The 57,671-nt window shown below is 39.4% G+C and carries 53 protein-coding genes and 25 tRNA genes (2 of these 78 cut by a window edge); 11 read left to right on the top strand and 67 right to left on the bottom strand.

The window, feature by feature from the left end; translation table 11 throughout:
• The 4 genes from DMI82_RS04625 to DMI82_RS04610 all read left to right on the top strand — a co-directional run.
• Nucleotides 1-91: the 3' portion of a DUF2196 domain-containing protein gene (locus DMI82_RS04625; RefSeq protein ID WP_110102639.1), read on the top strand. Its footprint begins 173 nt before the window's first position; only the last 91 of its 264 coding nucleotides appear in the window; its start codon lies off the left edge, out of view; it ends in the stop codon at nucleotides 89-91.
• An 87-nt stretch (nucleotides 92-178) separates the two neighbouring features.
• Nucleotides 179-805 (top strand): GIY-YIG nuclease family protein, encoded by a 627-nt coding sequence (locus tag DMI82_RS04620; RefSeq protein ID WP_110102638.1) that lies wholly within the window; start codon nucleotides 179-181, stop codon nucleotides 803-805.
• Nucleotides 806-976: 171 nt separating this feature from the next.
• A complete protein-coding gene (locus tag DMI82_RS04615) occupies nucleotides 977-1,738 on the top strand; it encodes a Fic family protein (RefSeq protein ID WP_110102637.1) in 762 nt (253 codons plus the stop codon).
• Nucleotides 1,739-1,762: 24 nt separating this feature from the next.
• On the top strand, nucleotides 1,763-2,206 hold the full coding sequence (locus DMI82_RS04610; RefSeq protein WP_110102636.1) for a hypothetical protein: 444 nt from the start codon (nucleotides 1,763-1,765) through the stop codon (nucleotides 2,204-2,206).
• 306 nt (nucleotides 2,207-2,512) lie between these two features.
• Here the strand turns inward: DMI82_RS04610 and DMI82_RS04605 are convergent, their stop codons facing one another.
• The 16 genes from DMI82_RS04605 to DMI82_RS04525 form a co-directional block, all read right to left on the bottom strand.
• Nucleotides 2,513-3,301 carry a DUF6994 family protein gene (locus tag DMI82_RS04605; RefSeq protein ID WP_110102635.1) on the bottom strand — a complete coding sequence of 263 codons (789 nt, stop codon included), beginning with the start codon at nucleotides 3,299-3,301 and terminating at the stop codon, nucleotides 2,513-2,515.
• Between the two features lie 11 nt (nucleotides 3,302-3,312).
• The gene (locus DMI82_RS04600) at nucleotides 3,313-3,768 is read right to left on the bottom strand and encodes an aminoacyl-tRNA hydrolase (protein ID WP_110102634.1); all 456 of its coding nucleotides are present in this window, start codon (nucleotides 3,766-3,768) and stop codon (nucleotides 3,313-3,315) included.
• 40 nt (nucleotides 3,769-3,808) lie between these two features.
• Nucleotides 3,809-4,930, bottom strand: coding sequence for an ADP-ribosylglycohydrolase family protein (locus DMI82_RS04595; RefSeq protein WP_110102633.1), 1,122 nt, complete (start codon nucleotides 4,928-4,930; stop codon nucleotides 3,809-3,811).
• A 264-nt stretch (nucleotides 4,931-5,194) separates the two neighbouring features.
• Nucleotides 5,195-7,255, bottom strand: a complete 2,061-nt coding sequence (locus DMI82_RS04585) for a zinc-ribbon domain-containing protein (RefSeq protein WP_110102631.1) — start codon at nucleotides 7,253-7,255, stop codon at nucleotides 5,195-5,197.
• A 182-nt stretch (nucleotides 7,256-7,437) separates the two neighbouring features.
• Nucleotides 7,438-8,820: a PcfJ domain-containing protein gene (locus DMI82_RS04580; RefSeq protein ID WP_158526424.1), complete on the bottom strand. Its 1,383-nt coding sequence runs from the start codon at nucleotides 8,818-8,820 to the stop codon at nucleotides 7,438-7,440.
• Nucleotides 8,821-8,980: 160 nt separating this feature from the next.
• A complete protein-coding gene (locus tag DMI82_RS04575) occupies nucleotides 8,981-9,385 on the bottom strand; it encodes a hypothetical protein (RefSeq protein WP_110102629.1) in 405 nt (134 codons plus the stop codon).
• A gap of 123 nt (nucleotides 9,386-9,508) precedes the next feature.
• Entirely contained in the window at nucleotides 9,509-9,760 is a 252-nt protein-coding gene (locus tag DMI82_RS04570) for an HPr family phosphocarrier protein (protein WP_110102628.1), read from the bottom strand.
• Nucleotides 9,761-10,109: 349 nt separating this feature from the next.
• Entirely contained in the window at nucleotides 10,110-10,292 is a 183-nt protein-coding gene (locus DMI82_RS04565) for a hypothetical protein (protein ID WP_110102627.1), read from the bottom strand.
• 56 nt (nucleotides 10,293-10,348) lie between these two features.
• Nucleotides 10,349-10,816, bottom strand: a complete 468-nt coding sequence (locus tag DMI82_RS04560) for a GNAT family N-acetyltransferase (RefSeq protein ID WP_110102626.1) — start codon at nucleotides 10,814-10,816, stop codon at nucleotides 10,349-10,351.
• A 102-nt stretch (nucleotides 10,817-10,918) separates the two neighbouring features.
• Entirely contained in the window at nucleotides 10,919-11,347 is a 429-nt protein-coding gene (locus DMI82_RS04555) for a hypothetical protein (RefSeq protein WP_110102625.1), read from the bottom strand.
• Nucleotides 11,348-11,361: 14 nt separating this feature from the next.
• The gene (locus DMI82_RS04550; RefSeq protein WP_110102624.1) at nucleotides 11,362-12,243 is read right to left on the bottom strand and encodes a metallophosphoesterase; all 882 of its coding nucleotides are present in this window, start codon (nucleotides 12,241-12,243) and stop codon (nucleotides 11,362-11,364) included.
• 146 nt (nucleotides 12,244-12,389) lie between these two features.
• Nucleotides 12,390-13,124 (bottom strand): AAA family ATPase, encoded by a 735-nt coding sequence (locus DMI82_RS04545; RefSeq protein ID WP_110102623.1) that lies wholly within the window; start codon nucleotides 13,122-13,124, stop codon nucleotides 12,390-12,392.
• Nucleotides 13,125-13,391: 267 nt separating this feature from the next.
• Nucleotides 13,392-13,937, bottom strand: coding sequence for a hypothetical protein (locus tag DMI82_RS04540; RefSeq protein ID WP_110102622.1), 546 nt, complete (start codon nucleotides 13,935-13,937; stop codon nucleotides 13,392-13,394).
• A gap of 122 nt (nucleotides 13,938-14,059) precedes the next feature.
• Entirely contained in the window at nucleotides 14,060-16,360 is a 2,301-nt protein-coding gene (gene recD2 / locus DMI82_RS04535; RefSeq protein ID WP_110102621.1) for an SF1B family DNA helicase RecD2, read from the bottom strand.
• Between the two features lie 159 nt (nucleotides 16,361-16,519).
• A complete protein-coding gene (locus DMI82_RS04530) occupies nucleotides 16,520-17,842 on the bottom strand; it encodes a DUF5688 family protein (protein WP_110102620.1) in 1,323 nt (440 codons plus the stop codon).
• Nucleotides 17,843-17,982: 140 nt separating this feature from the next.
• Entirely contained in the window at nucleotides 17,983-18,552 is a 570-nt protein-coding gene (locus DMI82_RS04525; RefSeq protein ID WP_110102619.1) for a hypothetical protein, read from the bottom strand.
• Nucleotides 18,553-18,720: 168 nt separating this feature from the next.
• Here DMI82_RS04525 and DMI82_RS04520 point away from each other — a divergent pair, with 168 nt between their 5' ends.
• Nucleotides 18,721-19,869: a leucine-rich repeat domain-containing protein gene (locus DMI82_RS04520; protein ID WP_110102618.1), complete on the top strand. Its 1,149-nt coding sequence runs from the start codon at nucleotides 18,721-18,723 to the stop codon at nucleotides 19,867-19,869.
• A 37-nt stretch (nucleotides 19,870-19,906) separates the two neighbouring features.
• Here the strand turns inward: DMI82_RS04520 and DMI82_RS04515 are convergent, their stop codons facing one another.
• The 5 genes from DMI82_RS04515 to DMI82_RS04495 all read right to left on the bottom strand — a co-directional run bounded on the left by DMI82_RS04515 (nucleotide 19,907) and on the right by DMI82_RS04495 (nucleotide 24,796).
• Complete coding sequence (locus DMI82_RS04515; protein ID WP_110102617.1) at nucleotides 19,907-20,290, bottom strand: hypothetical protein; 384 nt, start codon at nucleotides 20,288-20,290, stop codon at nucleotides 19,907-19,909.
• Between the two features lie 100 nt (nucleotides 20,291-20,390).
• Complete coding sequence (locus tag DMI82_RS04510) at nucleotides 20,391-21,233, bottom strand: TIGR02452 family protein (protein ID WP_110102616.1); 843 nt, start codon at nucleotides 21,231-21,233, stop codon at nucleotides 20,391-20,393.
• A gap of 360 nt (nucleotides 21,234-21,593) precedes the next feature.
• On the bottom strand, nucleotides 21,594-22,526 hold the full coding sequence (locus tag DMI82_RS04505) for a DUF5688 family protein (RefSeq protein WP_110102615.1): 933 nt from the start codon (nucleotides 22,524-22,526) through the stop codon (nucleotides 21,594-21,596).
• A 180-nt stretch (nucleotides 22,527-22,706) separates the two neighbouring features.
• Entirely contained in the window at nucleotides 22,707-23,897 is a 1,191-nt protein-coding gene (locus tag DMI82_RS04500; protein WP_110102614.1) for a hypothetical protein, read from the bottom strand.
• Nucleotides 23,898-24,127: 230 nt separating this feature from the next.
• Nucleotides 24,128-24,796 carry a hypothetical protein gene (locus tag DMI82_RS04495; RefSeq protein WP_110102613.1) on the bottom strand — a complete coding sequence of 223 codons (669 nt, stop codon included), beginning with the start codon at nucleotides 24,794-24,796 and terminating at the stop codon, nucleotides 24,128-24,130.
• A gap of 248 nt (nucleotides 24,797-25,044) precedes the next feature.
• Between DMI82_RS04495 and DMI82_RS04490 the strand changes: the two genes are divergently transcribed.
• Nucleotides 25,045-25,317 (top strand): hypothetical protein, encoded by a 273-nt coding sequence (locus DMI82_RS04490; RefSeq protein ID WP_110102612.1) that lies wholly within the window; start codon nucleotides 25,045-25,047, stop codon nucleotides 25,315-25,317.
• Nucleotides 25,318-25,456: 139 nt separating this feature from the next.
• Nucleotides 25,457-27,253, top strand: coding sequence for a leucine-rich repeat domain-containing protein (locus tag DMI82_RS04485; protein WP_110102611.1), 1,797 nt, complete (start codon nucleotides 25,457-25,459; stop codon nucleotides 27,251-27,253).
• A gap of 191 nt (nucleotides 27,254-27,444) precedes the next feature.
• Here DMI82_RS04485 and DMI82_RS04480 read toward each other — a convergent pair whose 3' ends face one another.
• The 10 genes from DMI82_RS04480 to DMI82_RS04430 all read right to left on the bottom strand — a co-directional run bounded on the left by DMI82_RS04480 (nucleotide 27,445) and on the right by DMI82_RS04430 (nucleotide 38,764).
• Nucleotides 27,445-27,693: a hypothetical protein gene (locus DMI82_RS04480; RefSeq protein ID WP_110102610.1), complete on the bottom strand. Its 249-nt coding sequence runs from the start codon at nucleotides 27,691-27,693 to the stop codon at nucleotides 27,445-27,447.
• Between the two features lie 75 nt (nucleotides 27,694-27,768).
• Nucleotides 27,769-28,755 carry a thymidylate synthase gene (gene thyA / locus DMI82_RS04475; RefSeq protein WP_110102609.1) on the bottom strand — a complete coding sequence of 329 codons (987 nt, stop codon included), beginning with the start codon at nucleotides 28,753-28,755 and terminating at the stop codon, nucleotides 27,769-27,771.
• Nucleotides 28,756-29,397: 642 nt separating this feature from the next.
• Nucleotides 29,398-31,851: a CRISPR-associated helicase Cas3' gene (gene cas3, locus DMI82_RS04465; protein WP_110102607.1), complete on the bottom strand. Its 2,454-nt coding sequence runs from the start codon at nucleotides 31,849-31,851 to the stop codon at nucleotides 29,398-29,400.
• 1,151 nt (nucleotides 31,852-33,002) lie between these two features.
• A complete protein-coding gene (locus DMI82_RS04460) occupies nucleotides 33,003-33,554 on the bottom strand; it encodes a type I-E CRISPR-associated protein Cas6/Cse3/CasE (RefSeq protein ID WP_278308630.1) in 552 nt (183 codons plus the stop codon).
• A gap of 7 nt (nucleotides 33,555-33,561) precedes the next feature.
• Nucleotides 33,562-34,110 (bottom strand): type I-E CRISPR-associated protein Cas5/CasD, encoded by a 549-nt coding sequence (gene cas5e / locus DMI82_RS04455; RefSeq protein ID WP_110102605.1) that lies wholly within the window; start codon nucleotides 34,108-34,110, stop codon nucleotides 33,562-33,564.
• Nucleotides 34,097-35,377: a type I-E CRISPR-associated protein Cas7/Cse4/CasC gene (locus tag DMI82_RS04450; protein WP_110102604.1), complete on the bottom strand. Its 1,281-nt coding sequence runs from the start codon at nucleotides 35,375-35,377 to the stop codon at nucleotides 34,097-34,099. Before DMI82_RS04450 ends, cas5e begins: the two co-directional genes overlap by 14 nt.
• Nucleotides 35,377-35,889, bottom strand: a complete 513-nt coding sequence (locus DMI82_RS04445) for a hypothetical protein (protein ID WP_110102603.1) — start codon at nucleotides 35,887-35,889, stop codon at nucleotides 35,377-35,379. The genes DMI82_RS04450 and DMI82_RS04445 overlap by 1 nt, the downstream gene beginning before the upstream one ends.
• Nucleotides 35,886-37,640, bottom strand: a complete 1,755-nt coding sequence (locus tag DMI82_RS04440; protein ID WP_110102602.1) for a type I-E CRISPR-associated protein Cse1/CasA — start codon at nucleotides 37,638-37,640, stop codon at nucleotides 35,886-35,888. The genes DMI82_RS04445 and DMI82_RS04440 overlap by 4 nt, the downstream gene beginning before the upstream one ends.
• 297 nt (nucleotides 37,641-37,937) lie before the next feature.
• On the bottom strand, nucleotides 37,938-38,501 hold the full coding sequence (locus DMI82_RS04435) for a hypothetical protein (protein ID WP_110102601.1): 564 nt from the start codon (nucleotides 38,499-38,501) through the stop codon (nucleotides 37,938-37,940).
• Nucleotides 38,498-38,764, bottom strand: a complete 267-nt coding sequence (locus DMI82_RS04430) for a hypothetical protein (protein ID WP_110102600.1) — start codon at nucleotides 38,762-38,764, stop codon at nucleotides 38,498-38,500. The genes DMI82_RS04435 and DMI82_RS04430 overlap by 4 nt, the downstream gene beginning before the upstream one ends.
• A gap of 177 nt (nucleotides 38,765-38,941) precedes the next feature.
• On the opposite strand from DMI82_RS04430, the gene DMI82_RS04425 reads away from it, so the two are divergent.
• The 4 genes from DMI82_RS04425 to DMI82_RS04410 all read left to right on the top strand — a co-directional run bounded on the left by DMI82_RS04425 (nucleotide 38,942) and on the right by DMI82_RS04410 (nucleotide 42,199).
• Entirely contained in the window at nucleotides 38,942-40,024 is a 1,083-nt protein-coding gene (locus DMI82_RS04425; protein WP_110102599.1) for a hypothetical protein, read from the top strand.
• A gap of 147 nt (nucleotides 40,025-40,171) precedes the next feature.
• Nucleotides 40,172-40,594: a DUF3232 domain-containing protein gene (locus tag DMI82_RS04420; RefSeq protein ID WP_158526423.1), complete on the top strand. Its 423-nt coding sequence runs from the start codon at nucleotides 40,172-40,174 to the stop codon at nucleotides 40,592-40,594.
• 1 nt (nucleotide 40,595) lies between these two features.
• Complete coding sequence (locus tag DMI82_RS04415) at nucleotides 40,596-40,916, top strand: hypothetical protein (protein WP_110102597.1); 321 nt, start codon at nucleotides 40,596-40,598, stop codon at nucleotides 40,914-40,916.
• Nucleotides 40,917-41,014: 98 nt separating this feature from the next.
• Complete coding sequence (locus DMI82_RS04410) at nucleotides 41,015-42,199, top strand: zinc ribbon domain-containing protein (RefSeq protein ID WP_110102596.1); 1,185 nt, start codon at nucleotides 41,015-41,017, stop codon at nucleotides 42,197-42,199.
• A gap of 77 nt (nucleotides 42,200-42,276) precedes the next feature.
• On the opposite strand, the gene DMI82_RS04405 is transcribed toward DMI82_RS04410, so the two are convergent.
• The 36 genes from DMI82_RS04405 to DMI82_RS04235 form a co-directional block, all read right to left on the bottom strand.
• Nucleotides 42,277-42,358, bottom strand: a tRNA-Leu gene (locus DMI82_RS04405).
• A gap of 5 nt (nucleotides 42,359-42,363) precedes the next feature.
• Nucleotides 42,364-42,446, bottom strand: a tRNA-Leu gene (locus DMI82_RS04400).
• Nucleotides 42,447-42,450: 4 nt separating this feature from the next.
• Nucleotides 42,451-42,539, bottom strand: a tRNA-Leu gene (locus DMI82_RS04395).
• Nucleotides 42,540-42,627: 88 nt separating this feature from the next.
• Nucleotides 42,628-42,698, bottom strand: a tRNA-Gln gene (locus DMI82_RS04390).
• 4 nt (nucleotides 42,699-42,702) lie between these two features.
• A tRNA-Ile gene (locus tag DMI82_RS04385) sits at nucleotides 42,703-42,775 on the bottom strand.
• 1 nt (nucleotide 42,776) lies between these two features.
• Nucleotides 42,777-42,849, bottom strand: a tRNA-Thr gene (locus DMI82_RS04380).
• A 4-nt stretch (nucleotides 42,850-42,853) separates the two neighbouring features.
• Nucleotides 42,854-42,926 (bottom strand) — tRNA-Cys (locus DMI82_RS04375).
• A 72-nt stretch (nucleotides 42,927-42,998) separates the two neighbouring features.
• A tRNA-Ser gene (locus DMI82_RS04370) sits at nucleotides 42,999-43,086 on the bottom strand.
• A gap of 571 nt (nucleotides 43,087-43,657) precedes the next feature.
• A tRNA-Arg gene (locus DMI82_RS04365) sits at nucleotides 43,658-43,733 on the bottom strand.
• A 5-nt stretch (nucleotides 43,734-43,738) separates the two neighbouring features.
• Nucleotides 43,739-43,822 (bottom strand) — tRNA-Ser (locus DMI82_RS04360).
• 23 nt (nucleotides 43,823-43,845) lie between these two features.
• Nucleotides 43,846-43,918 (bottom strand) — tRNA-Gln (locus tag DMI82_RS04355).
• A gap of 91 nt (nucleotides 43,919-44,009) precedes the next feature.
• Nucleotides 44,010-44,081, bottom strand: a tRNA-Trp gene (locus tag DMI82_RS19710).
• Entirely contained in the window at nucleotides 44,080-44,307 is a 228-nt protein-coding gene (locus DMI82_RS04350; protein WP_110102595.1) for a hypothetical protein, read from the bottom strand. Before DMI82_RS04350 ends, DMI82_RS19710 begins: the two co-directional genes overlap by 2 nt.
• A gap of 54 nt (nucleotides 44,308-44,361) precedes the next feature.
• A tRNA-Gly gene (locus DMI82_RS04345) sits at nucleotides 44,362-44,433 on the bottom strand.
• 308 nt (nucleotides 44,434-44,741) lie between these two features.
• Nucleotides 44,742-44,814 (bottom strand) — tRNA-Thr (locus tag DMI82_RS04340).
• A 4-nt stretch (nucleotides 44,815-44,818) separates the two neighbouring features.
• A tRNA-Glu gene (locus DMI82_RS04335) sits at nucleotides 44,819-44,894 on the bottom strand.
• Nucleotides 44,895-44,898: 4 nt separating this feature from the next.
• Nucleotides 44,899-44,971 (bottom strand) — tRNA-Val (locus tag DMI82_RS04330).
• Between the two features lie 6 nt (nucleotides 44,972-44,977).
• Nucleotides 44,978-45,051: transfer RNA gene (locus tag DMI82_RS04325), tRNA-Met, on the bottom strand.
• Nucleotide 45,052: 1 nt separating this feature from the next.
• A tRNA-Pro gene (locus DMI82_RS04320) sits at nucleotides 45,053-45,126 on the bottom strand.
• A gap of 93 nt (nucleotides 45,127-45,219) precedes the next feature.
• Nucleotides 45,220-45,293: transfer RNA gene (locus DMI82_RS04315), tRNA-Asp, on the bottom strand.
• 81 nt (nucleotides 45,294-45,374) lie between these two features.
• A tRNA-Tyr gene (locus DMI82_RS04310) sits at nucleotides 45,375-45,459 on the bottom strand.
• 369 nt (nucleotides 45,460-45,828) lie between these two features.
• Nucleotides 45,829-45,902, bottom strand: a tRNA-Lys gene (locus tag DMI82_RS04305).
• 23 nt (nucleotides 45,903-45,925) lie between these two features.
• Nucleotides 45,926-45,997, bottom strand: a tRNA-Lys gene (locus tag DMI82_RS04300).
• A 317-nt stretch (nucleotides 45,998-46,314) separates the two neighbouring features.
• Nucleotides 46,315-46,387: transfer RNA gene (locus DMI82_RS04295), tRNA-Asn, on the bottom strand.
• 64 nt (nucleotides 46,388-46,451) lie between these two features.
• Nucleotides 46,452-46,524, bottom strand: a tRNA-Ala gene (locus DMI82_RS04290).
• A 36-nt stretch (nucleotides 46,525-46,560) separates the two neighbouring features.
• Nucleotides 46,561-46,767, bottom strand: coding sequence for a hypothetical protein (locus DMI82_RS04285; protein ID WP_110102594.1), 207 nt, complete (start codon nucleotides 46,765-46,767; stop codon nucleotides 46,561-46,563).
• Nucleotides 46,768-46,899: 132 nt separating this feature from the next.
• A tRNA-Phe gene (locus DMI82_RS04280) sits at nucleotides 46,900-46,972 on the bottom strand.
• A gap of 673 nt (nucleotides 46,973-47,645) precedes the next feature.
• Entirely contained in the window at nucleotides 47,646-48,128 is a 483-nt protein-coding gene (locus tag DMI82_RS04275; RefSeq protein WP_110102593.1) for a hypothetical protein, read from the bottom strand.
• A 9-nt stretch (nucleotides 48,129-48,137) separates the two neighbouring features.
• Nucleotides 48,138-48,947, bottom strand: coding sequence for a hypothetical protein (locus tag DMI82_RS04270; RefSeq protein WP_110102592.1), 810 nt, complete (start codon nucleotides 48,945-48,947; stop codon nucleotides 48,138-48,140).
• Between the two features lie 104 nt (nucleotides 48,948-49,051).
• Nucleotides 49,052-50,131, bottom strand: a complete 1,080-nt coding sequence (locus DMI82_RS04265; RefSeq protein WP_110102591.1) for a hypothetical protein — start codon at nucleotides 50,129-50,131, stop codon at nucleotides 49,052-49,054.
• Nucleotides 50,132-50,148: 17 nt separating this feature from the next.
• Complete coding sequence (locus DMI82_RS04260) at nucleotides 50,149-51,354, bottom strand: hypothetical protein (protein WP_110102590.1); 1,206 nt, start codon at nucleotides 51,352-51,354, stop codon at nucleotides 50,149-50,151.
• Between the two features lie 16 nt (nucleotides 51,355-51,370).
• Nucleotides 51,371-52,717, bottom strand: a complete 1,347-nt coding sequence (locus DMI82_RS04255; protein ID WP_110102589.1) for a hypothetical protein — start codon at nucleotides 52,715-52,717, stop codon at nucleotides 51,371-51,373.
• Nucleotides 52,718-52,775: 58 nt separating this feature from the next.
• A complete protein-coding gene (locus DMI82_RS04250) occupies nucleotides 52,776-55,223 on the bottom strand; it encodes a VirB4-like conjugal transfer ATPase, CD1110 family (RefSeq protein WP_110102588.1) in 2,448 nt (815 codons plus the stop codon).
• Between the two features lie 41 nt (nucleotides 55,224-55,264).
• Nucleotides 55,265-55,729 carry a PrgI family protein gene (locus DMI82_RS04245; RefSeq protein WP_110102587.1) on the bottom strand — a complete coding sequence of 155 codons (465 nt, stop codon included), beginning with the start codon at nucleotides 55,727-55,729 and terminating at the stop codon, nucleotides 55,265-55,267.
• Between the two features lie 21 nt (nucleotides 55,730-55,750).
• The gene (locus tag DMI82_RS04240) at nucleotides 55,751-56,698 is read right to left on the bottom strand and encodes a hypothetical protein (RefSeq protein ID WP_110102586.1); all 948 of its coding nucleotides are present in this window, start codon (nucleotides 56,696-56,698) and stop codon (nucleotides 55,751-55,753) included.
• A 479-nt stretch (nucleotides 56,699-57,177) separates the two neighbouring features.
• On the bottom strand, nucleotides 57,178-57,671 hold the 3' portion of the coding sequence (locus tag DMI82_RS04235; RefSeq protein WP_110102585.1) for a hypothetical protein. The gene runs 79 nt beyond the window's last position; the window shows 494 of its 573 coding nt (coding positions 80-573); its start codon lies beyond the right edge, outside the window; it ends in the stop codon at nucleotides 57,178-57,180.

The raw sequence follows: 57,671 nt of genomic DNA, 5'->3' as shown, positions 1-57,671 counted from the left end.
AGAAGAAGAAAAAGAAATCCGAAAAGAAAATCCAGATTACCGCCTCGTTGGCAGAGTAAAAGCAATTCTGCCAAAACAGAAAGTGAAGTGACTTGGATGGCTGAAGGATATATTTATGTGATGATGCAGTGAGCTGTGCTCACTTGCACCAGACGCGGGCGAAAAACCACGCCCGTCGATGACAAACCCATGTCTACATGACATGGCCAAAATCGGCTATGCCTCTGATGTAGAGGCTCGCCGAAAACAGTTAAACACTACTGCCTTGCCTTTTGAGTATGAGATATATGCAACATACGAGACATCAGGGCAGCTGGAGGATAAAAAACTGCACGAATTAATCGATACATTGAACCCGAAATTACGTCTCGCCAAAAATCGGGAATTCTTCGCAATGTCGGCAGAAAAAGCATACCGATTGCTTGAGGCTATCGCTATCATATCAGGCAGCGCTGACAAATTGAAGCGCGTGGCTCCGATGCAAGGTGAAGATGTAGTAAGCAGCACAAGAAAACAATCTCATTGTTCAGGCAGCAGCGGACGGAAGCAAAGACCGGCAATCAACTTCCAGAAATGCGGTATACCAGTCGGGGCCGAGCTTGTGTTTATCGACGACGATTCAGTCAGGGTGACGGTCGTGGACGCAGAAAAGAATAAAGTAGAGTACAACGGCGAGACCACTTCTCTTTCGCCGCTTGCTGAAAAGCTCCGAAATGTATCAGCCATCCAGGGAGCTTCTGTCTTTACATACAATGGGAAAAAGATTACGGATATTGCAGAGGAGACACAATGGAAAGAAGAATAATTGTCTATCCTGGCCAAACATCCAGAGCAACAGAAAAGGCGCTTTTGGCGCCTTTTTTTTTGTTTTTCTTTTGCCTCATTGTATGATATACTGAATACATCCGCAATTTGTTAACAGATGCTACATTTTGCATATTGCATATACATAACAAACAAGAAAGGGGAATGCAAAATGCAGGACAAAAAATTTACAGAAAGACTGAAACAGCGCCTCACGATTGAGTTTCAAAACCAGGACCGCAGTGGAGCATATGGCTTTACACAGCGCAGCATGGCTTACAACTCCAATAAGATTGAAGGAAGTACATTGACGGAAAGGCAGACCGCATCATTATTTGATACAGGTACATTTTTCGCAGATGACGAAGACACAATCTTCAGAGCAAAAGACGTGGAAGAAATGAACGGTCATTTTAAAATGTTTAACTACATGATGAAGCACACAGGCGAACCGCTTACTGCTGATATTATCAAAGGCATGCATAAAAACCTCAAAGAGGGTGTCTTCGAAGATATGGCAAACGGATACGCAGTCGGAGACTGGAAAAAGCGTGCAAACCTTGTAGGGGATATTACCACTGCTCCTCCACAGGAAGTACCGGCAATGGTTGAAGCTCTACTTGCCAAGTATACCGGCAAAAAGAAAATTGAGCTGCGAGATATTGCAAAATTCCATGCTATCTTTGAAAATATCCACCCGTTCCAGGATGGGAATGGCCGCGTTGGACGCATGATTCTGTTAAAGCAATGTCTTGACGCAGACATTACACCTGTCGTAATCAGAGACGAAAACAAAATCAAGTATTACCGGTATCTTAGTGCCGCGCAGAAAAAGCACGATTATGCACCGCTTATTGATTTTTTTGAATCAGAACAAAAATGGTATCAAGAAAAAGTAATACCTATGATTTTTGATTATGATGAATTGCAGTAAACAGCAAGAAAGGGGACATATAACATGGCAGGGATATCAGGAAGCTTAAGCGACATTGATGCTATTGAGCGAGAGATGTTTGATGATTATAATGGCGAAGGTCCAAAGCACAAAGATGAGGAAGAATTTTATGGAGAAATGTTTGATGACGAACTCCTGATTGAAGATTACGAACCAGATTTAAGTGATGAAGATGCAAAACCGGCAACGATAAGCGAATGCTCTATGTTTTTGGTGCAGCATATGATTGACGACGAATTAGTTTCTTCGTTAATGACGCCACAGAGACTCATTGATTACATCAATATGGACGATTGCCACGGAGAATCATATGAGATTTTCGACTGTATGTCTGAATTTGGAAAAGTCAAACCACTCAGATACAAGGGCTGGCAGCCAGGATGTCTGATTGAGGTTGTTGACGAGACCGGCAAAATTATTCTTTGTGGATATGGCGAAGACCACTAACTTTTTATTTTTTCTGTATTTTATCAAGCACAAACAACAGGCCGATTAATCGGCCTGTTCGTTTTATTTCTCTGCTTGTTCTTTTCTTTATCTTTTTTGCTTTTCATTTATTTTTTTGTTCTTTTTTTAGTCTTCTTACAAAACCCTCTTTTGATTCGTCAGGACTTTCCGTATCCAAAAAAGCGCAATTCCTGATACCCTCATACACCTCTTCCTCTGACATGGAATTTATCTCAGCAGGGCATTCTTCCGGATGTTCTCTCCAGCGTTTTTTTGTGTTGTTCGATAATGTGACACAGCGCAATATTACTGATTGACAAATTCATATATCCTCTGATTTCTTTTTTTTACAATTTCCTTTTGTATTTCAATATTTTTTAAATACTCTTTTGCAGTTTGCGGAACAGGATATTTTTTTGTAAAATTTCCATTTTCATCAAAATAATCTGGAATAAAGCGAATTATATTCCCATTTTCATCTAAGAAATCTTGTAAAAAAAAGAACTCAATATATCCATTAAAATCTACAAACAATTTAAAAAAACTTTCATTTCGCTTAATTGTTTTCCAAAGAGGGTTAAATGCATAATTGCTATTTTCTGGTTGTTCATAATATCTTTTAATACATTCCAATGTTAAATCCCAACGGTCAGAAATCATTGGATTTGTTCCTCTATCCTGATTCATGCTTCCGCGAAGCTTTGGAAAGATAATCATTCCTCCGATGGTATATGTAGAACAAAGAGAATCTTCCACAAATTGGCGATAGTCGTCTGTTTGCTTTTCTACTTGTTGAATAACAGTTTTGCATTTAATATACCGATGGCTAGTTGTCATTGAATCCGACGCAAACCTCATCCCATTCCAGATAAGATAATCTGAGTTCTTTCCCTTTTCCAGCTTCATCATCTGACCATTTGGCAGCTTTCGGCTCCACAAAGCTTGATGATAATTCCTGAGCGTCGCGCTTGCACTATCCGGGTCTGCATAATGTGGTGATGCGCCTAATCCATCGCGGTTCTCCCAGAAATTATCCCAAAATCCATCTGAATCATCTATAAAACATTTCGTTACATCTATTTTTTTTATTTCCATTTTTTCCCTCCTTATCTATACAGCTGAAACTTCCTGCTTATCTCATGCGCCACATCATCCGGCAGTGGTCTGAACCCAATGCATGTCAGCGTCCTTCCGACGCCATCTTCATCCACCTCTTCCGGTTCCAGCTCCGTCAGGCAGTTGTCCTTAATCAGGAAGAAATCTTTCCCCTCTTCCATTCCCATCTCTTCCGCCATCTTCTTCGCCTTCAGTAACTGATTCCTGTTTCTTGCCTCACATATTGTTTTTGTAAAAATCCCGCAAACCCAATCATCGTAAGTCTCAGCGTCCATTTTTATTTCAAACACATAATCCCCGTTTTCGATTCTTTTTATATTATTTTTATCGCCTTTCGCATCCCTGAGCGGCGCTGTCAGAAACGCCATAGATGCATGAGATACCTGTGCCGCCAGTTTTCCGGCAGACATATTTAAGTCTTTTCTTGCAATTATTAATTGCCGCATGTGTTTTTACCTCCTGGTTTGATTATTTTTTTCACTCATTTCACACGGAAAAATCAAGGTTATCGATGATATTGTCCTTATTACATTTCTTATACAAATCGCTTGCAGCATTAAGCACAATCATCTTATTAACCAATTTTGAAATCCACTCTTCAGGAATAGCATTAAGGCCGTAAATAATGCCAGCAATTCCGCCTGTTATAGCGCCGACAGTATCTGTATCATCGCCAAGGTTCACCGCTGTTAAGACAGCATCCTTATATGTTGTTGTATGGAAAATACACCACAAAACGGCCTCTAATGTATCTATTACATACCCAGATGACTTAACACTTGATGCTGGCATAGAAAGTATCTTTCCTGAGAAAATATTTGCAAACGCAGATTGTATCTTGTCTTCTGTGTAATATTCAGCAAATTTACGACATACGGCATCATATGCAGTTCTAATGCTATTTGTTTTTAGCAGGTGGATTATCAATTCCACAAGAAAATGACAGGCAACTTTTGAAATAATATTTGCATGCGTTAAGGATGATACCTGATATATCATATTCTTCTTTTTTTCAAAATCATCAACATCAAGCAAGTAAAAAGCAAGTGGATGTATACGCATCAGGGAACCGTTTCCATTACTGTATTCATCTTTCCCTCCGGCTTCAATCGGAGATACTCCATTATGCATTCTCCATATAGCCTCTCTTGTCGTGTTTCCAACATCAAACACCTTCCCGTTTGCTGTATACTTACCTTTATACAACCAATCCATCATCCTGCGGGCTATACTGTCCACGTTAGACTCTTTATCTCCCAAGGCTTTAATTAAGACAATTGTTAATGACGTATCGTCCGACCAGGTTCCAGCTTTCTGATTATGCGTCCCTTTGCCCCTCATGTCTTTAACCGGGTTCTTACTTAATTCTTCTCTTGAAGCAAACTCAACAGGAACTCCTAACGCATCGCCTACTGCAAAACCAACAATTGAAGCCATGACTACATTGTTTAGCATGCAATATTTTTCGCATTTAATCCTTCCTATCATGACGTTAACAGGCTTTATCCTTTTATATTTTGAGCACCAAATCTTTCCTGGTATATTATACTTGCAGCTTTCGCAGTAAGTCTCTTTGACGTCGAACAAATCATTTTGTATATCTCTCATTTTTCACCTCTTCTTTCTTTGCTTCCAAGCCTCCCCTCTTCCTCTCGGTTCGGCTCCTTTTTTGGCTCCTTTTTTGGCTCCTTTTTGGCTCCTTTTTGGCTCCTTTTTGGCTCCTTTTTTTTGTTCTTATATTAGTATGCTGAATTTTAAGATTTTTTTTGAGTTTCTTTTTATTTTTTGCTTTCTTTATTTTCTTTTTGTGTAGCAAACAAAAATGTATGACAAAAAGCAGCCGGCGAAGCCGGCTGCGGTAATACGTTCTCTTTATGCTGCGTCATTTACGTTTTCTTCTTTTCTAGTGTCATCTATAACGCCAAGCTTTTTAAGCTCCTTATCCAGATATTCTTCAACACTTTCATATGTGTCATATGTATACTTAATAGTTATAAGCTTATATCCATGCTTCTTGGCGTAATCGCGCTTTCTTTTGTCGTGTTCTTTTTGTTTTTTTAATGCGGCTTCGCCGCCCCAATATTCAACTGATTCATAATGCTGTATGCCGTTGTACTCAATCAAAATATACCCATATTTTTCGTCAGGTATTGAAAAATCATATGATAAGTGACCATCGCCAGTACCGAGCAAATCGGAAAACTTTTGTTGAGCCTTGAAAGAAATGTTGTTTTTTTGAAGATATTGTTTTATATATTCTTCACCTTTATATGTTGTTAGATACGGATTTCCATTTCCTTTGACTCTTCCATATATGGATGATTTCCATTTATATTCTACAATATCACCAGTCTTTTCATCTCGTACTTTTTGAGTCCACCAAACTTTTTTATTAAGTCCGCATGTTACCATATCAGGTTTTAAATTTCCGTTTTGTTTATAATCCCATTCTAATGCCAAATCAGGTCTTAATGATGCTAAGTCATTATAGCCTTTCAGCAATAATCTTCCTATTTTTATCGGATTTTGTGCCCCTTTTACTCTGTTAACGATTGATGCTTTCCATTCTAAAATCATTATTTCTCCTGTAGTTGGGTTTTTGTCATATTGTTTCCACCATACCTTTTTATCTGTACCACACGTTACCATGTCTGGTTTTAAATTTCCATTTCGTTCATAATTCCATTCGGAAGCTATATCTGGGCGCAATGTGGATAAATCATTATAGCCTTTTAGTACTTTTTGACCGGATTTATATGGGTTTCCGTTTCCGTTCACTCTACCTTGAATACTTGATTGCCATTCAAACTTTACTTCATTTCCTGTTATTGGATTTTTATCGTACTGTATCCACCAAACTTTTTTATGTGTACCACACGTTACCATGTCTGGTTTTAAATTTCCATTTCGTTCATAATTCCATTCGGAAGCTATATCTGGGCGCAATGTGGATAAATCATTATAACCTTTTAGCACTTTTTGACCGGATTTATATGGGTTTCCAAGGCCATTAATAGCTCTATTAACAACTGATGCTTTCCACTCTAAAGCCATCGTTTCACCAGTGACAGGGCTTTTGTCATATTGAATCCACCAAACGTTTTTTTTATAGCCACATCCAATAATGTCAGGCTTTAAATCTCCATTCTTTTCATAATTCCATTCTTTTGCTAAATCTGGACGAATTGTAGCTAAGTCATTATAGCCTTTTAATATTTTTCGATTTAGTTTAAATGGATTAGTTTCTCCTTTCATAGCTCTACTATTTACATAAGCTTCCCATTCTAAAGTTACCATTTTGCCTGTAATAGGGCTCTTATCATATTGTACCCACCACACTTTTTTGTTTGCTCCACACGTTACCATATCCGGTCTTAGATTTCCATTTCGCTTATAATTCCATTCTGAAGCTATATCTGGTCGCAGCGTGGCAAGGTCATTATATCCTTTTAATACACATTGGCCTGCATCAAATGGATTTTGACACCCTTTAATTCTTGTAGCAATCACAGCTTCCCACTCAAGTTTTATTATTTTGTTATTAATATCATTTATCTTATACTGAACCCACCATACTTTTCTTTGAGAACCACACGTTACCATATCCGGTTTTAGATTTCCATTTCGCTCATAATTCCATTCTGAAGCTATATCTGGTCGCAACGTTGCTAAGTCATTGTATCCTTTTAATACCTGATACCCTGATTTAATTGGATTTCCATAATTGCTTTTAGCTCTTCCGACAATGGATGCCTCCCATTCCAAATCTATTACTTCACCTGTTACAGGACTTTTATCATATTGTACCCACCATACTTTTTTGTGACTTCCGCAACTCACATCCTCCGGCTTTAAATCCCCGTTCTTTTCATAGTTCCATTCCTTCGCCAAATCCGGCCTCGCCTTTGCCAGCGACACAAAATCTTTCTTCATCTATTAAAACGCCTCCATTTTTTGGATTTGTTTTAATATGCTGAATCTTGTATCAGGTCAAACATTTTTTGCCAAACTTATCTTCTTCCAGGCATCAGCCAAATTTTATTTTCTTTTTCCATTTTTTCTACACACAAAAAAGCCAAAACCATTTCTGATTTTGGCCCGCTGCCGGCAGTATGCTATTGATTTTTCGCCTTTCTTTCTATTTTCCTTTCGTACTTTTTTACCGCCTGCTCTCCCGCTTCCTTTACCTGTTCTTTCACATATTTCAGAGTTTCTTCTGAACAACATTCATTCCACATTTTTAAGCACTGAGGTACGATAAAAGTATATTTTCCTCTTGTTTTTCTGTATCTGATTTCTATTGTCACATGCTCGCCATTAATGTCTGCAGAATAAATAATACAGGAACCTTTTTCAATACGTCCAATATAAGACGACACACAATTATGCTGCCGTTTCTGCTCTTGACATAACGCCCCAGGCGCGTCCAGCAAAATAAACTCTTTTGGCAATTTCAGATATTTTAACGGTGTTTCCGGAATCTTTATTTTTCCCCTGTGTTTTTTCTTCAATAGCCGCTCCGCATATTCATCATGCAGCTTCCGTATCTTTTTCTTTCCTGCTTTTATATCTATTTTTTCTTTTAATTCCATGGCCATTTCTACATAATCATCGATAAAAAAATCGAACTCATAAAGAACCTCTTCAGTTACTTTTTGCTTTAATATACTTTTTATATAATTTTTCCCAATTTCCTTGCATCTTCGCTTTGATGGGGTAAAATCCTGTACTTTATCAATCCGATAATCCTTTTCAAACAGCAATCCAGCCTGTTCCGGCTCAATATATTTCTCCGCGCATCCAATGGCATACAACTCATAACAGTTCATTTTATTTGCTGTTTTTGGAAAAGCAACATCTGGAAATGCACTTTGGAAATAGTCAAGCTTATTGAATTTCTTATCCAAATCAGTCAGTCTCATTGTAGCCAAAAACTTATCGGTCATAAAATCTTTGTACAACAGGCTATTTCCTGCAAATTCTTCAAATAATGCTTTCTGAACATCACTTGGCAATCTCTGTATCACATTTTTAACGGTTGTTGGGTAATATTTGCGGTCAAAATTCGGTCTTGCCGTCATTACTGCTCCATCCGGATAAATGAGAATCGTAATATCCTTACTGCCATAACATTTTATCGTATATTCGTCTTTGCTCAAGCTTAAAGAAAGATGTACACTATCAATATCTTTATATGTTTTTATCGCAAGGTAATTTTCCCAAAAAGTTAGAGTAATCATTTTGGAGGGTCTTATTCCCACAGAAATTGAATGTGATTGTTTACGATTTGATGGAATATGCGAATTAGCGAAATCTAAATACTTTTCAATCAAATCAAAATCTTCTATAAAGCATGATGTGAACTCATTTTTACTCTCACCCAATATAATCCAGCCTGGCTTTCCAAACTCACATGTCTTTTTTATCTTTTGAAACATCAATTTATGCATTGGTATTTTGACTTCATCCCGCACCTGGTCTCCAGTTTTGTATGTCATATGCTTTTCCTCTTTTCTATTTTTTTTACACATACAAAATGCCGAAATTTTCCCCAACCACGATTATTTTTTCCAATTTTTTTTATGCTTTTTTTGTTTGTATCCGTACTGCCGCCGCAAAAAAAAGAGCCAAAACCATTTCGGTTTTGACTCTGAAATCTTAGATGACACGAACGACGTAAGAGAACGCCCGTTCCTCGCCATGATATACTTCATGACGCATATACACCGGGCCGCTTTCCTCAGCATCCAGCAAATGTGCCACAAATTTCATGACGGCCATCACGTCAGCAGTCACCGGCATTGCGATGCCGACGCCGTCAACGTAATCTGCCATGGAAGCAACGGCCGCCATCGCCAGAAGCAGTCTGTCATCATCAATGGATAAGCTCCACTCCTGAAGAGCTTTTTCCACCGGATAGCACATTAAGCCGCTTGTCTGGCTCTTGTATTGCGGTCTTGGCATAGTCTTAGGCAAATCCATTAAGATACCTCTTGCCTTATCCACCATTGCAGTATCAACGCTTCCAACGAGTGCTCCATAATTCTTCATTGCATTAATCATAATTTCCATCCTTTCTTTCTGAAAAAATCAGCATATAAAAATTTTAATAACATCGTTTTTAATATGCCAATTCTTTCACACAACAAAAAAAAGCGGCCTTCCGCCGCCATGCTGTCTCGAATTCTAGTTATTGTCTCTTACTCCAAATTCCTCAAAAATCTTTTCATACTTTCCTGCGTTTTTCTCCTCATCATAAATCGTCAGATTCATCACATGAGAGATATCCAGGCTTAAGATTCCGAGGATAGATTTTGCATCAACGATATACCGTCTGTCCGGATTGCTTAAATCAGCGTTAACATCAACCTTGCTGATTTCGTTTACAAAATCTTTAACTTTACTGATAGTCTCAATCTTAATTTTTCTTGTAATCATTTTTCTCTCTCCTTTTTTATCTTCCGGCTTCGCCGGGTACTTGTCTTCGATTACAAGAATAATATGCTAAAAAATTTTGAAAATGAAACACTTTTTGAACGTACAAAATGGCCATGTTTTTGCTTTGTTTTTGTGTATTTTTACCAATTTCTTTCTGGTTTTATTAATAAAAAAGGCTTTTTTGAGGCTTCTTTTGTGCATCTTTCATAATCGGCAAAAAAATGCAGGAAACCGACCAGACGCTGCGGGCAATATGTGAGCAGCGGCATGCATGCAACTTGCGAACAGCATACACAGACGAGCATTTCAGCCAGCAAAAGTCAGTATTCCTTCAGCTGCCAACTTCTTCTCATCTTGCTTCTTTACAGAACCCAACGTCTTCTGGCCGCCAGATTAATTCCTCCCGGCGCCAGCCGGCAAACACCTCACGCCGCCGTTCTTCTTTTCTTACAGAGCAAATCTCAGCCTTCCGGTCTCCAGCAACCTTCACTTTTACCAACTTCTTCAATCCTTCACTCTTTTCGTCTTCCAACCACCCAAATACTCCTCTCTCCCGCAACCTCCCACAAAAAAAACTGAGCCTTCGGCTCAGTTTTTCCCGTTGTATATAAGTTCTACCTTTCCCGGATTATGTAATCCGCAATTTTCTTCCTGAAATACAAAGCCAAAGTGTTTAAGGATGCCCGCAAAGTCTGGTTCCTTGTTTTTATCAAGTATCATCACCGGCTTTTCATTTTCCAGCCACTCAATGCTTAACTCCATCAGCCTTCTTCCGAGACCATTATGGCGATACTGTTCTGCAACATACACCGTGCATATTTTTGCCTCTTCTTTTGTTGATTTCAGGATTGTGACCCCGGCAATCTCATATTCCTTTTCACAGATTACGATTTCGTACTCCGGCTTTAAGCGCAGGTCGTCAGTAAACAAGCCGCTATACCAAGCAGAAAATTCCGGGTGCTGTATATTTGCTTCCATAAGAAACAGATATATGCAGTTGTAATACATCTGCTGTTCTAATTTTGTCAACTCAGAAAGTTTAAAATACATTTCCATTACAAATTCCTCTCTTTCTTTGCCGATTTTTCGGTAACATTTACATATCCAATATGCAAAAAAAAGAAAGCGAGAAAAAAAACCAAAAAAAAGAGAAAGCCACTACGCTTTCTCCTCGTATTTTTTCAGCCATTCAGCGAATTCCTGTTTCTTCTGGGTCAGGGACTTAATGCTGTATCCGTAAGGATACGGCTTGCCTGCATCGTGCTCGAAGAAATACCAGTCCGGGCCGGAAAATCTGTAATTTTGGTAATTATCATATTTGACAAACTTCTTCTGCTTCCAGTCATACCGGCCTGTTTTATACGATATCATAATTACGACGGCAGCCAATGCCTGTTCGTTCTTACAATAATACCCTCCATCGATACACTTGACGCCCATTTTCCTGGCTGTCTGCTGCCATTTCAGGTACTCACCATGCAGGAAAGCTTCGCTTTCCTGACAAAACCGCTTTCCGTCTTCTGTAATGTAGACAACTCTCGTAGAGAGTCTTCCGCAAATCTCTTCTTTTTCTTTCCGGATTGCCATACGACCACCGCCTATCAGTTAATCTGTACAATCTGCTCATACAGCAACAGGTCTTTTCCTCCAGGTATCATCATATTTTCATGGTAATGCCCAAAGAACCATTTTTTGTACTCTGTTTTCTGTTTTACCTGTTCAAGATACCTGTTTAGCTCATCAGGCTCATTCACACGCAGGATGAAATATTTATCAGAAGCCGGGCAGTCATGCGAAAAAATGAAATCTACTTTATATTTTTCATCTTCAAGCATGGCCCAGCCGCGTTCCATCTCCATCTGCTCTGGCATTTCCTGCTCCCACCATGAAATATGATTTACACGAAACATCTTACCTTCGAGATTCCATCTCTCAGCCTCTTTATTAGCCAGTTTTTTGCTTTCAAATTCTTCTGCTTTAAGGATTCCACCGCTGATATCGTGACTTCTTGCACCACCAAAGGCAAAACACTTACACCCGTCAATATCGAAAACATATCCTCGTTCAAGCATAAGAACAGATGGGCGAATTTCTCTCACAATTCCGCCGTGCCATTCTTTTTGTGGGTATCCATTCAGTATTTTATTTTTCTTTACATCGCTCAGTCCTTTAAAAATCCAGGAGTCTAGCACTTTTTTGTCATTTATACCAACCAGACGGTCGTAATTTTCATGATTTCCTGGAACAAATAATGTTGTAAAATTACGCGATTCAAGCCAGTCTAGGTTATATTTTTCTTCCGGAGACTCTCCTTTAAAATCCCAGACGCCACCAAAATCTCCACAGATTACTACATAGTCATCTTTCGTCATCATTTTTTGTTCCGGGAAAGAATCTGTATTTAATCTGTGCATAAATCCATCAACACTGCAAAATCCATATTGTTTAGCACCGTGAGTATCTCCAGTCACATAAATTGCCATATCAATTCCTCCTCTTTTTTTTGTGGAATTAATATGACGAATTTTCGGCCAAGCTGAAAATATTTGCGAATAATTATTGTTTGCTTGATGTCTGGCGGCTCTTCCACCAATCCGAAATAGGCAGGGGCTTTATCCCCTGCTCCTTCCTATCTCTCCTTCTTCCACTCTCGAGCCTGGAAACTGCTTTCCTTCACATTATCAGAGTCTTTTTCGGCAGCCTTTTCTTTCTGGCTTTCCGCTCTTTTAACCGCCTTTTTAATCCTTTCATCTTTGTACTCCCTTGATTTTAACACAAGACTTCTATAACGTTCATACGACTTAATATTCACATATCTGCAGTTGACTGTATCGAAACATTTCTCTCCTCTGGCCATCTCATATTCATTTGCACTTGCGATGATGTAGATATCTTTATCCGGATAACAGCCAAATATAGTATCAAACAGGCCGCGTTTCAAGTCCTCAATCGCATCAACACTGAATCCGCTGTCCACTCCATCAAGAAAAATCCAAAACTCTTTTTCGTCCGGATATTTTTTCATAAGAGAACCAATTTTCATGGATAGTTTCTGCATATTTAATGCAATCTTTTCTCCTTCGCTTGACATCACACTATCCGCAACAAATGTCATATCTCCGCAAAGTATGGATTCGCTTATTGAAGATGCTCCGCCATGAATATAGTTGTCGTAATTGATAACACACGGATTTTTAAGCTCCTTCTCCACCTGTAACCGAACCTGTCGCATCAATGTGGTTTTTCCGCACCCATTGCATCCAATCAGGACCGTAAGGCCAGGTTCAAACTCTACATGCATTTTTCTATATAAATAATCCTTCTCATCGTAATAGTCTCTTTCAATTTTAAATTTTCTTCCCATATAATTTTGTAATCTCCTTTTCTAATTTTTTTTGTTATTAGGCGGAAGGCCGCGGTCAATCTCACATTACCAGTCGGCCCTCAATATGTTTTTTTGGCACTACGTATATTTTTCGCAGTTCCTTCGCCTCGAACTGTTTATTTCTTGACGTAATTAATATGCTTGATTTTTTTATTTTTGTTGTTTTTTTTGCGAGCTTTTTTATTTTTTTTGCATTACAAAAGGCCTACCGCTAAAGCAGGCCTTAAAACAACTTTCTTATGCATATCATCTTATGTCATTTAATGCTATTTCTTCCATTCGATAAAACCGGATAACCGATAAGGCTGAATATATATCAACAACCTTGAACAGATATTCCATGAATACACCTTCATCTTGCATGTTTTCATACGATTTGAATTTGTCTTTCAAAATAGCCTCCATCCCTTTTTTAGCCATTTTTTCCATTACACTTCCAATGGGGATGTCTAACTCTTCCCCGTAAGTCGTATAATATTCGTCATGCCCATTTTCGCCCTCGCATAAGAAAACTTTTCCTGAAAATTCGTTCAAGAAATCTTTTATTGTAAGATTTTTGCAAACATAGCCGTTTTCCAATAAAACACCGTCTCGAACCTTCCTGCTCTGCGAATTTTCTAATATAAAATGTGTTGGCCATGGGTCCAAGCATTTTCTTATTTCATATAAAATGCTTGCCTCTGCTATCGGCCTTCCAAACAGAAGCCAATTTTTCAATCCTTTTAAAACAGTGCTCTCGTTTGCAGCGATGTAATTTTTATACGCTTCGTGTCTGTCGTTCTCTGATGCCATACAAACCGGCCTCCCTTCTCTTTTGTGTAAAAAATTGCTTTTATTCCCATTCTTCTTTTACGTATTTCTTATATCTTCATAATGAAGAATTTTTGTTGATACAAAAACGCAAAACAGCCGTCTTAAGCTGTTTTGCGCTCATGTTTTTTTGTATTTTGTTTTTCAAGCAGGAATCCTGCATCCTCTGATATCCTAGACCCCAGCCTTGTATTTCTATTGACAACAGTGAGGTTCTTAACTGCTCTGGCCACTGCATTTTTCTGTCCAAACAACACGAATACTTTTTTTGCTCGCGTCACGGCTGTGTACAACAGGTTTCTCTGCAGCATGATATAATTTGCGGTTGTAAGCGGCATCACAACGATATCATACTCGCTTCCCTGGCTTTTATGTATCGTTGTTGCATAAGCAAGGATAAAATCCTGCGCTTTGCTTAAATCAAAATGGACTCTGTTTCCATCAAAATCAACAACAAATCCTCTTTTTGCGCTTTCATCGGCATTGTCTTCATCAGCATCGTCTGCTTCATCCTGCGTCAGACAGATTGAAACAATCTTGCCTACATCACCATTGAATATCTTTTTATCGTAATCATTACATGTGTACATTACCTTGTCTCCAACCCTCAGCAGGTGGTCATTACATGGTATAATTTGTTTTGTTGCACTTGGCGGGTTAATCCTGTTCTGGATATAGTCGTTAAGCTCCCAGACACCAGTCGGCCCTTTCTTCATTGGTGCCAGAACCTGTATCTCATCAGCACCCACGTTATAATATCTCGGCAAATTGTCACACACATACGTTACGATATAGTCTCTGATTCGTTCCTGTTCCATTCCGTCAACGTCCATGAAAAAATAATCTCCATTTCTGTTATTTTTGAAACTTGGAACAACACCCTCATTAATCAGATGCGCGTTTTTTATAATCTGGCTTTCTGCTGCCTGACGGAATATGGTCTTCAGCCTTACGATTGGAACAACATTAGAATCAATCATTTCATGCAATACGTTTCCACAGCCAACACTTGGCAACTGGTCGATGTCACCAACCAAAATCAGTTTCATTCCTTCTGGAATAGCCTTTAATACTGATGCCATCAATTCCATATCAATCATTGAACTTTCGTCAATAATGATGGCATCGCCTTCCAATGGTGTTTTTTCATTTTTTCCAAATTTGAAGCCGTATGCCCCTTCACTTTTTACTTCCAGTGTACGATGTATTGTTTGAGCTTTCTCTCCAGTTGTTTCTTTCATCCTCTTTGAAGCCTTACCTGTCGGTGCTGCACACAAAATCGCATCCATCCCATGCTTTTTCAGCATATGGATGATTCCGTTAACTGTTGTGGTTTTTCCTGTACCAGGTCCCCCTGTCAAGATTAGTACATTTGACCGACATGATTCTATAATAGCCTGTACCTGTTCCGGTGCGTAATCCCTATCCAGTTCTTTTCCCATTGCTTTTACTTCTTTTTTTGTTACATTCACCCTTTTTGTTTTGCTCTGAAGTAATTCTACTATTTTTTTTGCAGCATATGTTTCTGCTTTATACAGAGGAATCAGATAGAGTGCATCGTCTTCGCATATAAGTTTCTTTTTCTGAATCAGACTTTTCACTGCGTTTTCTACATAAGAAATATCCAGCTGCAAGAAATCGCGGCAGTCCTTCTCCACTTTTTCTCTATGCCCAAACACGTCGCCATCTTCGCTCATCTGCTTTAATACATACATAACAGCACTTTCAACACGGAACGGACTATCCTTTGGCATACCATTCTTCAGCGCAATCTCGTCTGCTTTTAAAAAGCCAATTCCTTTCACTTCGTCAGCCAGTCTATACGGGTTTTCGTTAATCACCTTAATGCTATCAAGACCGTAACGCTTATAAATACGATTTGCATATGCAGGACTGATGCCGAAGCCTTGAATATACATCATGATAGTCTGAATCATGTTCTGTTCTTCGAGCTTTTCCTTTGCACATTTCTTTATCTTCTCAATGCTTTTCTTTCCAATCCCTTTTATCTGCTGTAATAGCTCGGTCTGATATATGAGCACATCAAAAGTATTGTCACCGAATTTATTGACAATAGCCTCCGCCCTTTTTTGTGATATGCCATCAATATTACCTTGTTTTAAATACCACAAGATACTTTTTTTGTCCTGTGGAATAATCTTAACATACGCATCCATTTTAAAGCCGATTCCATATTTAGGATGTTCATCCCAGTCTCCCGTTGCAAATACTTCATCTCCATCAGTGACATCAAACATCTGACCTTTCATACTGCATTTGCATATTCTTTCCCCTGTTTTCGCATTAAAAGCTACACCGGCAATAATCTTGAAGCCAGTTTCGTTCTCATATATGACGGCTTTTGCCTTGAACTTTATAGATTCTTTTGCTCTTTCTTTTAACATTGTCTTCTATATGCAACTGGCCCTTTGCCAGTGATTACCTCCTGTTTTTCTATATTTAATATGATGAAAAAACATTTTTTTTAACATTTTTAGCGTATTTTTTTACCAAAAAAAACACCAGCAGATTACTCTGCTGATGCTTATTTGAATTATTTGAATTTAGAGCTGGTATGATTCCATTGCCAACAGGTTATGCTCCCTATCATAGAGATATACATTGTTAGATAATACCTCATCAGGAGCCAGATTCTTTAATGCTTTAATGACATTTTTTAAAACTGTCCCGTTAATTGACGTTGTATCTGATGCCGGGAAAACAGCTACAAATTCCGCGGAAACTGGCATTACCATAAGAGCAGACTCACCCATTTTATCTGCTACATTCTTGAGCACGTCAGCGCCAAGAAAAGCCGCAGCACCATATTTGTACTTTTCTGTTGATAAAATCACAAAATTTACAAATGTATTTGGGATAATATCTTTTGCCTCCCCAACAACAATGCTGTCAACAATGTTATTGATTGCGGCATTATAGACGTCTTCTTCCTTAAGGTCGAATCTCTCAAGGCAATTTTTCCCTAACACACGGGTACCATCATTCATAACGCTATTATTGTTATCATAAAAACAATACACGATATTCATATCCAGAACTTTTCTAGATAAAGCCTCCGGGTGTGCTGCAATGGTTTCATCATCCGCCAGCATTGGGTATGCTGTCTGCAACACAAAGTCTCTATCGGTCGAATCAAAACGCTTGCTCTGCGTGTTCTGCGGCTGCAGACCGATTCTCTTCAGAATCTCTCCAAGCTGTGAGCGCAGGTTTTCCGGAAGGTCATCTGTCGGGTCATAGTCATCATTGCCCTGTTTTGCAGGCTCTGGGCGATATGTCCGATTTGGTTTACATCCGTTTCCGCAAGAGCAATCACTACTGCATGGGCTATTACTGTCGGAGACAAATCTGTTGTCTGAACATCCACTTGGTGCAGCCATAGTGTCTGGCAAAGTCCCCATAATATCCTGCAGCATTTTCATTGCCTTCTGTCTTCCTTCTTCAGTATTCGGGAAGAATTCTTTCCTTGCTGCCTTTGACTGTCCCTGGTTTTGTTCTGCTGAATATGCCGTATGGTTTTTACCCATATTTGCAAAACGGTCAGAAGTCTCTTTTGCCTCATGCTTCTTAAATGATGGGGCTGGCTGCTGTGCACATCTGTCCGCGTTCATCTTAACCATTTCAGAGCCTTTATCCAAGCCCTCTTTCATAGCCATAGATACTGCTGCTGCCATCTGATTAAGGTCAGCCCCCTTTTCGTAAGAGTCCCAAAGAGGAGCAACCGGAGCGTAAGCACATGCGTCACCTTTTGACATTGCAACAGCCAGCTGCTTTGCCGGATTGTCGTTATTCAGAAAGCACACTGTGCCCTGCTGATTCATCATTGCCACCAGTACCTCTGCAAATTCTCTTAAATTCATTTTATTCATGTTTTTCTCCTTTTCTTTGTTGGTCAGGAGTATTTGCCTCCTGCCTTATTTTTTGATACAAAATTAATATGCAGAATTTTTGCATGAACAAAAAAAACAGCCGAAAAAAATTCAGCTGTTTTTTTTTAGTCTTTTCTTCCTTACTTTTTGTCAGAGAAATAACGTTTTGCAACGAAGATTCCAATTGGAATAGCTGCGCATACCAGGGCCGCTTTCATAATGCATTTGCACACAAACGCTGTTTCTTCGGCGTCAGCCTCAGCATCATCTTCAGAGCAGGAACCTGAATCCATATCGTCCGAACAGATGCTTTCCTCTCGCACGTTATTCTTCTCTTTAGCTGGTTCTGGATTTTCCTCCATCTCTTTTGTAATACTTTTTAGCATTTTATCCGTAATATCTCTTAGGATATCAGATTCAGGTTCTTCCCCTTTGTCCATGCGCTCTTCGTAATCGTGATAGCTCTCATCCATATCGAAAAAATACGCATTACTGTTACAGTCACAAGAATACGTTTCACACATTTTCCCGCTCTTTGTACATTCTTTTATGCTTTCTTTTTCTACCTTGAGAGTCACCTTGACTCCATCATCAGATATTTCGTCAGGCTCTTCTATGATTTCCAGCCTGATTCCATACTCTTTCGTTAAACTCGCCTCCATCAGGGCTTTAACAACATCTGTAAACTGTCTTAATGTTAATTTACTCATATTTTTTCCTCCATTTTTTTAAGCTGACAAAACTCAGCCGTTCTTTTTACTTCTTACTTCATGTACAGTATGCTGAATTTTTATTTCTTTTTGTGTTTTTTCTTTTTTTTCTTAATCCTGCATATTTAATCTGAAACGACATAATAGACAAAGAAAGGAAGAGATATTATGAGTATTATGGATAACTTAAAAGAACTTATGGACATGTCAGCTGTCCAGGAAGAAGACAACCCTGTATTTATTTCAAGAACAGGCGAATTCAATCTTTTTTCACCAAAACATAAAATTCGTAAAAATAGGAAATATGGAGACACCGGTGTTGCTTATTCCGAGGATGGAAAGACTCTTGAGGAATGTCCAGCTATCAGGCCCGGGCGTATTCGGATTCATGAGGGCGTTGAGCGCATTGGTGTCAATGCTTTCCGAAACGGAAGATTAAGTGCCATTATAATGCCTGATAGTATAATTGAGCTTGAATATGGCGCATTTATGTGTAGTGATGTTCACGATGTTAAATTCGGAAAAAATATACGAAAAATCGGAGATGAATGTTTTAGTTCGTGTAGTAATATTTCCGAAATCACTTTTCCGGATTCCCTGGAAGAGATTGGAGAGCTTGCATTTTCACCATGCATAAATCTCCGCAATATTACGTTCTCTAAAAACTTAAAAGTCATCGGTAGAGGAGCGTTCGGTAGCACTTCACTGAAAGAAGTTACAATTCCATCTGGTTCAATTTCTATAGGGAATCAGGCTTTTTGCTCTGCTGAACATGTTATTATCAGCGATAGCATCCCAAAGAACTTCATTTTTTCAATTGTTTTGGAAGATGATGGGTATTACAATGAAGAACGTGTGCTTTCTGATGACTATGTAAAAGTTACATATAAAGGGAACACAGCGGTGCTTCCACGTGTGATAAAACGGGGAGAATTAAAAAAATTAAATCGTGATTTTGAAAGCATAATTATGGGTCCCAATCGCAAAAGACTATTCTTAAAAGCTGCACATGCCTGCGAGAAACAGGCTGCTGCACTTGCGGAATATCGACTTTCCAGAAACCCTGATGCTTTTTCTTACATGAAAAAGAAATGCAGGGATATGGCAATTCGATATATCGAAGAAAAAACGCAGGAGGAATTCGTAGAATTCTTTAAACTTGGAACAGTATCAAACAAAATCATTCCTGAACTGCTTTCCATCGCCAGCAAAAAAGAAAAGACTATTGTTGTAGCATACCTTATGGAACGTCTTGGCAAATCCAATAATACGCAGGAAGTATTTGACAAAGCAATCGATGATACTTTTGACCTATGACAAAAAAGCCGCTGATTTCTCAGCGGCTTTTTCCGTTTTACGCATTCAACGCTTCTTTTATCTTCCCTTTTGCTTCTTCTTCATTTTCAAACCAATCGACATATATATCCTTCGTTTTTGTCTCTAGGAAACTATCTTCTGGCTTTCTGACCGTTTCTACAACATCTGTAATATCTGAAACTACATGACTGTCATCACAAAACGTCGTCGTTACGGCCCAGAATTTCTTAATTCCTGCCGGAAGAAGTTCATAATCTTCCACTTCCTCATTTGTCAGTTCTCTGTCATAATCGACATATCCCCAAGCCTCACGGCCGATTTCCTCGCAAAACTCTTTCTCGTCATAGTTGTGGACCTTTTGGACTCCCGCTCTAGGGCAGCCACCAGGAACTAGTGGCCTTTGTGTACTGTAATATCGCATACCTATACCTCCTTTGGCTATATTTTATCACATTTTTAACCCGTCTCCAATTTTTTGCGCAAAAAAAACGAGGCCGCACTGTGCGACCTCAACCGAAGTGTTATTTTTTGGCTACTCCAAAAATCAACTTAAATTTTTCATAGTTTTCACTTTTTCCTCTGTTCAATACGGAGAAGTATACATTTTTAAAATGATAATCATATGTACTAAGACATTTTTTGAAATATTTTGCGACCACTGCTGCATCCTGACCAAAAACTCCACAGCCAAAGGCTCCGAGAATCAACGTATCTACATGGTTCTCTTCCGCGATGTCAAGTACAAACTTGATTCTCCGGTATAACTCCGCATTGTTTTTGTCCAGTTCAACTCCTGCGTATCTTCCTGCGGCAGAATAATTCGGGGCAGCACACGTAATGACATCAGCCTTCACATGGATTGGGTCCGCTCCATAAACACAGACGCTTTCATCCAGGAAGGTTACGTCTTCAGAATACATGGCGCGGTTTGCATACAAAGCCTTATTATTATGTTTTTTATTCCACTCGTAGTATTTTGGGAATCTTTTTAAAACGTTATACAGGTTAGAGGTATGACATAAACATTCTTCCTGTGCGGAGGAACCTTCCATAAACTTACCGCCTGGGTTTTTATAACTTGCAAAGTTAAGAACAGCAGTCTTTCCATCTCGATGAGCAAGCATAGACCTGACAGTATCAAGGTTGTCCACGACAACGTTCATTTGCATATCATACTTGTCAAATGCAACAACGTCATCTGTCTCTTTTTTTGCAGTAGACGTTACCGCAATCCCATCACCGCCATAAACCCTTGTGTTTTTTACACACTTGGCAATCTCTTCACCCATACTTGCCTCCATCATTTTATAATGACTTACAGCCTTTTCTTTTAACTCATCTTTTTTATTGAAATAAACACTCATCTTTTTTCTCCTTAGGTTTTAATTTAACTTTTTGTAGTGTTTTCGTCTCTTCACTTACAAATTTAATATGCTTAAAAAAATAATGAGTGGAAAAATTTTGAGGATTTTTTTATGGAAATTTTGTGTTTTTTTGATAACTCAGGCTTACACCTTTGTTACAAAGCCTCACAGAGGCTGACAAGCGAAGCCGTGATACCGCGAGCTATGCTCGCGTGTACCAGACGAGGGCGGGTTTCCCGCCCGTCGATAAGGCTGAGTGCAGTGCTTCGTGTGGGGATTCGAACCCTCGCACGAAGTTAAAAAATAAAGTTATCTTACCAAAAAAGGACAGTAATAGCTACTGTCCTTTTAATATGTATATCATTTTGTGTTAACGACTGAAAGCTTGCCAGAATCATACAAATATGCTGAATCTGTCAGGTAATCTTCGTGCGACTTTGGCATACGATACACTGCTGTATCCTGGCAAAAACTTGTAATGTCTAAGCAGCCATCAAAACTAAGATATCCTGCATCATTGACAAGTTTTTCTGGAAGGATTAATACTCCTCGTGATGACATTGGTAATATATAAAACTTCTCTCTTATTACATTTTCTATGCCCGCCAACACTCCATCATAGAAACAAGCAGCTGCACCAAATGAACCAAAACCAGAAGAAATACTGATAATTGAATTAGTTACGTCTATTTCGTTTGTCTGTTCATGTCTTGCTGCTGCGATATCGATTTTTGCAGGCTGAAGTTTTACCGTTGATGCTGCAACATGCTTCCACAGTTCCTCTTCAGAAACTCCATAAGATTTCAGGTTCTTGTGACTTAATGGTAACGTTGCAAATGATTCTCCATCATTAAAAGCAAATATCCTCGGTACTAACGCGAGGTCTGTTCCGGGAATATCTTTGTGAATTACAGAGTTTAGGTATTCTACTGCATTTTTATTGCACAATGATAAAAACAGCCGGTTTTTAACAACACTCCAATCCGATAACCATTTTAAAGAATCAGGCGACGACTGAGATGGATACATAGACAATATATCCATAGCTTCCATTGCGATATCCACCATTTCTGGCACACCTGCTTTTCCATGAATGAATTTATCATATAAATCATCGACATTTACAATTGCTGCGATAGTTTCGCCATCATTATCGGAGACCCTATGGATACCGGTATAACTTCCATGCTCTTTCTTCATTATGAATACGCTTGTCTTAATCCCCTGATTTTCCAACAAACCCATCAGCACTTTCAGAAAATCCTCTTTGCTCATCATCTTCATATTAGTCATATCTTTCATTCCTTTCTTTAAGTGAAATTTTTATTTTTCACATTTAATATGCTGAATATGCTAAAGTACAGAATATGATACCGCGAGCTGCGCTCGCGTGTACCCAAGCCTCGTAGAGGCTGATAAGTGAAGTCGTTAGTCTGAGCTAAGCGTGTTTCTGGCGGAAATTTCTGCCCTTCGTTAACCCAACTTTTCTTCTTTTTCCCGTTCAGACCTCTTCTTCATCTTTTTTACCACCCATTTCGCAACTTTCTCTGGCTCATCAAACCCATGCTCATCTCTGCACATCCAGGTTCTATCAATGACCGGATACTTCCACTTCTTGACCAATTTTTTTAAAGGTGTTTTTACAAATTCTTTTTTCTCTTCTGGTGTTAATAGCTGCCAGAAGTCTTCAAGGCACTGCTCTTTTGTATATTTTAATTTTTCTGAATCACACATGTCGTTAAAAACATGAGTGATGATTTCAAGCGGAATTTTGATTGACTTATCTTCAAGATGCCGGATTTTTAATCCATTCTCTCCATTTTTGTAACCTCCTGTCACTGTAATATATCCCGCCGAACCGGCGTTACTCTTTTCAACTGACTTGATGATACAGTTATGATAATCAATGTAAATATCTTTATCGTCGTACTTTTCAATCGTTGTGAAGTCAATGACATCCCCGGGGATATATACTGAATCAAGATTGTCAGGGTCATCGAAATATACGGTTCTGTATTCATACACCTTGCCGTTTTCAATCTTTAAGGATTTTCTTTCCAATTCAATTCTTTTACGCTCTTTTTTGTTAAAGTCATCAATCGTTTTCTGAATAAAATCATTCATCACATCACGCAGAGCTTCAATCTCAGCACGGTTAAGATATGTAGCAGTTATACACTTCAGTACTTTCGTAAAATTGCAATTATCAAGGCCACTTCCGACTGAGAAAACGAAATGTTCTGACGTATCCTCGCCTTCAATTACCCGTACGACACGTTCAAATTTATAATAATCCTCGTTAGCAAAACTCGACGTATCGTAAGTCTTTGTATACCAGGTGATATTCATATTTCCATTCACGCCTTCCCGCATATCGACCTGCCAGCTCTCGTCAGTAAAATCATCCTCCAAAATGCATTCAATAATCTTTACTGCTGCCAGAAGTGCCGGAAAGTCATATGTGCTTACATCAAACTCCTTTTTCCAGTTACTTTTCACCTTTTTGAATACCTCAACAGTATAATAATAATATAAAATATCTCTTGCACTTTCAGCAAAAACAACGCCTCCGTGTGCCTGTATAGACGGCTCTGCGAATACAATTTTCAACTCGCCATTCTTCCAAACTGATTTAACCTTATTTTTTTTCTTTTCTTTTAGCATTAAATAATCTCTCCTTTTTTCTATGTTCTTATTAGCTCAGAGTATTTTTTCTGCTCTGATTTAATATGCTGAAAAAGTTTTTCTTGGCGTCTGTATCGTATATCTTTTAAACAGGTGGCTCCGATAATGAGCGCTTATCTTGACCAAATTAAAGAAGAACTTCCGGGCTAAAAAAGAATATAGCACCAAAAAAACAAGACCTGCGAAAAGTTCGCAGGTCTTTGTGTATTCTAGAACATAATACTATCCAAAACTTCGTCAGCAAATCTTTCTGACAACTCCGGCGGCATCGCAAAGCCGTAATACAAAACCCTCGGTCTTGTCGTCTCTACGATTCTATTTGACCTTGGCTTGCGGTGTATCAACCAGCTATGCTGTCTCCACATGCCATCAGCAGATAATGCATATCCGGTGCAGATTACTGTTTTATCCTTATTCTTCTGCCATACTCTTGCCGAATTTTTGTGGCATTGGCATGCCTCACCTTTCACCATCTCAGCATTATATCCAAGCCAGAACTGGCCATATTCTAAAATATTTTCCAGGTCTTCTTCATACGGAGGCAGGCAGACTGCCTCACCGGCAAAATCAAGAAGTCGAGCTTTTAACTCAAACAGACGTTCATCCATTCCTGGGAACATTTTTTTCGCCTCAGCGACAGTATCCTGAAACCAGAACGAATTGCTTCGGCATTGTTCTTTCCAATCGTCAGACATCGGCCGCCAGGCAACAGTATTTTTTGCATGCAGATTCTTGCTATCGCTGTACATCAGGCATTTATCGAAAAATGCTTTATCGTCTATCGGAGCGATACATGATTTTCCGTCCAATACAACCCTGCTGCCGCAGGCATTGCGGGTTACGATAAGGTCTTGGATTGTTTTTTCTGTTGTGTTCATATGTATAGATTCCTTTCTTTTTTTATATATTTTATATACTTTTAAGATTCATTTTTAATATGATTGAAAAGTAAAAAAATAAGATTATATGTACAAGTGGTAATATTGAATGATTTTTCACTGCTATTTTTGTATAATTCGCCGAATCTTACAACTTTTGTAAGAACATTGACTTTCGATGCTGAATCATATATACTCCAAACATACAAAAAACAAATGGCAAAAGAACTAAATTAAGGAGGATATATATGGAATTAAGAGCGACAATTTTACGAAATGGAAATGGCAAAAATATCAGATATTTTGACAAAAATGGAGAAGAACTTTTTGAAGGCGACTATATTTTAGATGGCAGCAGGAATGTTAAAAAACTATACAGAACAGAAAACCGAGAACTTGGAACTGATGCAACAAATCCAATTCGTATTGAACGCGGATTGTCCGTACCATGCGAAGCTGGAATCTACCCATTGGAATTCGAAGAAATGTCGATTATCGAAAAATTCAAAGAAAACAAATAGTCGTATGCAAAACCGGCCCTGCAGAAATTCTGCAGGGCTTAAGTTGTCGAGTTAATTTTTAGCCTTTTTTCTTCCCCATCCTTTCCTGCATATTATTTTTGAAATAAAAAATTTTGCAACAAAGAAAGGAAAAAGAAAAATGAAAAATAATCAAAACTTAGTTTCGTTTTCTCCTGAGAAAGGCGTATATTTATACTTTGCAGACAGTAAGATGACTGATATTATTGATATCGATGTTGAGCCTGGAATTCGAAGTATCGTTTTGTCCGGACCTAACGCAAATAGAAATAGATTAAGCCGCAATGTCAAATTAAGAAACATCTTTAAGCAGTTTCCTGATGTAGAAGAATTGGTTGTTCAGGAAGATATCATGGATATTGATATTTCCAACTTCATGTTTCCGAATGTAAGAAACGTGGACTCCAATAATCCATATTTCCTTAGCTGTCAATATCTCGTTCGGTTGATAGTCGTGAATAAGATATTGAAGAATGTCTTTTGCATTAAGCCGGATGAACAAATTCAGCCATTGTATGACATTAATATAATTGATGATTATGCGTTTGAAGGATGTCAGTTAGCCTCCTTCTTCAATAACGATACTTCTTTTAATACTATTCATACCATCAACCATCACGCCTTTGATGGTTCATCATTTTTTGATATTCCGTCAAAAAATGGTCTCAAAAGGGTCGGAAATATTGTCTTTGGCGTAGATGATGATGCTGAAGAAATTGAATTTCCGGAAGACGCCAAATGTGTTCTGCCGACAGATATAGATTACAAAAATGTCAAACGGGCAGTCATCAGGAATATTAAAAATGTTAATGGAATCAATAAATTGCCAGAAACAATTGTGGTTGCAGACACTGAATTTTCAAAGAATAATATGTTTGGAATATACAGATATCTTAACACAACAAATGTATCATGTATTGAAGCATCCCCAAGCAGCGGGTTCGCATCAAAAGATGGGATTCTGTACTCCGGAGATATGAGTTGCCTGATTCTATGCCCAATCAAGAAAACCGGAGATATTATCGTTCCTGAAGGTGTAACTTGTATTAATGATTTTGCATTTTACGGAACAAGAATAGATTCAGTCACATTTCCGTCTTCATTGAGAACTATTAGAAAGGACGCATTTCGGCAGTCTAAAATCCGCAAAATAGATTTCGGGCCCGGAATTAAAAAAATCGGAGGTTATGCGAACAATATTTTTGCCGATTGTCATAATTTAACTCATGTTGAGTTTCCTCCTCAGGTTACAGACATCGGACATAGTGCATTTTTTAACTGCCGTAGCCTTAAATCTGTTACAATGCACGAAGGGATTTCAACCATTGGACGGCGTGCATTTGACTGGTGTGAAAAACTGAAAAGCGTAACTCTTCCAAAAAGTATCAAATACGCCGGAGAATTAAGTTTTAGTTGCGTACAAGAACTACGTACTCCTCATCTTTTTTCAGGTCTGCCGTATGCATTTCTGTCGGATATAAGCGTATCCCCCGTAAAAAAACTTATTGTTGGAGATAATGAGTTTATTGTACCGGCATCTTTAAGTTACAAGACTTTGTATAGGTTAAATCAGCAATGCAGTAGTGGCTATTTTTGCAAATCCGATTTGCATGATTTGTATTACGGTGCGATAAGCACCGAATTAAAACAGGACACTGCATATTATATTTACAAACAGAGTCCGGGAGCAGATGCTAAACTTGAAAAGTACTTAAGACGCTGTGCAAAACAGATTGCGCTGCGATATATTAAAGAAAACAAGGATGATGAGTTCGCCGAATTTATCGGCTTTAAGTTGTTGTCAAAAGCAGCAATCAAACAGCTTTTGCAGGCCGCAAATGAGGCAGATAAGCCCTCAATTGTAGCATATTTGCTGACGCAGACGCAGGACAAACCGAGTTCCAAATTCACGCTTTAACGAAACACTTTTTCAACATTGAACCAGCTGTCGCATAGACAGCTGGTTCTTTTTCTCTTTTTTTTGTTCTTTTTTAAGATTTTTTTGAGTATTCGTTTTCTCTTTTCTTTGCATGCTTTTTTCTTTCTCTGATTTTTCTGCCGCAAAAAAACAGCCCTGCCCAAAGCAGGGCTGCCAATTAAGCAGCAGGATTATTCTTCTTTTGCAGATTCAAGCCATGAGTAATAAGCCCAGTCAATACACTCTCCTTCTGTCTCTCCGTTTCCTTCGCAATATCTGTCATATGCTTTTTCAGCAAGCTCTTCAGCAAGTTCTTCATCAGAAATTTCGCAACGCCCCATCATCTCACTTTTCATGAAATTTGTTACAAACTCTGCACTCGCTGCAGCCAGCTCTTCAGATGTTAACTCATATTCTTTTCCGTCTCGCACAATTTTCATATTATTTTTCCTTTCTGATTTTGTTATTTTTGCGGCAGCCTATTGTTTTCACTGCCGCATTATGCAAAGCACGTGTTAAATCGCCACCGGAATGTCCTTAATCTGCGGATGCGTCTGATAATTCTCAACAATCAAATCATCAACAGTGAACTCATAAAAATTCTTTACATCCGGATTCAATCTTACAACCGGAGCCGGCAGCGGCTCTCGCGTCAGCAACTCCTTAATAATATCAACATGCCTGTCATAGATATGTGCATCAGCAATCATATGCACCAGCTCGCCTGGAATCATATCGCACACCTGGGCAATCATCATTACCAGCAATGCATACTGGCATACATTCCAATTGCCGGCAGCAAGGATATCGTTAGAACGCTGATTCAGAATAGCATTTAAAACCAATCGGTCAGAGTCCTTATCCTGAGTGACATTAAACGTCATACTGTAAGCACATGGATACAAATTCATTGCGTGAAGGTCTGCAAAATTATAAATATTTGTCATAATTCTGCGGCTGAACGGTGTATTTTTCAGGTCATAAATAACCTTGTCCACCTGGTCCATGCTCCACGGTTCACCTAGTGTTTTAACTGCATACCAGCGGGCGACATTGCCATCATCATCAAACGCGACAAACATTTCGGTACCAAAACCAACCCGCTCGTATTCGCCATCCGGAAATGCGGTCCGCAGTCCTTCAAGTGTTACATCCTTACATTGGAATTTTTTCTCAAGCTGATAGCCATATGCCTCACCAATGCTGCCATCCTCATCAGCCCAGCTGTCCCAAATGTGGCTGTTTAAATCGGCAATGTTATTTGACTTTTTCTGCCAAATCCACAAAATTTCATCCATCGCACTCTTCAGCGCCGTTTTTCTCAGCGTCAGTGCGGGGAATTCTTTTCGCAGGTCATACCGGTTACATATGCCGAATTTTTTGATTGTGTAGGCTGCGGTGCCATCCGGCCAATGCGGCCTAACCGCTTCCCCACGGGTATCAGTTCCGTTTTCCAGAATGTCCTGACACATATTTTTAAATACTAAATCTGCATAACTCATTTTTTTTCTTTCTCCTTTTCTTTGTTATTTTTTAGTTTTACAAGCATAATATGATGAATTTTACAGAAGAAAAAAAATTGCGTTACAAATTAGCAAAAATAAAAACATCCCCTCATGTGAGAGGCAGGCTCAACTAGGTATCTCATATTCCAGTGTTTCCATGAGACATCCCCTCCTGCGAGAGGCAAACGTTCGCAAGTCATACCGATTACATACTCCAAATGAAACATCCCCTCATACGAGGGGCAGACAGGGATGAACTGACCAGAGGGAGGGCATCCCTCGATTCATCCCCTCCTACGAGGAGCAGACACATTTGCAATGTTTGAAATTTCTTCATCGCTCGATTCATCCCCCTCTTGCGAGGGGCAGACTTTTGTACTATCAAAATTACCTATCCCATTCTTCGATTCATCCCCTCTTGCGAGGGGCAGACCTGTATGCGTAGAACTGGCCCGGAGTAGCATTCGATTCATCCCCTCTTGCGAGGGGCAGACACTCAATGTTTATGCGGCTTTCAGCCGCCTTAAACACCTCGTTGTGCAATTTGCACAAATACCATTTTCAACTCGTCACGCATCATTTCCTCTGCATATAATATGCCGAAAAAATATTTTTTTTGCCATTTTTCCAAATATTTTTTTATATTTTTTCAATCCTCATTCCGTATTCATCGTCTATAACAATTTCTTTGCCTTCGCTCACACAATCATTTTTTGTGTATATTTGTACATCTTTAAAGATTCCTGTTTCAGGCTTGCAGAAATTCTTAAAATTTTTAACTTTTGACTCCCTGACAGCTACCACACGACCTTTAAACAACTCTATGTCTGCCTCACTGCTCTGTCCTAACGTTTCAATTTCCGCATCATTCAATATCGCAATTTGAGTCATCACCTCATCGGTATTTGACAAACGGACATTCAGGTTTTTATCTGTCAGGTTGTTTCTCCTTGTGTATATTTCAAACCCGTTTTCAATTTTGATATTTCCGTTATCTGAATTTGCCTCGTCTATAATTTGACGAACACGCACATCAATTGAGGCATGACTGTATACATAATTAATCATGTCAGGCATACCTGACGGTATCAATAGATGACCATTATGTTCCCGAATTGCGTCAATCGTTGCGTCAAGATAACATTTTTTATAAACATACTCAGTCCCGCCATAACTGGACAAATCGGACGGAATTAACACCTGGACAGTATTCGCAACAACTACATGTTCCCTGATAGTCCCCGCATCCCCATGTCTGTGATATCGTCCTATTCTCTGGAATAACAAGTCAATCGGACAGATTGCAGTTATCATATAATCAACATCAATATCAAGGGATTGCTCTAAAACCTGCGTTCCAACAATAATGACACGTTCAGGTCTTTCAGTTCTATTTTTACCACACATTGCCAAAATCTTCCGACTCGTCTCATCTCGTGCATTTATAGTCATTCTGGAATGATATAGAATTATTTTACAGTCATTCTTTTTGTTTTTTTTGATTTTGTCATATACGCAGATTGCATCTGCGACTGTATTCATAATCACGCATTCACACCCTCCATCTTTGACTGCATCAACTGCATATCGTGCAATTTTATCATTGTCGTTTAATATCGACAGCAGCTCGCACGAGATTTTTTTATCAGGCATATATTGGTGTGATACGTGCTCATGCACACTTCCATCTTTTGTAACATACGATATCACCGGGTATCCGTTATGCAATTCTATATCTCCATTGCCAAGCGCGCCCAGCAAATCTTTTTTTGTAGATATTGGTAATGTAGCCGACAACATAATGACTGGAACACCAAGTTCTTTACATATCTTCAGCAAATCCTTTATCACGGCAAGCATATATGCGTCATACGCGTGAATTTCGTCAATAATCAGCACCTTTGACGCCAAACCATCCATTCGGACACTCTCAAACCTCACCAGCCTGGCAGCAGTCATTACCTGGTCAACCGTACCAACAGCAGATGATGCCAATAATCTCTGACGAGACATATCCGTCCATACAGGCTTTTTATCTGGCTCCCTTAATAGCATTGATTTTGACGTATACAGCTTCGTGTTTCGCATACCGTGTGAAGTTAAAAATTCATCCACACGGTCTTGAATCGCTTCTGCAGAAACGCCGGTCGGTAGCCCCATATATATTCCAGATAACCCAGAACGATTGCCCAGAACGGCGGCTGCATACAACGCCGCCTCGGTTTTTCCAGAACCGCAATCGGATTCAATCAGCATACATTTAATGTCATTTTTATGTACAATTTTTTCAATATCATTTTGTACCGGTCTTCCATTGAATCCAAATGCACTCCTGAAATCCTGCATCACTGGAATTTGCTGCCGTATCATCCCCTCATTGTTCAGGAATTTCAGCGCCTGAATCTTTCTTGATTTCAAAAATTCGTCTATATTTTCATACGATTGATTGTCGAACACGTAGTTGTTTGATGCTATCCAATCCGAGGTAATCATTATACCTAAGATTGCATTTTGTACTACAAACAGTTCTGACTTGCTGATATTTTTGTTTATCAAATTTAGATTGTCAAATTGAAAAACATTCTTTATATAATCATAAATCTCATTCTGGATATGCATCCATTTTTTTGCCTTTTCTTTATCATCAATTTTTATAATATCAATATCAGAATTTTTTTTCTGTTCTTTTTGGTGATGCATCCTGATAATTTGAGATATAATATCTGAATTTTTTATATCAACATCTTCAGCGCTCAATTTGTCAAAGATATTCGCACCATACTGTTCATGTCTAAACCGAGTGTCAAATGACACTTGATTTAAGCCCTCATGTTTTAATATTTCCAGCGTTTCCTCATCACGGCCTTGAAATGTCGGGTGTGTTTTTCCTATGTCGTGAATGGCACATATAAACATGATTTTTGCTAACAACGTATCACTATCACAACCAGTTATTTCAGACAGCCTGTTCAGCACCGGATAGTAAATACCATTCGTATCAGTCAGGCACTCTGCGACTATTCCGGTCTCCAGCATGTGATTGATTAAAGATTTTTTTGGGGCTGTTTTTGCCCATATGTTTGTTATGTCCATTATTGTTCCTCCGAAAAAAAAATAACGTTATATCCCCTCCGGAGAGGGGCAGACATTTCATACAATTCGGATGAAAGTTTGTTTGCCGAGCAATCCCCTCATACGAAGGGCAGACTTGTCCTGGTATGAGATGCTGACGCTCCGGTTCGATTCATCCCCTCATACGAGGGGCAGACGCCTGTAATAGCCGTATAATTGATTTTACTGCCCGATTCACCCCCTCCTGTGAGGGACAGACTTGAGCGGCAAGTGTTCGTCCCGGTTTCCAATCGATTCATCCCCTCCTGCGAGGGGCAGACTGATGAACTGGATACGCTTATTGACGAAGCAACGATTCATCCCCTCCTGCGAGGAGCAGACGGCTTTATATGCATCATACCCGATAACCAACGCGGATTCATCCCCTCCTGCGAGGGACAGACTTTTTTTTGTTTTATTTTTTTGGTCATATATAGATTCATCCCCTCATACGAGGGGCAGACGAGTGGCACACTCATGTTTCCTCGTGAACCTCTCGGCAATTGAATCACCGAGCATCCGAAGACACCCAGGTAAAACAACTACTTTTATCTGCGAGAAATACAACCAACGCATATGCAAGCGTATGCACCAGAAATATCCCTGGACAGAGGCCCGGCTGCAGACATGCCACAACAGGACACGGCGAGGCTCCTATGGGCCTGAAGCTTTAAACAGAAGGTGCAACAGTCAGAGACTATTTCTTTTCTGCATACTTGCTTCAGGCCGCTGCTTTATATTGTAATGAGCAACCTATTCTTAAGGTAAGAGAACGTCTCTTTTATGCTCATATATAATATGCTGAAAAATTTGCTTGTTTGGATATATTTTTTTAAAAAATCGCAAGCGATACTTTTATTTATTAGTCGCTTTTATCTCGGTAATTTAATTGCCGAGGATTCCCGCTTTATATCCTAATCTAATGATTCATCCCCTCATACGAGGGGCAGACATCAGAACCGGTCGGCCGCAGGCTACAATGGTCGATTCATCCCCTCCTGCGAGAGGCAGACACTTAGTGTTTATGCGGCTTTCAGCCGTCTCAAACACTTCGTTGTGCAATTTGCACAAATGTTGTTCTTGCCTCATCCACATCTTCAATATGCCGAAAAATCCGCCGCATTTTCATTTTTTTAAATGATTTTTTGCTTTTCAACTCCCATCACAAGAGACATTCCGGCTCCGTATGATTTAGACCGGCCCACTCCATTTTTAATCAGGTTCCGTAATGCGTTCGCATCGCTGACACGCAGCAGGAATTCGTATCCGAATACGCTTACCGGATGAGAATCACCGCAACTTTTGGTGACCTGGCGTTTATTTTTTGACAATTCATTAATAGCAATCACATTGCCGGCATTTATAAATTTTCTTTTTACCCATTCTTTTCTGTCGTTTTCATCTGCAATCAGGATATTTGATGACCGCTTTCCAATTCTGGCCTGTTTTTTTGTTGGTTCATACATAGCGAAAATTTTAACAACGTCACCGGCATTAATGTTAGCGGCCATACCATCACAGTTCCTTGAATTCATTAATCGTAATGAGTCTGGGATTTCATACGGTTCAATGTCAGACTGTATTATCAGATTTTTTCCAATTACCATATACAGGACATTATGGTATGCACGGTTACAGTGAAACATTGATTGAATAATTTTATGTATGATATCTGAATTCTGCATAAAGCTTTTACACTCGAATGTGCTGATAATCATTAATTTCGCCCTCCTTAATCCCTGAAATTCCCTGGCTGACAGGTTCTGCCGGAATGCAGCATTTGCTTCCGAGATAATACTGCCATACAGGAGCCTTTAATGCCGCCTGGATTTTATTTAGTGTTTCCTCATCGGAAATCAGATATAGCACAAACCTGCGGCAGACAAGATATTCTTTATCAATCAGCGTTGCTGAATACAAACGGCCGCCATTTGCCGTTGGCATTCCCTTTTCTTTATCCATTACTGTCTGGTAATCAATCAGCGTATCAATTGAATTAATGGTTGCCGATTCCAGCATTGACCCGGAATTTTTAACATCAAGATACAGCTCTGTGGAATTTGCCAAGACATCAATCCTTTTATCGTTCCTCTCGTACCCTAATGCACAGGCAATCATTCCTATGATACCGCTTTTCGTTGGAGCCAGCTCAGTGTATCTCTGAGATGGCCCAAGGCTTCTGATTCGCCATGACTGGAGCATGGCGGAACAGACCAGCTTTAATTTTTTAGAATTTTTCATCAATAATATCCCCTACTTTTTTAACAGCTTCTTTCCATGACATATGCTCAGCACCATCTAACATTTCCGGAGATTCTCCGGTGTAAATTCTTGCCAGGTAATCCGAGTCATCTGCAAAATCTCCGCTTGTAAATTCGTTCATAGCATTCAGGAACTTATCAGCTTCAGTCTTAGCGGCTGCACTTCCATTTTTAACCATTTCTTTAATACAGTATGTATCAGCCGTACGTCCTTCTCCGTCTTCCTTGATTGTAATATATACACCAACCGGGTCAGGACGTGACGCAAACGAATTTTGGCCGCCGCTCGGAGCAGATGTAGCAATATCATTAACCACACACTTGACAGCCTCAATAATCACGGTCTTAATACGCTGTACATTCTTTTCATCTGACATGTCTACCCCTTTAGTCAGGTTGTCATAAAATTTCCCCACATCAATGCTTGCATATTCATAGTACACATGACTGGAAAATTCTTTTTCATCCAAGTATCCGGCACCGCTCTGTCCACTTTCAGTTTCGCTTGCCATTGCTGACAGATAGTTATCAACAACGATATAGTAATCGCTGTCCAGTGTGGCTTTCCCTAATGAATAACTATGATTAACACACATAGCACTTTCAACAGTTTCCATTACACCAGACGTCGCCATTCTGCCAAACAATGAACACTCAACACCATATTTTCTTAATGGCAGTTTTGCTTTCAATGCTGAAATGATTCTCTGGGAGGCCGAATTCTTCGCACTGTTTTTTGCCTTACTGCCTTTTTTCTTATCATTTTCTTTTTCCTTTTCTGCTGCCTCTTTCTTGGCTTGTTCCCAGTCATCGGGTGTCTTGATGACATCACAGAACACTTCGACGATATCTTCAACGTCATACTTTGTGACAATCAAAACCTGATTTGTAACATCAAATCCATTTTTTTCCTCCAGAGAGCAGGACAAAATACTTTTGACAATATATTCAGCCATAGCGTCAGCATTTTCAGCATACAAGCCTGCTTCTTTTCTTAAGAATTCTTTTTTAAAGATATCTTTCATTGCTCTGGTTCTGTATACATGTTCCATGCTGTCACCATTTAATCGCTCCAGGCGTTTTTCTAAATTTTCACGCCATACTTTTTTCTTTGACTGTGACGAAATTCTGTTGTATCTTTCATTATCAATAATTACATCTTTCACCTGTCCTGCTCCATCACAGTTTAAACGTGAAATGCCATATCTTTTTCCTGCGTGTACTTCAACCAACATTCTTTTGCTCATTATTTTTTCTCCTTTTTCTTATCAATTTTTTTAACGCCGGCAATTACATCAATCCACTCATTTCTTGTGTTGTAATATGGCCAGCACAGAATATCCGTCATCAGTTTTGCTGTGTCAATTTTAGTGCCCTTTTTACACATTTTTATATATCTTTTTATGTATCTTATTAAGATTGCTTTCTCATCCTCATCAACGAGATAACCGATTTTTTGCTGTACTGCCGCAGAACCCTCATCATATATTTCATGCAGGTAATATTCAAACGGGTCTCCTTCTTTGCATTCCTGCTGCACATATATGCCGCACATATCAACGATAAAATCCCTCATATATCCGGCATAACACCATGGGGTATCTTTCAGGATATTTTTAATCGTTATCTGCTGGAATCCTCGCAATTCGTCAAAACTGATATTATACGCTCGGCGCAGCTGTATCTTTTTTGCATTATCCAATGCCTTTACACGTTCCAGAATCATATCAACCTGTTCGCGGGTTTCTTTATAATTCATTTTTTACCTCCGTTCTTTGCTAATGCTTTTCTCACAGCAATGCTCTTGCCTTTCGGAATCGGAATACTGTATATTAACCTGTTTGCATATCCTGATGCATTATCAACATACTTATCTACTATGCTTCTTAATGCTTCCATGTATTCCTCTTGGTTACAGTATGCTGACTTTTTTATACCATCGATATCCGGAATGAAGAAATTTTTAAATAGATTTTCGCAATATCTCCAATACCTGTTCATCGTAGTATTCCGAACGGTCACCAGGTCAAATTTATTCTTCGTAAAGAGCTGTTCTCCAATTGAAGACAAAGCAGTTTCAATATCACCAATTCTCTGCTGCAAGCGTTTTGCAATACCTGCTTTATTCTTATTACTTCCATATGGTACATACTCCATACCTATCATATCTATAAACATATCCGTAGCCTGTTTTGTTAACTGGTCATCCAAAATACACTCCGGAAGCATACACGGATATTTCCCCTGTGATAGAAACGAGCCCCTATCCTTAGAAACATAGTATGCCGTCATTTCAGTCTTTACAGTCTCATCTCCATCGGCTTCTCCCCTTCTGACTTTCAGCCTTAAGTCTGCTGCAAATAATGCATCATACAATGAACTCCTTAGCACTCGCGGAGCAGAATGGTTACCAAAGATATTTGCATATGCCTTAATCCCCATCCATACTTCATTTGAATTTGTAAACTCCATACCGGTCATCACGTCTTTGTCTTTTGACTTAAGAATAACCGTAACCGATGGCTCTTTATTTATCAGCCAGGATTGTCTTGCTATTTTCATCATATCGGAACCATCTGGTGCTTTGAACAGCATTATTGATTTATAAATTCTCTTGATAGTCTTCTTTTCCATATCAATAGAGCTGTAATCAGGACGCAGATAAGTTACCGGGAAAAACATACCTTCAAGCAGGGGAACCTGATACTTCTTTTGCAGCATTGAATTTACCGCATAGTTGTATGAATCCCACTTCCAAACTGGCATACCGTCATCACATCCGGAATCATCATTAGCGATGTTTAATAAAATACTTGAAAATAAGCTTTTATCTTCCGCCGCATCAAAATGATACATGGCAGGAGGACTTGGAATACAAATAAGTCCTGTAACATATGACTGACCTCTCATACCAGCAATGCAGCTCTCCATTAAAATTAAATTCATATATTCGTCAAATTTTACACTATTTGCAAGTTCAATATGTCGCCCGTCAATTTGTGCTTCATCATAATATGAATCTCTATTATCTACTCCTCCAATATTTTCAATGTAATTATTAACATCTACATGCTGAAAAAATACTTTATTATTTCCCCCACATTGCTTTGCATTAATTGAAGAAACTGATGTAATACTATTTTCCTTGAATACACTTTCTGCAGTTTTTGCATCAACCTGCATGAATGGCTTTTCTTCATCAAACAGGTCAAATGATGTTCCGTTTTTTATACACTCATCAAAATATGCATCAATTTTGTCAGCATCAAACCGGCCATTATTAAAGACCGACATTAGCTCATCGTTTACGGCTCTTCCATAAATATCAATAACAACTGCTTCAGCTAATCTCTGCTGTAGTCTTCTGATAATAGCAAAGTCTTTGCTTTCAGCACTGCATTTATACATATGAGCGTTGACGATATAATCTCTCAATCCGACTTTAAGCACCTCTCCTGTTTCTTTATCAATCACTCCCATCCATGGTTCTGTTAGCACATCAAATATCATCTTTTTTCTCCTTTCCGATGTTCTGTATTTAATATGCTTGAATTTTTGATATGTAGAGAATTTTTTGCGATTTTTTTATAAGTTTCTATAGATATGGACATATCACGTATAATATGCGATACTATATATGTCGTATGAGGTCGGAAATGGTTCCCGACACACTCCATTTGGAGTACCTGAGATGCTGGATACACCGCCCAGCCATATAACTTCAAAAAAACAAGTTCTTTGCTACAGCAGAGAGCTTTTTTTTGTACACACAAAAAAAACAGCCTCTCTACCGAGAGACTGCAATTTTTAAATCCCAAATTTTTTTCTCAGATACTTCCGCTTTTTAGCATACGCGCCATTGTAATCCACCTCAAATACGATATATGACTTTAAATATTTTTGTGCCTCTTCTTTCGTCTTTATCTTTGTTACATTACCGCCGAATTCTTCTGACTTAATGTCATGCCATTCCGAAATCATCTGCTCAATTTGCCATTTTGGTGTGTCATATTCTCTTCCGCTAATATGTTTGAAATCATTGATTGTGTTGCCCATCATATATTCCGGAATGTAATCATCTGTTTCAGATTCATTAACACCTGAAATATCGTATGGAACACTGTTCTCGTCCATCCATACAATGTGACCGAACGGAGCCGCCCAGCATATTTCTCCACGGTTAAATGCTGCTTTCAGCATGCATGCGAAATAATAGCAGTATCCACTTGCGAACTGCTGATATAATACCTCTTCTGCTTCGCCATATCCCTGCTTTACTGAAAAATCGTAAATGAATCGCAATACCTCTGCATCTGCTTTTGGATGTACTTTTTGAATTTTCTTTAGCCATTCTGAAAACTTGTCTTTCATTTTTTCTCCTTTCTGATGTCCTGTAACATAGCCGTGATATCATTCAGATATTCAACAGGATTTGCTGCAATTAGCTGCACCGCCTCATATGGCAGGTAGTTCTTGGAATTCAGAAAATACAGGCTACCATTGCTCCTACATTCACAGACAGCGCCTTTTCCAACCTGCACTCTTCCAACTCCGCACAGGTAAGCATCAAAATCACACTTAAATTCATAAATATGATTACATTCCATACAACCAAAATTACCAAATAAACTCATTCAGCATCACCTTCCTTCTCTCTTTCCGATGCATTTACTTGCTTCTGTATTGATTTAATATGCCGAAGAATAGAAGAACAAAAAAAAATCAGAGAAGGCGTTTCAAGACTATGTTTTTTAAGCATCTTAAATATATAATGTAATTAACAAATATTACCTACGAAAGGAGATGCTCTTATGGGAAAACTTGTTGAAGGGCTTTGGGACTGCCCATTCTGCGACAACAAACGAATCAGGGCAGGGCAAAAAACATGCCCAAATTGTGGACATCCACAGGACGAAAGCACAAAATTTTATATGCCCGATACTGTAGAATATGTACCTGAAGAAAAAGCAGAAAAAATCAGCCGCAATCCGGACTGGCAGTGTTCTTTCTGCGGCAGCCTTAACAGCGATAACCTGGATTCATGCGTAAACTGCGGCGCTACAAAAGAGGAATCTGAACGAAACTATTTTGAAATGCGGAAGCAGGAAGAGGAAAAGAAACGTAAAAAAGAAGAGCAAAAAGCACCTTCTCAAAGAAGCGAGTCAGAAAAACCAAGAAAATCTTTTCTGAAAAGCATATTGCTTCTTATCGGAGCCTTTGCAGCAATCGCATTTGTTATTTTTGGATTGGTATCCTGTTTCTCGCCAAAGGTCAGGAACGTCACGATTGATGATTTTGAATGGCAAAGAACGATTGACGTTGAAGAAATCGTCACTTATGACGAAAGCGGATGGACACTTCCAGATGGCGCGCGGCTGCAATATACCCGAAATGAAGTCAAGACATACAAAGACGTTCTAGACCATTACAAAACCGTAACAGAGACCCGAACTAGAAGAGTAATAGACCACTACGAAAAACGCAGCTCTTACAAAAACCTCGGCAACGGATATTTTGAAGAGCATACCAAAAATGTTCCTGTATACACGACGGAAACATACACCGAGAATGTACAAAAACCCGTCTACCGACAGGAACCCGTGTATGCTACGAAATACTATTACGAGATTGACCGGTGGACTGTCACAGACACCGCAAAAAGTTCCGGACATGGTCAGAATCCATCCTGGCCGAAACCAAAGCTTAAAGACGGCCAGCGGACCGGTGATAAAAATGAGCATTATTTTGTAACAGCCACATATCAGAAAAAGAAAGACGAAACAGAAACGGAAAAATACGAGATGGCTTTTTCTGAGTGGAATGAATTGGAAAAAGGCGAAGAAATAAAGCTTAAGATTGAGGTGGACGGATTTGCGGAGATAAACAAGGATTAAAGAACACGATACATAAGTACACCCGGAAGATTAATTCTTCCGGGTGGTTTTTTATGTTTTTTTTTGCATATGTTAACTGCTTGCTTTTTAGAATTTTTCCAAAACCTGCATATTATAGCCGACAAAACAAAAAGGACGGTGAAAAAATTGATTAAAGAAAAATTCTTAAATCTCGTTAACGTATGCAAAAATGACCGCGATATGCTGGATATCATAGAAAGCGACACGAGAGCTCTTGGCGAATATGTGTATGCAGTGCACATGATGGAAACAGCTCTCCCAATTATTCGCATTAATTATGAAGGTCAGGAACTGCGTGACCGAATTGAAAAACTTGACCACAACCGCAGGGCGCACCACGAACGCGCAATAATTGGCGTTAAGCGTCTGAACCGTTTTGCAGAAATGGAAGGCGTTGAAAAAATCTTTTCCGGAGACATCAACGACCGATATGCGATTGCTGACTTTTGCAGGGATGCTACAGTTGAAATGTTTGATGACCGTACAGGCCGCAACCTTTCGATGGTACATCCTGAGCAAACTGTTGATGCTGAACCGGAAAGAGATTAAAATGCAGACAGAAAGAGAGAACAAAAACATGTCAAACAATATCAAATTTGTTACAGAAAAGAAAAGCAAATTTCTGACGACAAAAGAATATTACGGATATGGCCAAATCCTTAAAATTTCAGACGATGGAATTGAAAAACACATCGTAGTAAAACCAAAAGACCCGGTCTTTGGAATTACCATTAAATTTTTGGAAACCGGCAATCCGCAGTTTTTAATTCCTGCCGTTTCTATTGAGGATATGGCAATCATGCTGAAGAATCTTGAAGAAGCTAAAGCGTTTTATAAAGAATTCTATAAACGACGAGATGAATTTATTTAGGATACTGTTTTTTGGTATCCTTTTTTATTTATTTTATATTTTTGTCTTTCTGCATATTGATTTTGTAAATGTTTTACAAACAAGAAAGGAGAAAATTTATGGGAAAATTAGTGGAAGGACTTTGGGATTGTCCATATTGCGGCTCAAAAAAGATTAAAGCAAGTCTCAAAAACTGTCCTCATTGCGGACATCCGCAGGATGAAAATACGAAGTTTTATCTTCCGGATGCTATTACTTATGTTCCGGAGGAAGAGGCTTCAAAAATCAGCCGCAACCCAGACTGGCAATGTAGTTTCTGTGGCAGCTTAAATAAGGATACTGATAATAATTGCCGTAACTGCAACGCAACAAAAGACGATTCTGAAAAGAACTATTTTGAAATGCGGCAGGAACAGGGTGAAAAAGCAAAAAACGATTCTCATTATTCGGGCAGAAATACAGTAGGCGATACCGAAGAAAACACAAAGAATTACGAAGAATCATCTTTTAGCACTCAAAGTTATTCTTCTAATGCCGGAAGCGGCTTTAATCTTAAAGCAGTCATTGCCGGTTTGCTTGGACTCACAGGAATTGGACTTATCATTGCCTTTATTGTTTCGCTTTTTATTCCAAACCTAAAAGAAGTGACTGTAAACGACTTTAAATGGGAACGCAGCATCGGAATTGAAGAATTTATCACATGCAATGAAAGTGATTGGTCCTTGCCATCTGATGCACGGCTGCAATATACGCAATCTGAAATTAAAGAATACCAACCGATTATAGACCATTACAAAACAGTTACAGAAACAAAAACCAGACCGGTATTTGACCATAACGAGGCTCATACGTCTTACAAGGACCTTGGCAATGGTTATTTTGAGAAACATGCTTACTACACACCCGTTTACCGTAACGAAACTTATACGGAAACGCACCAGGAACCTGTTTACCGACAAGAACCGGTATATGCTACAAAGTATTATTATGAAATAGATAGATGGCAAACTGTAGACCACGCAGTGTCGGCTGGAAATGACCAAAAACCTTATTGGTCGAAGCCTAAACTTGGTAGCAAGCAAAAGACTGGAATAAAAACAGAGAGATATTCTGTCATTATTACATATAAAAACAAAAAAAATAAAGATGTAACAAAAGAGTATACAATGAAATATTCTGAGTGGAAAAAATTAAAAAAAGGCAAAAACGTTAAGCTCAAACTCAATAAACTCGGATATGCCGAAATTCCGAATAAAAATGAGGCCAGCTCTGGATTTGTTTCAAATTCCAATGTAGATGAATAAAAACACAAGCCCAGCAAGAAAATTGCTGGGCTTTTTAACAAAAGAAACAGCCAGATTTTACTAGCTGTTTAACATAGTGTCCATAGAGAGACTTGAACTCTCACGCCTTTCAGCACATGAGCCTAAATCATGCGCGTCTGCCAATTCCGCCATATGGACATAAATCGCAGTGACAAGATTTGAACTTGCACGCTTTTCAGCAATTGATTTTGAGTCAACCTCGTCTTCCGAATTCCGACACACTGCGAAAATGCGCCAGGAGAGACTTGAACTCTCACGAAGATAATTAAACTTCTTTGGATTTTAAGTCCAATGCGTCTGCCTGTTCCGCCACTGGTGCAAACTTAATTTTTTTCCTTATCACCTGCTCCTCGCAGGCTATCTAATCGTTTCATTATTTTTACCTCTTTTTTTTCTTATATTTTTAACAGCCAATACAGGAATCGGACCTATATCTCCAGAGTCAGAGTCTGGCGTGCTACCACTACACCAATCGGCTGAAATTCGGACGGAGCGACTTGAACGCTCGACAATGTGCATATCAGGCACATACTCTACCATCTGAGATACATCCGAGAGCCGACAGCTGGACTTGAACCAGCGACCTACTGATTACGAATCAGTTGCGCTACCAACTGCGCCATGCCGGCATTAAGATGACGGTGAGATTCGGACTCACGGTGGCAGAGTTGCAGTCTGCTGCCTTAAACCACTTGGCGACGTCATCATCGGGCGGGAGATTCCCGCACGTGTCTGGCGAAGGTGAACGTAAATTCACCGAGTCATCAATATTGCAAAACGGAGTGTAAAGGATTTGAACCTTTGTGCCGCGATACGCGACGCTGGATTAGCAATCCAGTGCAATTAGCCTGCTCTGCCAACACTCCAAAGAGCAGATGCAAAAATTTTCGCAGGAGCTACCCGCTGACGGAATTGAACCGACTGCCAAAGCTATACTGACTAGAACACTGTTTTACATCTGCAACACCGCATTCAGGACTTGAACCCGGGACGTGAACCTCTCGGCAATTGAATCACCTAGCATCCGAAGACACCCAGGTAAACTAACAACTACTTTTATCTGCGAGAAATACAACCAACGCATATGCAAGCGTATGCACCAGAAATATCCCTGGACAGAGGCCCGGCTGCAGACATGCCACAGCAGGACACGACGAGGCTCCTATGGACCTGAAGTTTTAAACAGAAGGTGTAACAGTCAGAGACTATTTCTTTTTTGCATACTTGCTTCAGGTCGCTGCTTTATATTGTAATGAGCAACCTATTCTTAAGGTAAGAGAACGTCTCTTTTATGCTCATATATAATATGCTGAAAAATTTGCTTGTTTGGATATATTTTTTTAAAAAAAACGCAAGCGATACTTTTATTTATTAGTCGCTTTCATCTCGGTAATTTAATTGCCGAGGATTCCCGCTTTATATCCTAATGCGGCAAAACATTCGCAGAGAGACTCGAACTCCCACAAAACCACGGTTCGTAGCCGTGTGCTCTATCCATTTAAGCTATGCGAATTTAAACGCCGTCTGAGGGATTCGAACCCCCATGCCCTTCCGGACCACGGTTTTCAAGACCGCTGCAATACCATTCTGCACCAAGACGGCAAATATAAAAAACATTAAAGAAACTGGGCTGGTCAGATTCGAACTGACGTGATGCAGCAGTCAAAGTGCTGTGCCTTACCGCTTGGCGACAGCCCAATATATTTTCCGGCAATGCCCTTTTTCGCCCTGTGAAATCACAGATTTGCAGGTTTAAACGCTATCCCATGCTCTCGCGTACATTGCCAAACAGACACGGAGTGAGTTGAACACCCATCTTCGGTTTTGGAGACCGACATGCTACCATTAACACCACGCGCCTACATATTTTTAACTATTTTTTTCAATTCTTTAATCAGTTCACTTATCTGTGATTTAGTATATACCACAGGGCTACCTTCTTCTGACGATAGAATTTCAATGTTGTCTGAATCTTTATGCTGGCTGACCATCAGCCAGGCTTCTCTGCCATACTCATCGCAGCCGCAAACTTTTGCATATTTTTTGTTAGATTTTTTTATCGCTATTTTTCTCCTTTCTTTCAACATTCAAGAATTTTAAAATAATTGCCCACCCCTATACCCATAATTTTCCAATTTTTAAGCATCCTGCCGGAGTTGAACCGGCGCCACCGGTTTGGAAGACCGGGGTCATATCCGTTAGACCAAGGATGCATATATATTAGCGCCGCTATACCGGCAGCCGCCACGTAGACGGCTTATGCTTAAAAATTCGCATACCGATATAGTCTTACATGCTGCCGCTTTCCGCGCCCACATCCAACAACGTTAGATGCGTCACATACTTGCATTTTTGCAGGTGACCTTCGCATAAACCTGCTGCCTCACCGGTAACTGTACTGGTCTCGTATATCCTTACGCTGAACCAATTTCTCCCCGCTCGGACTACCGTAGAATCCCACAGAATTCATGATGGATATTTTTGACGAAGGTTTTATGTATTCTTTTTGCTTTTCAGCAAGAGCTGACAATCGGAATCGAACCGATAACCTCATCATTACAAGTGATGCGCACTGCCAATTGTGCTATGCCAGCGAAGTGACGGCTGCGGGACTTGAACCCTGATGCATTACTGCCGTGAAAGGGCAGTGTCATAACCTTTAGACCAAGCCGCCAAAATGTCAGATGCAGGACTTGAACCTGCGACTTCCGATTTGTAAGAACGGCACTCTCCCAGCTGAGTTAATCTGACAAAGAATTGCGGGAGACGGACTTGAACCGACGACACCGGGGGTATGAACCCCGTGAGCTATCCAACTGCTCTATCCCGCAGTACCGGATACGAGAATCGAACTCACGGCCTCCTGGTCCCAAACCAGGCGCTCTACCAAACTGAGCTAATCCGGTATATGCAGCAGACACGCTGCCGCAATATTGCAGGTGACGAACCTGCAAGAAAAGCGAATGTTGTCATCATACGCTGTGACCTTATCGGTCAAGCGACCCCACCGGGGCTTGAACCCGGAATCTCAGCCGTGACAGGGCTGCGGAATAACCAGTTATCCTATGAGGCCATTACATATGCCAGCTTGCGCTTCAAGTATATATCCGCAAATATGTACCCGCATTCTTTTTGCAACAAAGCGTAAGCCGAATGGGCAGGGTGAGATTCGAACTCACAATGTTTCTAGTGTGACGGTTTTACAGACCGCTTGCTTCAGCCATTTTGCATACCTACCCTAAATATGTTTCCATTTAGTATTGCAATAGTGATAATCAACTTCCATTATTACTTCATCTCCTTTTTTCTTTCACATATTTAATATGCTAGATTTTTTCTCAATCGGACGAAAAATCCAAAATATTTTTAAAATATTTTTCCAATCCTTTTTCAGCTAATCGTCTCCCAGACCAGCCTCATCAAATTTTTGTTGTACCCTCTCGAACAAGAATCTTCGGTTACTTTTGCATGTCTGACTTTTCTGTTGTATTCCTTCCGTCTTGACCGCATATTCACTTTGCATTCTCTTCTATACCAAGACCGGTTATACACTTTTTCTCTGTTTTTTGTCATCATATGCTTCACCTCGCTTTTGTCCTCATGTACACTGCCTGCACAGAGATTTGAACTCTGGACCTTGAAATTAAGAGTTTCCTGCTCTACCAGACTAAGCTATACAGGCGATTTCCAGGATTTATCCTGCAATGCGCCTGACGTGATTCGAACACGCGATATACGGGTTAAAAGCCCGCTGCCATACCGCTTGGCTACAGACGCAAATTGATATTCTGTTTTCGGCATTTCGCCTTCTGTTTTCGTTTGGTTTTTCTCATTATTTTCAATCCTCCTGTTTATCTTTCTTTTTTTTGTATGTTCCCGACATTTATATCGGGAACATCAGCTGATGCGGCGGGACTTGAACCCGCAAACCCTTCGGCTGATAACTCCCCGGCTTCGCCGGAGTCGTTACCAGATTACAGCCGCTTTGCGGCTTCCAATAACAGCCGACCGTGCTACATATCTACATAACGCTTTAAATTTTTATTTCATGTGTTCTTTTTAGACGTCTCCGGTATTCACCTTGAAGACATCAGCTGGCGCGGCGGGACTTGAACCCGCGACATCTTGGTTAACGGCCAAGCGCTCTACCTGCTGAGCTACACGTCAATATTTCTTTACGAGCAAAAAACCTTCACCCGTCAATCGCATACAGCCAAGGCTATATGCCAAATGGAGCATACGGGAATCGAACCCGCCGCCTCCTGCTTGCAAAACAGACGTCGCCCCATTGCGACTAATGCCCCATATTCGCCGGCAGCCTTCCTGCCGGCATATTTAACTTACATGCTATACACCTTTTCAACCCCGTTTTCAAACTTAACGGTAATCTTATCCGGATATCCGGACGGGTAAGATGTATACGGAAGATGTCTCATCTTAACAATCTTTCCTTTTTTCTTGTGTCCAGCCTCACACTGCTCGCATTTCTTTTTGTCTTTGTATTCTGTCCCGCAAATATCGCATTTCCAACATGTAGTTTCTTTCATTTTTTTCTCCTTTTCTCTTCTCGTGTATTTTTTTCTTTACACTTACAGTATGCCAGAGTTTTCAAAAATGCGAAATTTTTTGCGGATTATTTTTTGGTCTCTGCGTTCAGCCAAGAACCAGACAAGACCAAGTGGACGGTAGAGGAATCGAACCTCTGACGCGCAGGGCTTCAACCTGCCGCTCTTCCGTCTGAGCTAACCGTCCAAATTAGACGGTGTAAAATCGCGTTTTCATATTTTTCTCATTTTTTTCTTTTTTCAGCATCCGAGTGCCTGTTCCGTCAGCATCAGTAAGAAAAATTCTTACCAGGCTGCGGCTTAAACATCACCCCGGGTGCCTGTTCCGGAATAAAAGAAAAACCGCCTGCCTGGATATGTTTCCAGCAAACGGTCTAAGTATTGTAAAATCCATCATATATAACGCAATCCCTGCGTATAATCAAAATTTCAACACTTCAACCGTCGCTTACTCCACGCGTATTTTTGTTCTCCACAATCATTAAAACTATAGACTGACCATGTAAAATCGCATACTGACCAAGGCATGCCTGTTGTGGCATACTGCTTAGATTCATTATTTGATTTCGCATTATAAAGTCTCTGTTTTAACATAGCGGTTATTCTCTCCTTATTTTTTAGATTTTTTGTTATATTCAATATGCAGAATTTTTCAAAAAATATAACATTTTTTTTAAAGCAAAGTGCCCATCGCTTATTTGACGAAAGCGCATGCTTGCGATATTCAACATATCGTCTGATAGCACGCGTGCACAGCTTGGTTTTCGCTGTTACTTCATCAAATAAGAGACAGGCACTTCTCTTATCTATGTTATGTATTATAGCACAGTTATAACAATGTGTCAAGCATTTTTTTAAATTTATTTTTTTGACCTGACAAAAATGCCATAACCAATTAGCGCGACAACGAACGCAAATGTAAGCTGTGCTGCAACATCAATAATTGACACGTGATACCATTTTTTTTCTTTCGTTTTTTCCTCTTCCTCAGTTGGTACAGCCGAGTCTTCCTTCACAGAGGACATGTCATCAGCGGAATCAGCGGAGGCGTCAGAACTAGGCTGGATGTCTTCACTTTCATCAACTGAACCTGAAGTAATATCTTCAGCCGTAGTACTGTCTTTGGATTCTTCGCCTGCATTTTCGCCTGAGTCAGCAGAAGCATCCGCTTTTTTGGTCCTTTTTTCATTTTCTTTATCTGTAGAATTTACTTCTTTAACCGTTTCTGTGACAGTTTCCGCTGTGACCATATGAACCGGCATAAGCCCTGGTGCCAAGGCAAGCGCCAAGGCCCCAGTTGTTAAAACTTTTGTAATTTGAATCATACTTTTCTTTTTTTTCATATTTTCCCCTTATACTCTGTTTTCCGGAATATCATCTTTATCCTTATCTGTGGTTTTTACATCTTTCAGTTTAGACTTTTCCGCATTTCCGATTCTGGCATTCTTTCTCGCTTCAATCTTTGCGGATTCCCTTTCGCTTCCATAAGAAGCCCTGACGCCATCCATGGCATCCTGTTTCTTCTCATCTTCTGTTCTTAATCCAAAGTCCGGAGTGAACATCTCTTTCATCATTTCATTATTAGAATCATCAATTTCCTCATCCGCTGCTTCCATTGATTCTGCGGTAACCTGTGCAGCGACAAGCTCATTCATCTCTCTTTCGATGTCGGCTTCAACTTTTGCAAAGTCAACCTCAAACGGACTGAATCCGACATTCTCTGTAGCATAAATCATCTGAAGCAATGTAGAGCCTTTACCACTTTCAGAGTATCCTCTCACGCATACTAAAGGGTTCATAAGCGACAAAATATGAGACGCGTTTCTGTCTAACGATGTGATACTGGAAAGCATCAGCAAATTTTCGCCATTAATGTCAGAGTGGAATTGTTCTACAATCTTCATTACCTGATTAATTAATAATACGTCTGCATTCCTGAAATCCAGCTCCATCATCGTAAATGGCCCCATGAATGATACATATGTAACGATAGCCTCAACTGCCACCAGATACTTATATGGGGCGCCAATAGTCTTATCTTCATTGATTGGATATAAGCCAAAATCTATTACCGATTTTGCCATGTCATCATCATCTGTTCCGACTAAAAAATCAAGTATATCATTAAGTTTAACTTCTTTTCCGTTTTTGTCTGTAATCATTTTTCCTCCTTTTTTTTTAACGAGTTCAGTTATCGATAGTCGGGGATTTCCCGCTCCATATTAATATGCAAAAAAAACGCGTAAAGGCTACGCGTTTTTTCAAATTAATTAAACATCCTCATGCTGATTTCTCTGCTTTTAAACAGCATAAACAGAGCAGCAAGCATAATTCCTACTCCCGTAAACAGATTCGAAGGTGTAGTCAGTGAATTTACAAATTTTTCGATATCACTTTTTGGATATGCTTCTTTCATATTTACAAGTGTTCCGGTTTGTTCCTCCTGGGACTTGACCTCTTCGTCCTTTCTTCCGGTCTCTGTCACTTTATTAATTTTTGTCACTTTTCCATTTTCATCTGTCTCCATATCGACGTTAAGGCTTCTTATCTCAATCTCTCGTTTTCCCGTAGTCGTATGTTCTAGGTAAGTTGCTGGGTTTTCAACTTTTCCACTCGTGCTATTTGAAATCCTTCCGTCAACGATAATTGAGTTATGGATAAAAGTTACGCTTGCACTAATCACCAGAATCACGACTATCTGAAACATGATTCCCATTGAACGCTTTATGTATCTGACAATATCTGTATTTGCTCCTTTCCCGAAAAATGAGACGCCTGCAACCAATGGTGCCGCTGAAATACGAATGACCAATTCCATAATTCTCGATGTCGCAAAGAAATAAAGAATACTGTAAAAAACGACAGAGACGAAATATGGTACCACTATTGACATCAACATCCCAACCCTTGACGTCAATCCAAACGCCGCCAAGCCATTTTGCAGCTTATCCTTATCCACACCTTTTATTTCGTTAGCAATGATGGAACCAGTAAGTTCTTTATTCATATCATTAAATACTGCCGATGTAAAATCTAACATCAATTGGAAGATAGTCGAAATGTTCATTAATATAACGTAAAGCATAAAAAACTTCAAAAAGTGGACAAAGAAATTATGCAGTGTAAAATCTCCGGCTGATGCCTTGTCTCCAAGGGAGACTAAGAATCCGACTGTTAATAGTCCAACGCCAAGGATAGACATCGCGGAACACATTGTTGAAAACCAGTCTTGTTGATATAAAACGTTGACATACGAATTATAATCGTTAAATATCTTCGCGATGTCACTTGGTTTATAAAGAAATCTGTATACTTGTACTAAAAATGTGGCCAACAAACTATTCACATTATCACCCCCCTACATTATACACCGACTATCGTATTACATAACGACATTGACTGCTTTATCAGGCCTATCTTTATCATACAAAGCAATAAGAAATAAATAAGCTTAGGCCCTCCTATTAGCGTGTCCATAAAGGCTATGGTTTTATCTTTTTCAAATGTTTTATATTCATTTGCGATTTTTGCATATCCTTTTTTGCTGTATTTATAAGAGGCGTTCGCTTTATTACTTGTCCTTGCGAACACTTGTATTCCTAAGGTCTTTTCATAATTTTTGTACTCTTCTTCCATATCTTTTGTCACTCTATGTGGATTTGACAATTTTCTTTTGGCTGTAGCAATATCTGACTTTAGTGTCAAGCCATTCGCCGACTGCACATTGTCAAATGCGCTATATCCAAGCTTATCAACCGCTGCAGCTACATCCTTTTTAAGCTTTGATTTGTTCCTTTTTTGGGAATTAATCATATCCTTCTTCGCATCTTCTATGGTCTGACTGGTCTGCCCGGCATCACTATAAACATCTCCTGATGTCATATACCCTGCGATATTAGTTACAGCCAATACTATCAGCATGATAACGGAGCATTGAAGAGACATTGCAAATGTCTTCTTCAAAAACCTTGCAGCGTCAGACCTGCGAGAGCCTTCAAAGCAGTTTGCAATAGCGATTGGAGACGCTGCAGCGCATACGCATATCCTAAGCACACGGGTTACAACCACATATATAATTGCGACATCAGTAGCCAAACAGGCAACATATGGAATTAAACCATTAAACATATACTGTATTTCTTTAATAAGCCCTATATCGTCAATACTTTCCTCAAATGCTGTTGTATAGCTTGATAGTGACGCAACAGTCGCTGTATTCTTTATCAGCAGCGAAGTCATAGAATCACCAAGCCAAAACAAAAGCCTGACTATTTCAAACGAATACATAGCGAGCACAAAACCTACAAAATATTGAATGAGTGTTTTAAAAATAACCTTTGGAGAGGTCTCCATTCCTGCCATACGTGTTCCAAAAGAAATGACGAAATAGACCGCCAGCATCCCAAGCGCGATTACCCTCAGCTGCACATATACGGAATGCATTGGGCCTCCGTCTGCTAACGTATCTGAAATCGCATCGCTGTATGTTGTTAAAATCTTCTGTATTCCATCAAGTGAATACATGCTATTGTAAATAAGCAGATACATACTTGCTATAAAATGGTCCACTACTCAACACCCCCCTTTATATATTTGTATTTGTAATGTAGCTGCAGAGTTTGGCCGATGAATGTATCATTAAAACCTTCGTTATGAGCAAAATAACAAATAAAACCATCTTTCCACCGTCTGCACCTATACACCACTTGAAGAATCGTTCTGTGGACTCAATGGTCATTCTGTATTTTTTATTTTTTAAAATCTCTTTTGCCTTATCTTCTGCTTCACTCTTTATAGAGCCAACATCACGACCCGTATTTTTTATTATTCCATCTGCACCAACCAATTTGTATTTTTCGCTGTCCTTTAGCTTTTCTTTTTTATTTTCGGAATCAATCTCCACATCATCGCCTTTTACAACAGCTCCAACGGCTTTTAATGCGTTTTTAATATCATTAGCCCCTTCCCATACAACTTCGACAATACTGGCCTTATGGTCTGTATATTCAAAATTATTTATTGGATATAAGACAGCCGTATTATTTTTAATCATAGCCGCCGCATAATTATCTTCTATACTTACACTGCTTCCGTCAACCTTTAAGGTTGAGTCACCCTGGTCAACAAAATATCCCGTATTTATTGTAGTCAAAATCATTGGGTATACTTGACAGATAATTGTTACCACTACCAGTTGCAGCATGATTGCAAACATAGTTTTTATGTATCTAAAGCCACTGCTTTGAAAGTTAATCGTTCCTCCAATGTCATTTTCAAAAATGTCCGCCACTCCTATTGGAGCAAAAACATAGTACACAAACAACTGGATAATCCTTGTTACCGCAAAATATGTGACATACAATCTTGTTGCAAGACTTGCCAGAACAAGCAACAATGCTGACAACGTATATCCTATAATAGCCCCAATGGAAAAATGGTCATATACACATCGGCTTAACAGAATCTGCACCACTTCGTTTCCAAGAATTTTGCTTACCGCCGTTGAGCCGTTTTGCAAATTGATAAATTCACCATTTAGCGTTTCAACAAATGTCAGCATAAATATAAAAATCTGTTTACTGTAAAAAATCACAAATACCGTACCTAATGCTGTGCAAAATGACTTTCCAACCTGTAATGTTGATAGCTGATTAGCCATAGCCTTTGCGGACAAATCCGAAAAGAAATAATACAGCATCATAACAAGGCCTATCGCAATAATAATATTCGTAAAAGCGCTTGCCACCGGGTTATCATTAATCATATGCTTCAAGTATCCGTTAAACTTCTCTATGATGTCTGCATATGTTGTGTCCATTCCGTAAACATTTGTGTAAATGTCAATGTACCAGTTGACGAGAAATGACGACGAGATATACATAAGAGGATATTTCATTCCTGCAGCTGCCGCTATTAATGGAAAAGCCCACATCTTTTATCACCTCCATATTTAGCAAAAGGGCATGTTCTACATGCCCTTTTGCCCCAAATTACGCTCGCGTTTCGCCTTCACCGACTTTTGTCGTCATAGCATTGTACAACTTAGTATCCTTCGGGAAGCTATCAATAAACGGTATAATATCGGTTCCATTGTAGATAAGGCCATGCCCGGAACCTGCGCTTGTGATATATTCCATCTCAGCATCTGTTAAATTATACATCTGCTGCATCTGAGCACGTCCATATGCATTCATAGACAGCATCATTACGAACTCAGAGTTACCCACAATTGCTCGGCCTTCTTCGGTCTTCATCATATCTTCAACCTGCTGTGTGATTCCAGTCGGAATTCCATTCCATTTTCTTGCACGTCTCCAAATTTGCTGCGTATATTTTGCAGATACTTCCGTCTGTGCGAGCAAGTGGAACTCATCACAGTACAACCATGTCCTTTTGCCCTTTTTGTAGTTGCTAATCATCTTATTCCAGATATTATCAAGACATACCTGAAGGCCAATGGCCTTCATGCCATCTCCAATATCTTTAATGTTATATACGGTAAATCGGTTGTTGATTTCTACGTTTGTCCGGAAAGCAAATGAATTTTGTGTACCTTTTACAAAACGTTCCAGCGCAAGCGCAAGGTTATGAGCTTCCGGTTCTGGCTGCATTTCAATCTCATTGTAAAAGTCTACCAATGTAGGTGCTATTGTTAAGTCCTCTCTTTTTCCTTCAGCCATAAGAGTATCGATATACTGTTTGCACACATTTTTTACACATCTGTCAATTACTGAACGCTGAATCGGAGTCAGCGGATATCTGGAACCAGCTGCAGCTTCACAAAATGAAGCGATGAAATCAGCTTTTAATGTTACCGGGTCGCCTCCATCTTCTGATGCATAATCAAGGCCCATATCCATTGGATTGATATGTACACCGGAGCCAGGCGCAATCCTTATTGAACTACCAAAAAACAACTTAGCCAGAGGAGCGTACTCATTCTCAGGGTCGATAACAAATACATCGTCATCAGTATGCAGCAGGATATTTACGATTTCTCTTTTTGCAGAAAATGACTTACCAGAACCAGGCACGCCAAAGATGCATCCGTTTCCATTCACCGCGCTTGTTCTGTTGTAAAGAATCATCTGTCTTGAAACCCCATTTAATCCATAATACATGCCATCATCCTGCCATAATTCTTTAACTGCAAATGGAAGGAATATCGCTGCCGCTCTGGTATTTAAAAGTCGTTCAACTTTCAACTTATTTACACCTAATGGCAGGCATGAGTTGAGCCCTGCTTCCTGCTGTGTCGCAAGCGTCTTCGCCTGGCAGATAAAACGTTCTGCCGTAGCCTGAAATAGCTTTGTGCTCTCATCAAGTTCATCCTTGTCTTTTCCAAAAAGAACGGCAGATACTGTTGTGTAAAATAATTTCTGGTTATCCTGTGTCAGGTCTCCCATCAGGCTTTCAACTTCCTGCGATGCCTGCTTGATTTCAGGGGAAATAACATCAACAGAATATCCGTTTCTTGATGCTTTTTTCTGAAGAGTTACCACATTTGCGTTTACATCTACTAATTTATTTTTCAGCAGCGTAATAGATTTGCTCTGTGGAAGTGCACGATAATGTACACTCATCAGCATGTTACACGGCATATTGGAAAGCTCCGTCAGGACGTCTCCCCTTAGGAATGTAGGCAGGTCTGTAATCATCATTGCTCTCGCATAAGTCTCACCAATAATCATGTAATCTCGCTCAAAAGTCAGAGCAGTCGGGCCGATAACGTCTTTTGATGTTAATCCCATTTTTTGAATATGCCTCATATTAAAAGACTCCATCACCTTATCACTTTTCATTTTTGTTCTGCGATAAAATGGAACATTGGAATCCATATTGTAAATATCATACAAAGTAGAAAGCCTTTCAACTAATGTTAAAGGGGCCGCATTTGCCTTCTCACCAGCGACTCTCTGAAAACCTCTTTCGATTTCATCATCCAGCCGGCTGAAGGTATTTTTTGCAGAAGTAATGTCATCTGCTTCTACCGTTGCAATAAAATATTTTTCATGAATGATGTTATTTCTTGCTTTTGACATCTTATCAATCAGCATTTCATTCATTTCTTCACGATATTCATTAAGCCTATCGTTTTTCATTGGAATCAGCACTTTTCTCTCTAGTTCCGCATGCTTAATGGTCTTATTAAAAATCACCTGCTGAATATGTACTTCTGGTCCAAATGAACCCAGAAGTTCCATAAAGTTGCCAAATGTTTCCTTCTGCTTTTCTGTATCTTCAATAAGAAAATTCATATCTGGAATTACATACGCTTTTGAATATGAATTTTCATCTACCTGAATGATTCCATTTTCGTATACGCCCATATATGGAATGCTATCCTGAGCTGTCTTTGGTACTTCCAGTGGGCTTTTCTTTTTGGTATTCTTTTTATTCTTTCCAGCGGTTTTGCTGGTTGAACTGAATAATCCCATTAGCTATAAATCCTCCTCATATAATTTGTATTTGACATGTATTACGCATACATAATGTCCTGTTTATTTCTTGCCTTTTTGTTTTTATTTGTTTTTTTCTTTGGTTTCTGTCCATTTTTATTTTTAGTATTGCTTCCATTCTTCTGTTCGTTTTCCTGCTCAATATGTTCAATGATATCCAGCATTGTTTCATATGTAGGCTTTGTTACATAAGGTCTATCCTTAGGTGCCAATAATGAAGGGATGAAGTAATAATATATGTATGTTTCTGGCCTCATCCCATAAGGCTTGCCGATTGCCATATATAAAATAGGTACAGCAAATACCATTCCAAGACATACGATTGTATTCATCGTTAGGTTCAACTTTAATGTGCTTATAACCAAATAATAAATATATTCAACTGCAGCAGCGGCTGCTACGCATACAGCCTGCCTTGCTGTCAATGGTCCAATCAAAGGTGATTCATATGTTGAAACGTCCTTTGGAACCTGTACTTCAATCATCGTGTATTCCTCCTCTTTTTTTTACTTCGCTCCCGTTATCTCTTCACATAACGGCATTGAATTCCAAATAAGACCAAGACGCGCAAGGAGAACTCCAATTACTTTTACAAGAGAATCCTGCCCCGTCAATGTCTTCATAAAAGTTCTTACGCTATCTACTGTAAACTTTGCCGAACCATTAGCCAACGCAACATTCTTTGACTCTGAATATTCTGCTTCTACGAGAATATCCGTTATTGTCTGTCCAATGGTAACATTTGAACCTTTGTTGATAATTGCAAAAATAATAGCCTGAGTCGCTGCATTTATTAAAATGATAACAATAACCTGAAGACTAAGTGCTAAGACCCTCTTCATGTATTGGACTCCTGGACTTGCGGTTCCCTCTCGGTATATGTCTGAAATAGAAAGCGGAGCGAAAGTTACCATAACAACTAATTCCAGAATCCTGCTTATCAGAACAATCTGTAATATGACTTCTCCTATCATAGAGAATAACCATGGAATAATTGATGAAATGACGAAGCCTAATGTTTCAATCGCTTTCATATCTTTTATTCCATTAATTAGCAGTGTTTTATTGTCCGGGTCATCTGTAAAAAAAGCGAATCCACTATCCTTTACGGTATCAATTGTAATTCCTGTACCTGCTTCAATCAGATAATTAGTGATTACATCTGAATATAAAATAAAGAAATAAGACACCACAAACCGAAGTGTTGCTTTAAAAAACTGCTCGATACTGAAATTCTTTTCGGTCACCTTACCTGCCAAGTCAATGAGATACAGTAAAACGGTAATACCTACCGCCAGGCCTTTCACAGTTGAGACCATAGCGGCAAACCCTCCAACCTGCATCACATCGGTCGCTATCTTGTTATACCGAGTTATAAGTTCCAGCACTGCACTTGCCCCGTACATCTGGTTGTAGATAGTTATGGCCATGATAGCTAATAGATTACTAAGCATTTGCCATTAACTCCTCCTGTTCCTATTTGTCATTTTGAACAATGATTCGGTGATAACTCAGGCTTAACGCCTTCGTTCTCAGTATAAATCGATAACTCCCCGACCAAAATCCGGAGTCGTTACCAGACTAACGGAAAACGGGAAGTCTCCCGTTTGAAGTCTGGTTACGAGCGCGAAGTGCGAGCTATCAAAAATGAACTTACGTTCACCTTCGCCAGACGTGGACGGGATTTCTGACTCCCCGTACACGTCCAGCAACCTCCGAACCAACGGACAGCCTAGCTGTTCAGGGTCGTGCTGCTTACGGCAGTCCTCCCCTGATGGCAAACCTGGCTGCGGTCCCTCGTCCATCGATGACATAAAATAAAGTTTTAGTTACGGAAATCATCATCTACAGATGCGTGATTGCTTCTTCTTTTGACGATGTTTTCGTCTCATATCAATATGACAAATAAATATATTTTTTTGTCGTTTTTCTTTCACGAAACATTTTTAATCCTTAAATATGCCTCCACTCCTTTCATAGTCACCTCTTCGTCCTGCGTATACATTAGAACCATTTTTTCAAAAGCCTTCATTTTTGTCTCTGGGGTAGCCGGAAAGATTTTCATTCCTTCCACTTCGTTTGCCGCCATGATTACACATGCAATATCTTCTTCATCCAAGTCCGGTTCTATCGCTTTTATATTGAGGATTTCTTCCTGTAATTTTGACATTGTCTTTTTTTTAAATTTTGCAGACTCTTCAACCTTCTTTAGAAACTCCCTATTTTCGAGTTTCATGATTTCGTCTTCGTTTTTGCAGGTCTTTACTATTTTCCATTTTGTTTTATTTATTCTGATTGTCTTTTCTATGGATTCGCAATATTTCGGACTTTTGCCAATAATATAACAATGACATGGGCCAGCATCCTTCCCTTTTAACTCTCGCACGCTACTCAAACCGGCCGCATTGTTAAGTATATACATTTTGA

It is taken from the genome of Blautia sp. BCRC 81119, assembly GCF_003184505.1.
GTDB classification, from domain to species: domain Bacteria; phylum Bacillota; class Clostridia; order Lachnospirales; family Lachnospiraceae; genus Blautia_A; species Blautia_A fusiformis.
This window is presented reverse-complemented; position numbering and strand designations above follow the sequence as displayed.

Bases quoted from the DNA above. Each gene is read 5' to 3' on its own strand.
- DMI82_RS04415 (WP_110102597.1), top strand. From the start codon at position 40,596: ATGCAGACAGAAAGAGAGAACAAAAACATGTCAAACAATATCAAATTT.
- DMI82_RS04245 (WP_110102587.1), bottom strand. From the start codon at position 55,729: ATGATTGAAGTACAGGTTCCAAAGGACGTTTCAACATATGAATCACCT.
- DMI82_RS04610 (WP_110102636.1), top strand. From the start codon at position 1,763: ATGGCAGGGATATCAGGAAGCTTAAGCGACATTGATGCTATTGAGCGA.
- DMI82_RS04580 (WP_158526424.1), bottom strand. From the start codon at position 8,820: ATGACATACAAAACTGGAGACCAGGTGCGGGATGAAGTCAAAATACCA.
- DMI82_RS04430 (WP_110102600.1), bottom strand. From the start codon at position 38,764: ATGAGTTTATTTGGTAATTTTGGTTGTATGGAATGTAATCATATTTAT.
- DMI82_RS04560 (WP_110102626.1), bottom strand. From the start codon at position 10,816: ATGGAAATGTATTTTAAACTTTCTGAGTTGACAAAATTAGAACAGCAG.
- recD2 (WP_110102621.1), bottom strand. From the start codon at position 16,360: ATGTTAAAAGAAAGAGCAAAAGAATCTATAAAGTTCAAGGCAAAAGCC.
- DMI82_RS04450 (WP_110102604.1), bottom strand. From the start codon at position 35,377: ATGAGCAAAAGAATGTTGGTTGAAGTACACGCAGGAAAAAGATATGGC.
- DMI82_RS04275 (WP_110102593.1), bottom strand. From the start codon at position 48,128: ATGAAAAAAAAGAAAAGTATGATTCAAATTACAAAAGTTTTAACAACT.
- DMI82_RS04480 (WP_110102610.1), bottom strand. From the start codon at position 27,693: ATGAAAATTGTGCGAGACGGAAAAGAATATGAGTTAACATCTGAAGAG.
- DMI82_RS04495 (WP_110102613.1), bottom strand. From the start codon at position 24,796: ATGAACACAACAGAAAAAACAATCCAAGACCTTATCGTAACCCGCAAT.
- DMI82_RS04515 (WP_110102617.1), bottom strand. From the start codon at position 20,290: ATGCGATATTACAGTACACAAAGGCCACTAGTTCCTGGTGGCTGCCCT.
- DMI82_RS04505 (WP_110102615.1), bottom strand. From the start codon at position 22,526: ATGACTAATATGAAGATGATGAGCAAAGAGGATTTTCTGAAAGTGCTG.
- DMI82_RS04485 (WP_110102611.1), top strand. From the start codon at position 25,457: ATGAAAAATAATCAAAACTTAGTTTCGTTTTCTCCTGAGAAAGGCGTA.
- DMI82_RS04255 (WP_110102589.1), bottom strand. From the start codon at position 52,717: ATGTGGGCTTTTCCATTAATAGCGGCAGCTGCAGGAATGAAATATCCT.
- DMI82_RS04550 (WP_110102624.1), bottom strand. From the start codon at position 12,243: ATGGCAATTTATGTGACTGGAGATACTCACGGTGCTAAACAATATGGA.
- DMI82_RS04460 (WP_278308630.1), bottom strand. From the start codon at position 33,554: ATGCAGAATTCAGATATCATACATAAAATTATTCAATCAATGTTTCAC.
- DMI82_RS04605 (WP_110102635.1), bottom strand. From the start codon at position 3,301: ATGGAAATAAAAAAAATAGATGTAACGAAATGTTTTATAGATGATTCA.
- DMI82_RS04600 (WP_110102634.1), bottom strand. From the start codon at position 3,768: ATGCGGCAATTAATAATTGCAAGAAAAGACTTAAATATGTCTGCCGGA.
- DMI82_RS04555 (WP_110102625.1), bottom strand. From the start codon at position 11,347: ATGGCAATCCGGAAAGAAAAAGAAGAGATTTGCGGAAGACTCTCTACG.
- DMI82_RS04545 (WP_110102623.1), bottom strand. From the start codon at position 13,124: ATGGGAAGAAAATTTAAAATTGAAAGAGACTATTACGATGAGAAGGAT.
- DMI82_RS04435 (WP_110102601.1), bottom strand. From the start codon at position 38,501: ATGAAAGACAAGTTTTCAGAATGGCTAAAGAAAATTCAAAAAGTACAT.
- DMI82_RS04410 (WP_110102596.1), top strand. From the start codon at position 41,015: ATGGGAAAATTAGTGGAAGGACTTTGGGATTGTCCATATTGCGGCTCA.
- DMI82_RS04585 (WP_110102631.1), bottom strand. From the start codon at position 7,255: ATGAAGAAAGATTTTGTGTCGCTGGCAAAGGCGAGGCCGGATTTGGCG.
- DMI82_RS04490 (WP_110102612.1), top strand. From the start codon at position 25,045: ATGGAATTAAGAGCGACAATTTTACGAAATGGAAATGGCAAAAATATC.
- DMI82_RS04595 (WP_110102633.1), bottom strand. From the start codon at position 4,930: ATGAGAGATATACAAAATGATTTGTTCGACGTCAAAGAGACTTACTGC.
- DMI82_RS04540 (WP_110102622.1), bottom strand. From the start codon at position 13,937: ATGGCATCAGAGAACGACAGACACGAAGCGTATAAAAATTACATCGCT.
- DMI82_RS04525 (WP_110102619.1), bottom strand. From the start codon at position 18,552: ATGAGTAAATTAACATTAAGACAGTTTACAGATGTTGTTAAAGCCCTG.
- DMI82_RS04445 (WP_110102603.1), bottom strand. From the start codon at position 35,889: ATGAATTATAAAGAAACCCGCGAACAGGTTGATATGATTCTGGAACGT.
- DMI82_RS04620 (WP_110102638.1), top strand. From the start codon at position 179: ATGACAAACCCATGTCTACATGACATGGCCAAAATCGGCTATGCCTCT.
- cas3 (WP_110102607.1), bottom strand. From the start codon at position 31,851: ATGGACATAACAAACATATGGGCAAAAACAGCCCCAAAAAAATCTTTA.
- DMI82_RS04425 (WP_110102599.1), top strand. From the start codon at position 38,942: ATGGGAAAACTTGTTGAAGGGCTTTGGGACTGCCCATTCTGCGACAAC.
- DMI82_RS04570 (WP_110102628.1), bottom strand. From the start codon at position 9,760: ATGATTACAAGAAAAATTAAGATTGAGACTATCAGTAAAGTTAAAGAT.
- DMI82_RS04500 (WP_110102614.1), bottom strand. From the start codon at position 23,897: ATGCTAAAAGAAAAGAAAAAAAATAAGGTTAAATCAGTTTGGAAGAAT.
- DMI82_RS04530 (WP_110102620.1), bottom strand. From the start codon at position 17,842: ATGAATAAAATGAATTTAAGAGAATTTGCAGAGGTACTGGTGGCAATG.
- cas5e (WP_110102605.1), bottom strand. From the start codon at position 34,110: ATGAAAAATTCTAAAAAATTAAAGCTGGTCTGTTCCGCCATGCTCCAG.
- DMI82_RS04615 (WP_110102637.1), top strand. From the start codon at position 977: ATGCAGGACAAAAAATTTACAGAAAGACTGAAACAGCGCCTCACGATT.
- DMI82_RS04240 (WP_110102586.1), bottom strand. From the start codon at position 56,698: ATGCTTAGTAATCTATTAGCTATCATGGCCATAACTATCTACAACCAG.
- DMI82_RS04510 (WP_110102616.1), bottom strand. From the start codon at position 21,233: ATGAGTGTTTATTTCAATAAAAAAGATGAGTTAAAAGAAAAGGCTGTA.
- DMI82_RS04575 (WP_110102629.1), bottom strand. From the start codon at position 9,385: ATGATTAATGCAATGAAGAATTATGGAGCACTCGTTGGAAGCGTTGAT.
- DMI82_RS04440 (WP_110102602.1), bottom strand. From the start codon at position 37,640: ATGATATTTGATGTGCTAACAGAACCATGGATGGGAGTGATTGATAAA.
- DMI82_RS04270 (WP_110102592.1), bottom strand. From the start codon at position 48,947: ATGATTACAGACAAAAACGGAAAAGAAGTTAAACTTAATGATATACTT.
- DMI82_RS04350 (WP_110102595.1), bottom strand. From the start codon at position 44,307: ATGTTGAAAGAAAGGAGAAAAATAGCGATAAAAAAATCTAACAAAAAA.
- DMI82_RS04520 (WP_110102618.1), top strand. From the start codon at position 18,721: ATGAGTATTATGGATAACTTAAAAGAACTTATGGACATGTCAGCTGTC.
- thyA (WP_110102609.1), bottom strand. From the start codon at position 28,755: ATGAGTTATGCAGATTTAGTATTTAAAAATATGTGTCAGGACATTCTG.
- DMI82_RS04285 (WP_110102594.1), bottom strand. From the start codon at position 46,767: ATGAAAGAAACTACATGTTGGAAATGCGATATTTGCGGGACAGAATAC.
- DMI82_RS04250 (WP_110102588.1), bottom strand. From the start codon at position 55,223: ATGGGATTATTCAGTTCAACCAGCAAAACCGCTGGAAAGAATAAAAAG.